Origin of the sequence: Acinetobacter sp. CIP 101934 (genome assembly GCF_000369585.1) — a bacterium.
GTDB classification, from domain to species: Bacteria; Pseudomonadota; Gammaproteobacteria; order Pseudomonadales; family Moraxellaceae; genus Acinetobacter; species Acinetobacter schindleri.
In genome coordinates this window covers 2,751,971-2,807,451 of the sequence record NZ_KB850094.1, presented here as the reverse complement: position 1 = coordinate 2,807,451, position 55,481 = coordinate 2,751,971, and the positions used below count along the sequence as shown (strand labels likewise).

Here is a 55,481-nt window from a genome sequence, read left to right as displayed (position 1 = left end):
ACATGCCTATCGGTTCTACTCTTCACAACATCGAGCTTAAAATCGGTAAAGGCGCACAGTTAGTACGTTCTGCTGGTACATCTGCTCAATTGTTGGGTCGTGACGGTTCATACGCTATCATCCGTCTTCGTTCAGGTGAGATGCGTAAAGTACACGTTGAATGTCGCGCTGTGTTAGGTGAAGTATCTAACTCAGAAAGCAACCTTCGTTCATTGGGTAAAGCTGGTGCAGCGCGCTGGCGTGGCGTTCGTCCTACCGTTCGTGGTATGGCGATGAACCCGGTAGATCACCCGCACGGTGGTGGTGAAGGTCGTAGCAAAGGTATTCAACCTGTAAGCCCATGGGGTCAAAAAGCTAAAGGGTACAAGACACGTACCAACAAGCGTACGACTAAGATGATTATTCGCGACCGTCGCGTTAAGTAACAAGTAAAGGAATCTGACAATGCCTCGTTCTCTGAAAAAAGGCCCATTCGTCGATGCGCACTTGTTCGCTAAGGTTGAAGCGGCTATCGCGGCTAATAACCGTAAGCCGATCAAAACTTGGTCGCGTCGTTCGATGATCCTCCCGGATTTTGTTGGTTTAACAATTTCTGTACACAATGGCCGTAACCATGTTCCAGTGATCATCTCTGAACATATGGTTGGACACAAGCTTGGTGAATTTGCACCGACTCGTACCTACCGTGGTCACGGTGTTGACAAGAAATCTAAACGTTAATAGGTGCTATGATGGAAGTAACTGCTAAATTACGCGGTGCCGCTATCTCGGCACAAAAAGCTCGTTTGGTTGCAGATCTTATCCGCGGCAAATCTGTTGCGCACGCACTTAACATTTTGAACTTCAGCAACAAAAAAGCTGCAGTCCTAGTTAAGAAAGCGTTAGAGTCTGCAATTGCAAACGCTGAACACAATAACAGTTTAGATGTAGACGACCTTAAAGTTTCTACGATCTACGTTGATGAAGGCATGAGCCTGAAACGTATTATGCCACGTGCTAAAGGCCGTGCAGATCGTATTACTAAGCGTACTTGTCACATTACCGTTAAGGTAGGGGTTTGATATGGGTCAGAAGGTTCATCCAATCGGTATCCGCCTAGGTGTTGTGAAACGTCATAACGCTAACTGGTATGCGAGTCCGAAACAATACGCTGAATACTTGCTTAAAGATTTGCAAGTTCGTGAGTTTTTAACTAAAAAACTTAAGAATGCAATGATCAGCAATATTCTTATCGAACGTCCTACAGGCGCTGCTAAAGTAACTATTAGCACTGCTCGTCCTGGTATCGTTATCGGTAAAAAAGGCGAAGACATTGAGAAATTACAACGCGAATTAACATCTATCATGGGTGTTCCTGCGCAAGTAAGCATCAACGAAATCGATCGTCCAGACTTAGACGCACGTCTTGTTGCTGAAGCTATCGCTTCTCAATTAGAAAAACGTGTAATGTTCCGTCGTGCTATGAAGCGTGCGGTTCAAAACACAATGCGTGCTGGCGCTAAAGGTATCAAAGTTGAAGTTTCAGGCCGTTTAGGTGGTGCTGAGATCGCTCGTACTGAGTGGTATCGTGAAGGTCGTGTACCTCTACATACACTTCGTGCAGACATCGACTATGCTACTATGCGTGCTGAAACTACTTACGGTACGATTGGTGTTAAAGTTTGGATCTTCCGTGGTGAGATCTTGGGCGGCATGAAACAAGTCATGAACCCGGCTCCAGCTGAAGAACGTCCAGCTAAACGCGGTCGCGGTCGTGGTGAAGGTCAAGAGCGTCGTGGTCGTCGCAATGATCGTTCTGCTGAAAAAGGAGAATAATCCATGTTGCAACCTAAACGTATGAAATTCCGTAAGGTGCAAAAAGGCCGTAACACTGGTCTTGCACACCGCGGTAGTTCAGTATCTTTCGGTACAATCGCTCTTAAATCAATTGAACGTGGTCAAATGACTGCGCGTCAAATTGAAGCAGCGCGTCGTACTATCAGCCGTCGTATTAAACGTGGTGGTAAGATCTTTATCCGTGTCTTCCCAGACAAACCTATTACTTCTAAACCTCTTGAAGTTCGTATGGGTAAAGGTAAAGGTTCTGTGGAATACTGGGTTTGCCAAATCAAACCAGGTAAAGTCTTGTACGAAATTGATGGTGTTAACGAAGAATTAGCTCGCGAAGCATTTACGCTTGCAGCTGCTAAACTTCCGTTTAAAACCACTATCGTGACTCGGACGGTAATGTAATGAAAACTAAAGATCTACGTGAAAAGTCGGTAGAAGAGTTGACAGCTTTGCTTGATGAGCAACAGCTTAACCAATTCCGTCTTCGTATGGCGAAAGCAACTGGTCAACTGGGTAAATCGCACGAAGTGCAATTAACTCGCAAGACTATTGCTCGTATCAAGACCCTCCTTACCGAAAAACAGGGGAACGGACAATGAGTGAACAAACAGTCCGCACGTTAACAGGCAAAGTAGTAAGCGACAAAATGGACAAGTCTATTGTTGTGCTTATCGAACGTCGTGTTCAACACCCGTTGTATGGCAAATCAATCCGCCGTTCAACAAAATTACATGCTCATGATGAAAACAACACAGCTAAAACTGGTGATGTTGTAACAATCAAAGAAAGCCGCCCAATTTCTAAAACTAAGTCTTGGACTCTAGTTGAAGTTATTGAAGCAGCTGCTGAGTAATTAACGTTCTTGTTGCATCATCGGTCAAATTCGAGTACTCTTTGAGCCTTTCGAATTTGCGACCGGTGATGCTCGGTTTTGGAGTAGGGCAATGATTCAGACCGAAACTATGCTCGACGTAGCAGACAACAGTGGTGCTCGCCGCGTACAATGTATTAAAGTACTTGGTGGTTCACATCGTCGTTATGCTTCTGTTGGCGACATTATTAAAGTTACTGTAAAAGAAGCAATTCCACGCGCACGTGTTAAAAAAGGTGACGTGATGAATGCAGTTGTGGTTCGTACTAAATTCGGCATCCGTCGTCCAGATGGTTCAGTGATTCGTTTCGACGATAACGCTGCTGTTATTTTGAACAACAACAAAGCGCCGATTGCAACTCGTATTTTCGGACCAGTGACTCGTGAACTTCGTACTGAACAGTTCATGAAAATTATTTCATTGGCTCCTGAAGTTCTATAAGAGGCAATCATGGCTAAGATTAAAAAAGGCGATCAAGTAATTGTGATCGCAGGTAAAGAAAAAGGCAAACAGGGTACTGTTCTGTCTGTTTCAAATGACCAAGTGAAGGTAGAAGGTCTTAACCTAGTTAAGAAACATCAGAAGCCTAACCGAGCTACTGGCGCTGAAGGCGGCATCGTAACTCAAGAAGCTTCTCTTCACATCTCAAACGTGGCACTTTTTAATGCTACAACCCAAAAGGCTGACCGTGTTGGTTACCAAGTGATTGATGGCGTGAAAACTCGCGTATTCAAATCAAATGGTGAATCAGTGGCGGTAGCGAAGTAATAGGTTGAAAAAGGCAATGGCCAGACTTAAAGCACGTTACAACGACGAACTTAAAGCTCAATTACAAGAACAATTGGGTGTTAAGAATGTGATGGAGATCCCTCGCATCACTAAAATCACTATCAACATGGGTGTTGGTGCAGCTGCTGCTGACAAGAAACTCCTTGATGGTGCTCTTTCTGATATGCAAGCTATCGCTGGTCAAAAACCAGTACTTACGTTAGCTCGTAAATCTATCGCTGGTTTCAAAATCCGTGATGGTTGGCCGATTGGTTGTAAAGTTACTTTACGCGGCGAACGCATGTACGAATTCTTAGACCGTTTGATCTCTATTGCGATTCCTCGTATCCGTGACTTCCGTGGTTTCTCAGCGAAATCATTTGATGGTCGTGGTAACTACTCAATGGGTCTTAAAGAACAGATCATGTTCCCTGAGATCGATTTTGACAAGATTGACCGTATTCGTGGTATGGACATTACCATCACTACGACTGCTCGCACCGATGACGAAGGCCGTGCGCTTATGCGTGCATTCGGCTTCCCGTTCAAATAAGAGGTCGAAATGGCTAAGAAAGGTATGATTAATCGCGAATTGAAACGCGAAGCTACTGTTGCTAAATACGCTGCAAAACGTGCTGAATTAAAAGCTGTTATTGCTAACGTAAATGCGTCAGACGAAGAACGTTTCGAAGCGATGATGAAATTACAAGCATTACCACGTAATGCATCTCCAGTACGTCTACGTAACCGTTGTGGTTTAACTGGTCGTCCTCATGGTTACTTCCGTAAGTTCGGTTTAAGCCGTAACATGGTACGCGAAAAAGTAATGCAAGGTGATGTACCTGGCGTTGTTAAGGCAAGCTGGTAAGGAGCACTATAAATGAGTATGCAAGATACCGTTGCCGACATGCTAACACGTGTTCGTAACGCACAAATGGCGAAGAAACAAACTGTTTCTATGCCTAATTCTAAGTTGAAGGTTGCTATTGCAAACGTTCTTCAACAAGAAGGTTACATCTCTAACGTAGAAGTTGCTGATGTTGAAGGCAAAGCAACTTTAACAATTACGTTAAAATATTTTGAAGGCAAACCAGTTATCGAAACTGTGAAACGCGTAAGCCGTCCAGGTCTACGTCAGTATCGCGGTAAAGATGCACTTCCAAGCGTTAAGCAAGGTTTAGGTATTGCAATTGTTTCTACAAGCAAAGGCATCATGACTGATCGCGCTGCACGTGCTGCAGGCATTGGTGGTGAAGTTATTGCTTTTGTTTCTTAATAGGTGATTCCTCATGTCTCGTGTGGCTAAAGCCCCAGTAACTGTACCTAACGGTGTAGCAGTTACTCAGAACGGCCGGCAGGTCGAAGTGAAAGGCACTAAAGGTACATTGTCTTTCAACCTGCATGCGCTGGTCGAGCTAAAACAGGAAGACGGTACTCTAGTTATTGCTCCTAAAGCTGAATCTAAAGACGCTTGGATGCAGGCTGGTACTGCTCGCGCTGTGCTTAACAACCTTGTTAAAGGTGTTAGCGAAGGTTTCGAACGTAAGTTACAACTTATCGGTGTTGGTTATAAAGCTGCGGTTAAAGGTAACATTGTTAACCTTAACCTTGGTTTCTCTCACCCGATTGATTACAACCTTCCTGAAGGTGTAACTGCAGAAACTCCTACAGCGACTGAAATTATCCTAAAATCTGCTGATAAAGCAAAATTAGGTCAAGTTGCTGCGGAAATCCGTGGTTACCGTCCACCAGAGCCGTATAAAGGTAAAGGTGTTCGTTATTCTGACGAAGTTGTACTTCGTAAAGAAGCTAAGAAGAAATAAGGCGCGAGGTTCTTATGAACGAAAAGAAACAATCCCGTTTGCGTCGTGCGAAAAGCACACGCTTGCACATCCGTGCATTGGGTGCGACTCGTTTGTGTGTAAACCGCACTCCGCGTCACATCTATGCTCAAGTTATCTCAGCAGATGGTGGCAAAGTATTAGCGCAAGCTTCTACGCTAGACGCTACTCTACGTGCTGGTACAACTGGTAATGTTGAAGCAGCTCAAAAAGTAGGTGCTTTAATCGCAGAACGCGCTAAGGCAGCTGGTGTAACTAAAGTTGCATTTGACCGTTCTGGTTTCAAATATCATGGTCGTATCAAAGCCTTGGCTGATGCTGCTCGTGAAAACGGCTTGGAGTTCTAATCATGGCTAAAGTTGAACAAAACGAAGGTCTTGTTGAAAAGCTGGTTGCCGTTGATCGTGTAGCCAAAGTTGTTAAGGGTGGTCGTATCTTCTCTTTCACAGCATTGACTGTGGTAGGTGATGGTAATGGTCGCGTAGGTTTTGGTCGTGGTAAAGCACGTGAAGTTCCAGCTGCTATTTCTAAAGCACTTGAAGCTGCTCGTCGCAACATGATCACTGTAGATCTTGCTGGTACGACTTTACAACACCCTGTGAATGCTCGTCACGGTGCAAGCCGTGTTTACATGCAGCCTGCTTCTGAAGGTACTGGCGTAATCGCTGGTGGCGCTATGCGTGCCGTTCTTGAAGCTGCTGGTGTACACAACGTACTTGCTAAATGTTACGGTTCTACTAACGCTGCTAACGTAGTTAACGCGACTTTTAAAGGTCTGCGTGATATGACTTCTCCTGAGAAAGTTGCTGCGAAACGTGGTCTTTCAGTAGAACAAATTCAAGGGTAATAATCATGAAAACGATTAAAGTTACCCAGACTAAATCTGCATCGCATCGCTTGAAAAATCACAAGCTGAGCCTTAAAGGTTTAGGTCTGCGTCGTATTGGTCATACTGTTGAAGTGTTAGACACTCCATCTAACCGTGGTATGATCAACCAAGTCTACTATATGGTTAGTGTAGAGGAATAAGCCATGACTCTGCGTTTAAATACTATTGCACCTGCAGAAGGTGCTAAGCGTGACAACCTACGTCTAGGCCGTGGTATTGGTTCTGGCGTTGGTAAGACCGGTGGCCGTGGTGTCAAAGGTCAAAACTCACGTAAGAGCGGTGGTACTCGTCCAGGTTTCGAAGGCGGTCAAACAGCACTTTATCGTCGTTTGCCTAAATTCGGTTTCACTAGCCAACAGGCTTTGAAAACTGCTGAAGTACGTTTATCTGAGCTTGCTAAAGTTGAAGGCGACATCGTGTCTCTAGAAACTTTAAAAGCTGCGAACGTTGTACGTAAAGACATGACTCGTGCACGTATCGTACTTTCTGGTGAAATTACTCGCGCATTCACTGTACAAGGTGTTGTGTTGACTAAAGGCGCTAAAGCTGCTGTTGAAGCTGCTGGCGGTAAAGTCGAGGAGTAATCTCCAGTGTCTATGTCTCCTAGTTCTTCAGGTCATGTCAACATGATGAAAGGCCAACCATTTCATGTGAAATACCGTGAAATTATTCGTCGAATGATGTTTCTCATTGGTGCGTTGTTGGTGTTTCGACTGGGAGCACATATTCCAGTACCGGGCATTAACAATGCTGCGCTGGAGAATTTGTTTAATGCAAACCAAGGTACGATCCTTGGTTTGTTTAACATGTTCTCTGGTGGTGCATTGGAGCGAATGTCTATTCTTGCTCTTGGGATTATGCCATACATCTCTGCATCGATTATCGTGCAGCTGATGTCAACAGTCGTTCCTTCGCTGGAAGCTTTAAAGAAAGAAGGCGAGCAAGGCAAACGTAAAATAAATCAATACACACGACAGGGCACACTGTTCCTTGCATTTGTGCAAGCGGTCGGTATGTGCGCGGGCTTGATCAGCCAGGGAATTACCCTGACCTCTGGTCTGGCTTTTTATGTTCCTGCGGTAACCTCATTGGTTGCGGGGACCATGTTCCTGATGTGGTTGGGTGAACAGATTACCGAGCGTGGGGTGGGGAATGGTATTTCCATGATCATCTTCGCAGGTATTGTTGCAGGTCTGCCAACTTTGGTTATGCAGTCCCTGACTTCTGTCGATAATGGTCAGTCTAGTCTTATTGGTCTGGCGATATTCGCATTGTTATCCATCGCCGTGCTTGCAGCAATTGTGTTTATCGAGAAGGCGCAACGTCGTATTCCGGTGAACTATGCTCAGAAGCAGCAGGGTCGTCGCGTATTTACTGCACAGCAGACACATTTGCCATTAAAAATTAATATGGCTGGTGTGATTCCTGCAATTTTTGCAAGTTCATTGCTTTTGTTCCCTGCGAGCTTAGGTCAGTGGGTTGGCAGTGCAGATCCTGATGCAGGAATTATCAAGCGTAGTCTGCAAGATTTGGCATTGGTGTTGTCGCCTGGTCAGCCGTTGTATTTGGTGCTCTTTGGTGCGTTAATTATCTTTTTCTGTTACTTCTATACTGCGCTAGTATTTAGCCCAAAAGAAGTGTCAGAAAACTTGAAACGCAGCGGAGCTTACGTGCCTGGTATTCGTCCAGGTGAGCAAACTGCTCGTTACTTAGATCATATTCTCAATCGTTTGACCTTCATTGGCGCGATTTACATCACTGTCATCTGTTTAATGCCGATGATCCTGCAAAGCTCGTTTGGTATTCCATTCAGCTTGGGCGGAACATCGTTGCTAATCGTGGTAGTGGTGGTGATGGACTTTATGGCTCAGCTACAAGCACATCTCACTTCGCACCAGTATGACAATCAAACATTAATGAGAAAAACGACTGCTCATCCTAAGGGATAGCGCACTTAGAGGTTTCATCATGAAAGTACAAGCTTCTGTAAAGAAAATTTGTGGTAGCTGTAAAGTTATCCGTCGTAATGGGGTTATCCGCGTAATTTGTAGCGCAGAACCTCGTCATAAGCAGCGTCAAGGTTAATCTGATCAAGACCTGTTGATTTCAGTAGGCGAATTAGGTTATTATCCGCCCCTCAAGATTTTTGTGGGGCGGTTGATTATCTCTACTGCCTTTTTGGAGAAAATTGAATGGCTCGTATTGCCGGTGTAAACATTCCGGATAACAAGCATGCTGTTATCTCTCTAACGTATATCTTTGGTATTGGTCGCCATACTTCAAAAGCTATCTTAGCTGCTGCAGGTATTGCTCCAACGACTAAGATCCGTGAATTAGATGACGCTCAGCTTGATGCGATTCGTGCAGAAGTTGCCAAGGTTCCGACCGAAGGTGATTTACGTCGCGAAATTTCCATGAACATCAAACGTTTAATGGATTTAGGCTGCTACCGCGGTCTTCGTCATCGTCGCAGCTTGCCTGTCCGCGGTCAACGCACCAAAACTAACGCACGTACCCGTAAAGGTCCGCGCAAACCAATTAAGAAATAAGATTTCTGGAAGCTAAAAGATGGCTAAAGATACTCGCACACGCAAGAAGGTCACTCGTACCGTCTCTGAAGGTGTTGCACACATTCACGCTTCTTTTAATAACACCATTGTGACTATTACCGATCGTCAAGGTAATGCACTGGCTTGGGCCACTTCAGGTGGACAAGGCTTCCGTGGATCACGTAAATCAACTCCGTTCGCTGCTCAGGTAGCTGCTGAAGTTGCTGGTAAAGCAGCTTTGGATTACGGTTTGAAAAACTTGGACGTCCTTGTTAAAGGCCCTGGTCCAGGTCGTGAATCTGCGGTTCGTGCTTTAGGTGCAGTGGGTTATAAAATTAATAGCATTACCGATGTGACTCCAATTCCTCACAACGGTTGCCGTCCACCTAAAAAACGTCGCGTGTAAGGAGAAACATTCATGGCTCGTTATATTGGTCCAAAATGCAAACTCTCTCGCCGCGAAGGGACAGACCTGCAATTAAAATCTGGCGTTAAACCATTTGACGTTAAGACTAAAAAACATGCTAAAGCGCCTGGCCAACACGGTGGTGCGCGTGGCAGCAAACAATCTGAGTACTCACTACAATTACGTGAAAAACAAAAAGTACGTCGTATGTACGGTGTTTTAGAGCGTCAATTTAGTAACTACTATAAAGAAGCAGCTCGTGTTAAAGGCGCAACTGGCGAGAACTTGTTAAAGTTACTTGAAAGCCGTCTTGATAACGTTGTTTATCGCATGGGTTTTGGTTCTACACGTGCTGAAGCTCGTCAGTTAGTATCTCACCGTTCAATCACTTTAAATGGCCGTCGCGTTAACATCGCGTCTATCCAAGTTAAAGCTGGTGACGTGATTGCAGTTCACGAAGGCGCTAAACAACAATTACGTATCAAAAACGCAATTGAATTAGCTGCTCAACGTGGCATTCCTTCTTGGATGGAAGTAGATCATTCTAAACTAGAAGGTACGTTCAAAGCTGCACCGGATCGTTCTGATTTACCTGCTGAAATCAACGAAAGCTTGATTGTAGAATTGTATTCTAAATAATCCTTGAGGTAGCAATATGACGCGTACTGCAAATGAGTTTCTAACTCCGCAAGCGATCAAGGTCGAAGCGGCAAGCGGGACCTCGGCAAAAGTTATTCTAGAACCCTTAGAGCGTGGCTTTGGTCATACTCTGGGCAATGCTTTACGTCGCATCCTTCTGTCTTCTTTGCCTGGCGCTGCTGTGGTTGAAGTTGAGATTGAAGGTGTTGAGCACGAGTACAGTACTTTGGAAGGCTTGCAGCAGGACATCGTCGAGCTCTTGCTGAACCTAAAAGGATTGTCTATTAAGCTGTTCGATCAAAATGAAGCTTATTTAACATTAGAGAAACAAGGCCCAGGCGATGTAACTGCGGCTGACCTTCGTTTACCTCATAATGTTGAAGTGGTTAACCCTGAACACTTGATCGGCACATTAAGTGCTTCAGGCAATCTTAAGATGCGCCTGAAAGTGGCTCAAGGTCGTGGCTACGAGACTTCTGACTCACGTTTCCCAGAAGGCGAGACTCGCCCAGTGGGTCGTTTACAGTTAGATGCCTCTTACAGCCCGATCAAACGTGTGTCTTACACAGTTGAAAATGCTCGTGTAGAACAACGTACTGACCTTGATAAACTGATCATTGATCTTGAAACTAACGGTACAGTTGATCCTGAAGAAGCAATCCGCAAAGCGGCAACAATCTTGCAACAACAAATTGCAATCTTTGTTGACCTTCAGAAAGATCAAGCTCCTGTTGCTCAAGAACCTCGTGAAGAAGTTGATCCGATTTTGCTTCGTCCAGTGGATGATCTAGAGCTAACTGTTCGTTCTGCTAACTGTTTGAAAGCAGAAAACATTTACTACATTGGTGATCTTGTACAGCGTACTGAGGTTGAGTTGCTTAAAACTCCTAACCTGGGTAAAAAATCGCTTACTGAGATCAAAGATGTTCTGGCTTCTAAAGGCTTACAACTCGGCATGCGTTTAGAGAACTGGCCACCAGCTAGTCTCCGTATGGACGATCGTTTCGCCTATCGTAGCCGTTAATTAAGTAGGACTATCACCATGCGTCATCGTAATAGTGGTGTGAAATTAGGCCGTACAAGCAGTCATCGTAAAGCGATGTTCCAAAACATGGCTAACTCTTTGTTCGAGCACGAGTTGATCAAAACAACTGTGCCTAAAGCAAAAGAATTACGCCGTGTTGCTGAGCCTTTAATCACTTTAGCTAAAGTCGATACAGTAGCAAACCGTCGTTTGGCGTTTGCTCGTACTCGTTCAGCTGCAACTGTTGGTAAATTATTTACCGTTCTTGGCCCTCGTTACAAAGAGCGTAACGGCGGTTATCTACGTGTTCTTAAAGCGGGCTTCCGTGCAGGTGATGCTGCACCGATGGCTTACGTTGAGCTAGTAGATCGCGAAGTTAACTAATTTCGTGAAGAGCAGCAAACGTTGTTCGGAAAGGTCGGTTGAATAAACCGGCCTTTTTTGATGCCTAAAACTTATCTTTTTATAAATTGATTATCGGTTTAGCTATAAAAATGTCCCCAAAAGATAAAAAAAATAGGGCAAACATACAAACTTGACATGGAGTATTGTCAGTTTTGTGCTTTAATAAAATAAATGACAAACTTGGGTTAAAAGAAGAATATGGAAAAACAGGTTGATATCTTAATTGTGGGTGCGGGGATCTCGGGAATTGGTTTAGCAGTACATCTTTCTAAAAATTGTCCGAAGCGTTCTTTTGAAATTATTGAACGTCGGGAAAGCGTAGGTGGTACTTGGGATTTATTTAAATATCCGGGCATCCGTTCAGATTCTGATATGTCGACTTTCGGCTTTAATTTTAAACCTTGGAAAAAAGCCAGCGTGTTGGCTGACGGTGCATCAATTAAGAACTATCTGTCTGAAGTAGTAGAAGAATGCCAACTTGAATCCAGAATTCATTATCAGCACCGTGTTTTAAATGCCAATTATGATACGCATACGCATAAATGGTCAGTGAAAATCGAAAATGCTCAAGGTAAGAATGAAACTTGGGTAGCGAATTTTGTTTTGGGTTGTACTGGTTATTATAATTATGACCAAGGTTTTCAACCAGAATTTCCAAATCAAGATGCATTTAAAGGAACTTTTATTCATCCGCAACATTGGCCTGAGAACTTCGATTATAGCGGTAAAAAAGTGGTAATTATTGGTAGTGGTGCAACTGCTATTACGTTAGTTCCAGCGATGGTCAAAGGTGGAGCAGGCCATGTGACTATGTTGCAGCGTTCACCGACTTATATTGCTTCGGTACCATCCATTGATATGGTCTATGACAAGATGCGTAAGTATCTGTCTGAAGATATTGCTTATAAGCTTACCCGTGCACGAAACATTGGTATGCAGCGCGGGATTTATGCGCTGGCACAAAAACAGCCAAAATTGCTTAAAAAGCTGCTTTTAAATGCGGTGAAGTTCCAACTTAAGGGTAAGGTGGATATGAAACACTTTACCCCGGACTATGAGCCTTGGGATCAGCGTCTGTGCGTGGTACCGGATGGAGATTTATTCAAAATTTTACGTGAAGGTCGTGCATCGGTAGAAACTGACCATATCGAGAGATTTACTGAAACCGGTATTCGGCTTAAATCCGGTAAACATCTTGATGCCGATATTATCGTATCAGCAACAGGATTAAATATTCAGATTTTGGGTGGGATGCAGGCTTCCATCGATGGCAAGCCCATCGATACTTCCAAACATATGCTGTATCGCGGCGTGATGGTGAGTGATATTCCGAATATGGCGCTGATTATTGGCTATATCAATGCATCTTGGACACTGAAAGTAGACATCGCAGCCGAATATATCTGCCGTCTGCTGAACTATATGGATATGAACGGTTTTGATGAGGTATTACCCGAAGGTAATGCTGCAGAGTTACTCGAAGATACGGTGATGGGTAGCCTGACCTCAGGTTATATTGCCCGTGCCGCAAACGTCATGCCAAAACAAGGTAAGCATGGCCCTTGGCGTGTCAGCAATAATTATTTAGCTGACCGTAAAGATCTTAAAACTGCAACTTTCGAGGATGATATTCTTCAGTTTAAATCTAAAGTTGAACAGGGAAAAGTTAACGGCAAAAAAGTTAAACCACGTCTAGTATCTTAATATCTGAACCTATAGAAAAGGAGCATTAAATGCTCCTTTTGTTATCTGTTTATATGATCTTAATTAAATTGCTCGTGAGATCAATTCTTTCATGATTTCATTGGTTCCAGCATATATACGGTTCGCACGATGATCGATGTAGGCACGAGCAATTGGATATTCCAGCATATAGCCATATCCACCATGTAGTTGCAGACATTCATCGACTACCTTACTGAACATTTCTGAAATTTTGTATTTTGCGGCAGCAGCTGCATCTACGCCTAGCTGTTGCTGTAACTGTTGTTGCATACAACAATCCAGATAAGCTCGACAGATTTCGATTTCAGTACGTAGTTCCGCCAGCTTAAAACGAGTGTTCTGAAATGCTGAGATAGGTTTGCCAAAAGCCTGACGTTCCTTAGTGTATTTCACCGTATGTGCAAAAGCAGCTTCAGCGCCTGCCTGACAGATCATTGCCACAATCAGGCGTTCCCAGGCCAGTTCTTTCATCAGCATCATAAAACCCATACCGGGCATACCCAATAAATTTTCTTTAGGAACACGCACGTTATCAAAGAATAGTTCACAGGTATCCTGGCCTTTCATGCCGATTTTATTTAGCGGTTTGCCTTTACTAAAACCAGCACGGTCAGCTTCTACCATGATCAATGAAAGATTAGCTGAGCCTTTGTCACTATCGCCTGTTTTACACACTACAATTGCCATATCGCAAAGATAGCCGTTGGTGATAAATATTTTCGAGCCATTAATCACATACTCATCACCCTCCAACACGGCACTGGTGCGTACAGCCTGAAGATCTGAACCTGTGCCGGGTTCAGTCATCGCAATCGCAGTAATCACTTCGCCACTGGCCATTTTTGCTAGCCATTGCTGTTTCTGGGCTTCATTGCCGAAATTCAGAATATAATTCGCGACGATATCGGAATGTAGGGAAAAACCGGTCGCTGAATCACCGGCATAAGCTTGTTCTTCAATCAGAATCATACTGTAAAGCCGATCCACACCTGAACCACCATATTGTTCTGGTAAAGTCGGGCAGAGTAGCCCTAGGCTTCCTGCCTTATTCCATAGTTCGCGATCTACGTGTTGTTGCTGTTCGAAGCGTTCGGTATGCGGAATGACTTCCTTTTGATAGAATTTGCGCACCGTCTCGCGGAAAGCATCATGCTCAGCATTAAACAAAGTACGCGGTAAAAGATGCGACATTGGTCGAATCGCAGCAGATTGCATGATCAGGATTCCTTGTTCTGGTTATTGTTCTCATGAACATAAGGGCAGGGTCTATCTGGGGACAATGTGCGAAATGTACAAAATACAGATAATGCTGATGCTTTCCGCCAATTCCCTCGAAAATTACTTGGCGCTTAGGTAAACTACTCATGTTTTTAACACGTTGGGGAAATATGATGACTGAAGACATCAGCCTGGAAGAGCGTAAAGTGATTTACCGCGCACGTCGTGGTCTTAAAGAGTTGGATGTGTATTTTGATCCCTATGTCAAAAACTGCTATTTGACAGCAGACCCATTTGAAAAAGAAATGTTTGCTGAACTCGTAGCGCAAGAAGACCCGGACCTGCTGGACTGGTTTATGGAAGTATCCGAACCGCCACGTCCTGAATTACGTGAGTTTATTAACAAGCTTAAACACTACGTTCATGGATAATCGTTGTTATCAGCTGAAACGCAGCCTGCTTGCACTTGCGTTTCAGTTTTTCATTTTTATTGTGTTGATGTTTGTGATGTACCAGTTATTGCCCTTATGGCTATGGGGAATCTGTCTGGTTGCAGGACTGATCATCTATCATCTGTTTTATCGCAAGCGTCCGCAGATCGCCCAGTTTGAATATCTGGATGGTCGGGAATGGAGCATTACCCATCATGATCAGCGCATACAGCGTGCCCAGATCAGTCATGTGATTGATCACCAAGCTTATCTGGTGGTGTATTTTCAGCATGCCAAAGTACCGCCATTGCTGATCTGGTGTGACCAGTTACCAACACAACAATGGAAGTCATTGAAAGTCCTTACGAAAATGATCTGATTGCCAGACAATCGGTATTTTCATCAAAATTAAAATTAAAATTAAAATTATATATTTTTCAAATTCTTATCTTTATATACTGATCCTTTGTCAGACAATTCACATAATTCTTTGGAAAATATTTGAATTGTCTGACAATTTTCTTAATTGCTTTTATTTTAAACAGGTACATTTGAATCACCGAAGTCAACAGAGGAGATTAATATGGAATTTCCAACGTGGATATTTCCAGTAATCGCGGTAATTCTGGCACTGGTCATTGGACGACTCGGCACTATAGTTAGGGAACAAATTTCAACTCAATCACATTAATAAGCTAAAACGATAAGTTAAAGCTTTCCCAGTTAATAAGTAGCATGTGCTGAACCGTCGCAATGCTACTTTTTTTTGCCCAAAATTCAGTATTTCTTTCGATCAAGTCAATTGCAGAACCGGTAATCAATGGCAAAGTGACTCATCTAATTTAGAGTAAATACTCTTTAATTCATATAGTTCATCTGCTATGTTTAGCAGCATGGACATAATCACAATTATAGAGGACAGGAAAATGTCAAAAGTCCAACAAATATGCCAGGGTATGGCGGCCATAGTAATAACAACAACGGCTTTAACAGGTTGCTCACAGGTGGTTAAAACGGGTGCCAATGTGGCGCTGGGTTTCACTGAAAAACATATAGTGCCACCAATTCTGGCGATGGATGATGCAGAAATGGTGTGTAATTCAGGCAATGCCTTAACACCAGCGATCATGTCAACCAAGGAGATGGGGGCAGATCCAACCCGTGTTGCCGTACTGATGTACTCTGCAGCCGGTATTTGTGCGGAGCAGAAAGCGCTAGATGCCGAACTACGCTATATGCGTGCATCTAAAGCCAATCAGGTTACTGAGGCGCAGGATGCTCGCGTAGAGCAGAAACGTTGGGCAGCATTGGCTGCACAGCGTCAATATAACGGTTACCAGATGTTCCAGAAGCGTTACGAGAAAAAATATAATGTCGCGCTGGGTGAGAGTTGCCCAACCTTGAAGGGTGATACAGAACAGACTGTCTATCTGCTGGGCATGCTCAGTGGCCTACAAGCCATGACCAATGATATTAACTCGGGTGGAGCGGTGCAGGTACCGAAGGACATCGCTGCTGTGGTAGAACGCGGGATGACCTGTCTGAACAATGAAAAATTCTGGGGTGCACCAAATGCTACACGTGCCGTGATCTGGACCTTGTTGCCAGGCGCAGGTGATGGCAAGCCGGATCCATATCAGACCTTGAAACAGTCGACCCAGATTGGTGAACAGAAAGGTGTACGTTTATCACATGCACTTTATGCTGTAGCTGCTCAGGCATCAGGTGATGATGCCAAGTTGCGTGATGCGCTGAAAACTTTTGCACAGGCACGTTCTGATGAAAAACCGGTCAATCCACAATTCAAGCTGATCGACAGTATGGCTTCGATTATGGTGGGTGGCATTGCAGACCGTTACTGGACCGAGCATACCGGCGTTCGCACTGGAGACGATGGCATGCAACGTTTCTGGGATGAAGCGGATACAGCATCTGACCTTGATGATCTGTTTAATGCGGATTCCTGATCCAGTCAGGTCCGTACGTTAAGGCGGACCTAAATTGACATACGTTAAGGGACTAAGCGATGCAGATGCATGATCACTATCTTCGTAACAAGATTGTCTTTCTGGCAGTCTTTGTTGCTTTCTGCGCATGGCTGCAGATTTTTAAAGATAATTTTATCTTTTGGCAAGCTAGCCTGATAAGTGAGCCCTGGCGGCTGTGGACGGCACATTGGGTGCACGTTGGCTGGACACACTATTTCCTGAATATGCTGGCCTTTATCTGCTTGCCCTTTATCTTTCCACGTGTTTCGGTGTGGAACTTCGTCAGTATTCTACTGGTCTTGCCTCCGCTGATCAGTCTTAGCTTTTATTATTTCCTGCCAGATATCGAGGCTTATGCTGGACTGTCGGGTGTCTTGCATGGTGCGTATGCCGCCGTGGCCTGTGTGCATCTGTTGTATAAGAAAGAACGCAGTTTTGCAGCTTTGGTATTGTTTCTGATTTTTGCCAAGCTGGTCTGGGAAAATACCATCGGCAGTGAGGGCACGGCCCAATTGATTGGTAGTCCGGTACTGGTTGAAGCGCATTTGCTGGGGGTGATCTGGGGGATTGTAGTGGCCAATCTATATATCATTGGTAATTACTGGCTGGATCAATGATGCAGTTGGCATAAATAACAAAAAAGAAAATGCAAATTGTCATTTTCATTTCGCACAGTCTGGTGCAGAGTCAGAAGCATAATAATCAGATTGGTCTGTAAATCGGACTTACAAGACAAAGGGAAAGTGAAGCCAAGTATGGTGGACATTCCCAGAGAATAACAATAGGAATACACATGCAAAATGATGCTGAAAACAGATCGGGACTAGGTCTGTTGCGTTATATCTGGACAGAATGGATCTCGACATTTGTCGTACTGGTCTTGCTGTTACTGACTCTTGTCATTGGTACGGGTGAAATGATCCATGGGCAATTGCTGCGCATGGGTGAACGGCTTTATGGCGACCCAGCTACGGGGATGCAGTATTCATTCCTACGTGCTGAACCAACCCGACCGCAATGTGAACGGAACATCGATGTCGATAGCCGTGTCCAACAGCAGATGAAAGCTGATGCTGCCGATGAATATGCCGATTTTTTTGGCGTGCGTTCCGAGGCGGATGTACGTGCAGCAGTCATGCAGGCGCAACAGGTTTGTGAAGAGTCTCATGCTTTTTATACCCAAGCCATAAATCATATCAATGCTCATCCGAGTATTCGTGCTTACCGTAGCTTTGAAACCAGTTTCTTTGGTCTGTTCAAGTTTGGTGTGGAAAACCGTGCATTGCTGCTGGTGATTATGGTGGTATTTGCTGCCATCAGTGCGACCTTGAAAACCCATCATATTGGCCTGCGCAGCCCAGCCACCAAAATTGATTTCCGGGTCTATACACTGGCTATGCTCGTCGCTAATGCCTTCCTGGCATTCTCATCTTATAGCCAGTATCAGTCAGTACTGAACTCTGGCGTGGCCATGGGAGAGATGAAATACATCTACTGGCTGTGGATGATTCTGTTTAGCACCTTAACCCTGATCAGCTTGTTCCAGGTGATTAAGTTGCCGAAGCCTACCCGTGAAGGCGGCAGTTTTGGTCTGGCTTTCCTGAGCGTACCGCTGTATGCCTATATGGCCATCAGTACCGGGATTAACTTTACCTTCTTCATGGATTATCCAATGGGGCAAGGGATTTATCTAGGTCAGCTGGTCGAGTTCTCTAGCATCTTCCTGAACCTGGCGCTGTTTATCTGGGCCGGCATGTTGCTGAAACAGACCCGTGTCGTGGATATGTTCCTGAATATTCTGCGTCCATGGAATCTGGCACCGGAAACCCTGACCTGGTTAATCCTGTTGGCAGCTGCATTGCCAACCGCTTATACCGGGGCATCAGGGATCTTCGTGATTGCTGCTGGTGCGATTATCTATAAGGAAGTCTGGAATGCCGGTGGTCGCCGTCAGTTTGCCTTGGCAGCTACTGCCATGTCGGGTTCTCTGGGTGTCGTATTACGTCCATGTCTATTAATTGTGGTTGTAGCCTCATTAAATAAAGAAGTAACGACAGACTTGCTGTATCACTACGGTGTGTATGTATTCTTACTAAGTTCGACCCTGTTCCTGGTAATTTCACTGTTTTTTGCTGAAAGCAAGTTCCGTATTGCCCCAGCAGGCGTAGCAGCACCACAATCAGGTCGTGCCTTCCTGGCTGTGATTCCATACATCGTGATCTTTGTACTGATCTGGATGTTTTACAAATATGCATTGTCGACCAATCTGAACGAGTTCACTGCACCAGTGATGATGCCAGTCATCCTGTTAATGATTGTACTGTATGACAAACTGCGCCATCAGCCTGCACCAATACCACCAGTAGGACATTGGGATGAAAGTCTCAATATGAATCTGAATGGAATTGGTGGTACAGCGGCACAGCCTGAATCGTCACCTGGTTCATCCTTACGTCAGTTCGGTTTCTGGAAATCCATGCATATCTCCAGCAGCGAAACGGTCGGGCATATCGGTGCACTGGTCATTTTGATGGCTTTGTCTGTCAGCGTTGGCGGTTTGCTGGAACGTCTGGAAATCATGGAAGCTTTTCCGACAGATATAAACAGCACGATTCTGGTCATTACCATGATTGTTGGTTTGATGATCTTTGTGGGCATGATCATGGATCCGTTCGGCGCCGTGATTCTGATTTCCGCAACGGTAGCACCCGTAGCGTACCAATATGGTATTCATCCGGTACATTTCTGGATGATCACCCTGATTGGCTTTGAACTAGGGTATGTGACGCCACCAGTAGCACTGAATCATCTGCTGGCCCGGCAGTCGATTGGCGATGCTGAAGTGGCAGAAGCAGATGCAGAGGTACGACATTTGTCCTTCTATTACCGCTATGAGCGTTGGATTCTACCAGTAATTGTATTACTGCCAGCAATGCTGATCATTGCCTATGTACCCTACCTATTCAAGCTGTTCGGCTGGTATCACTAACACCGGATATTAAAAAAGCACCTACGGGTGCTTTTTTATTGCTGCCTTTAAGAGGACGGATGATTTCGTTTAAAGTGGTTTTGTAATAGGGGGCTACACAGTAAAATGGCTGAGAAAATCAGAGCCAGTCCAAGCAGGCTCATAAGATCGGGGATTTCTTTCCAGAAGATATAGCCCCAAATTCCGGCAAAGATGATCGCCACATAGTTGACAGGTCCGATCTGTCCGGCAGGTGCCAGCTTGTAGGCATTGGACATCAGGATCTGGCTAATATTAGCCAAAACGCCTGCTGCAATCAGATAAGCTAGTTCAGTTAGATGATAAGGGCGCCAGTGCCAGAACATCGGAATCACTGAAACCAGTGTGCCAATAAAGCAAAAATAGAACACGATCCGTTCTGGTGGTTCAGTATCTGTCAGCGCACGTACAGTGACAAAAGCCATAGCCGCTAAAAAGCTGGCACCGAGTCCAATCACTGACATGAGATTAAACAGCCCCGAATCTGGCTTTGTTACACACAAGACACCAATAAATCCGATAGCAGCGGCAAGCAGCATCGCTTTGATGATCTTTTCTTTTAAAAATAGCCAGGCAATGAAGGGAATGAAAATTGGAGAGGAATAGGTAAACACCATGGCATTAGACAGCTTGAGATGGGCAATGGCATAGAAGAAACCATACATTGCCATTAAACCCACCACAGAACGCCAGACATGCATCCATAACTTTTCAGTTTTAAAGAAACCAATACCTTTACTGAGCAGCAAAGGTAGGAATAACAACATACCCACCGCATTACGGAAAAATACGACAGTCGCGTTATCAACCGTATGTGAAGCATAACGAATACACACTCCCATCATAGAGAACAGCAAAGCCGAGCAGGTGAGCAAAAGGATGGCTTTAATCAGATCAGAAGGGAGTGCGCTGGGCATAAGAAAAAGCATCGTTAGAAGATTGTGAAATATTCTAGCGAACTATTTGATCAAAAATTATGATTTTTCTCCAAGTTGGGCTTCCAGCAGCTTGATCTGTTCTTCCTTCAGCCTGATCAGTTCATCGGCATCTTTGTGCTGAGCATCTAGCATGATTTTTTGCTCATCTAGCTGTGACTGGATATCTTCCAGACGGGAGATTTCCTCTTTGGCCAGTGCAGGGTTTTCAGGTACTGGAGCTTTAATGAGCTCGTCCTGTACCAATCGATTGGCAAGATTTGCTTCTGTTTCAATTGGAGCTACTTGAGCCGTTGCCTCAGTCTTAATAGGCTCTCGAGCAGGAGTAACTGTTACAGTTTCCTGTTCAGGTATTTCCTGAGATGAAGATGCACTGAACCACTGATAAGCAAATACCAGAATCACGACAGTAACTAAAGCCCCAATAATCCCCACTAAAAGTTTAGAACTATGCCTTTGCTCTACACTCATATGTTCAACCTTATTTATTTTTCTATACTTAACGCGGTTTAAACTGAATCACACCCACTTCATCAGGTACAGCAGGAGCTTCAGGTTGCTCAACGTGGGTTGGACGGTTTTCCTCATAGCCACATTCAATACACTCAATCCATTCATTCTCGCCGGAGGTCAGCATGACAATCCGATCCATCGCCTGACATTTCGGACATTTAGCACCTGCAATGAAACGACGTTTGATGGTCATCATACTCACCTGTTGATTAATTTAAACCGTTAGTTTAAGCATTTTTTAATGTATTCGTCCAACCTTGATGACGTAGTAGAGCATCAATTTTTGGCTCACGGCCTCGGAAGTTCACAAATGCCTCCAGTGCAGTGTCTTTTCCACCAACTGCTAGAATGTTCTTGCGGAAAGCGTGACCCGTGTCCGTATTGAAAATGCCTTCTGTTTCAAAACGGTCAAAGGCATCACTGGCCAATACTTCTGCCCATTTGTAAGAATAATATCCGGCAGCATAGCCACCTGCAAAGATATGGCTAAAGCTATGCTGGAAACGGTTATACGGTGTCGTTGGCAACACGGCATATTTGTCTCGGATCTCACTCAGGGTCGCCTGAACCTGTTCAGCATTCAGCGCTGGATTGGCACGGTGAATGGTCAGATCGAACAGGGCAAACTCGAATTGACGCAATGTTTGCATGCCTGACTGGAAGAAGCGGGCATCTAGCAGGGCTTTCAGCAGATCTGCTGGTAGGACTTCTTTGGTTTCTATATGCTCGCTGAGCAAATTTAGACTGTCCTGATCCCAGGCCCAGAATTCCATGAACTGACTTGGTAACTCAACTGCATCCCAAGCCACACCATGTGTACCGGCAACAGAGATATTGTCTACTTCAGTCAGCATATGATGCAGACCATGACCAAATTCATGGAACAGGGTAATCACTTCATCATGGCTTAGCAGGGCGGGTTTGTCGCCGACCGGTGGGGTAAAGTTGCCGACCATATAACAGATGGGCTTTTGTAAGCCGTCATGGGTACGCATGCGAGAGCGGAAACCACTCATCCAGGCACCACCACGTTTACCTTGACGGGCATACAGGTCAAAGTAGAAACCACCGATGACTTCACCCTGATCTTCCAGTTCAAAATAATGTGCATCCGGATGCCAAAGCGGAGCTTCACGTTCGATGACCTGAATGCCATACAGACGGTTCACAATGCTGAATAGACCTTGAATTACTTTTGGGGTCGGAAAATAAGGTTTCAGTGCTTCCTGTGACAGGTTGAACTGCTGCATTTTCAGCTTTTCAGAATAATAACTGCTGTCCCAAGGTTGCAGCTCGGTAATACCATCTTCTGCTGCAATTGCTTTCAGCTCGGCAATCTCTTTTTCAGCAGGCGCACGCGCATGCTCAGCCAGATCACGTAAAAACTCATCTACGGCGTCAACACTTGGTGCCATTTTGCTGGCCAGTGAATATTCAGCATAGTTGTTAAAGCCGAGGAGCACAGCCATTTCCTGACGCAGATTCAGGATTTCTTCCATCACAGCTGTATTGTCAAATTCAGACTTGTCGGACTGATCTGATGCACGTGTGGTATAGGCCTTATAGATTTCCTCACGCAGACTGCGGTTTTCTGAATGGGTCATAATGGCTAAATAGGATGGGAAATCCAGGGTGGCTACGGGCTGATCCAATTTATGCTGTTGGCCATACTGTTTGAGCAGTCCAATATTGTTTGCCGATAAGCCTGCCAGTTCATCCTCATTTAATGGTCTGAAGTAGGCTTGAGTCGCATCCAATACATGATTGGAAAAATCTGAAGATAGCTGAGATAAACGTGCGGAAATTTCTGCATAACGTTTTTTCGCTTCACCTTCTAAAGCGACACCTGAAAGTTTGAAGTCTCGTAGTGCAAGTTTAATCGCGCTTTGCTGTGCTGCAGGCAGGTCAGTAAATACCGGTGCATCATGCACATGCTGATAAGTTTGATAAAGCGCCGTATGTTGACCAAGCGCGGTGTAGTATTCACTTAAAGCAGGGAGTAAAGACTGATAAACTTCGCGAGTTTCAGCATTGTTCATCACGGCATTCAGGTGCGAAAGTACGCCCCATACTTCACTCATGTTATTTTCAAGGGTATCGACGTGTTCGAGTACCTGTAGCTGTGCTTGTACAGATTCAGGTACAGCGGTTAATTCTTTTAAAAATGCCTGACCTTGGGCAATGCTCTGTTCAATCTTTTGTTTTAGGTCTGCAAGGGTAATTTGGTCAAATTCTGGAACAGGCAAGGTTGCCTTTTCTAATGTCATGTCGGTCTGCCGATTTATTTCCTGTGTTATTTGTAGAAGTAAGGCTTCTAGAAGGATAAATCAAGCCTTGGGTGCTATTTATTCTGTGTTGCTTTGACAATTTGGATGGATTCGATCTTTTTGATGTAAGTCCCAAATTGCCCTTGGATGACGGACAGCTTTATCTGTAAAACCTGATTTTTATAGTGTTCATATTCATTTGAACTGAGTCGAAAAATACCAGATCCATCATACGCTGTATCCAAAAAATAGCTGACGCCATGTTTATATGTCTGCTCTTTCACTGCACTTGTCTCAACGGTCACGACACTAGGTGTACCAAAAACAAGGGTATGCAGTAGAGGGGGATAAAACACCAGATTCAAATAACAAATCAAAATTGCAAAAAGAGGCAGTAGCAGTAAGAAATAGAATTTCGGTTTTTTCTTTGCATTTTTCCATGTGCGGGGAATGACCCATTCACCCTGTCGATGGAGCATATAAAAGTAGATCAAAATCACCAAATACATAACGATTGCTAAAATGAAAGCACATATTTTGACGTGATCCGTTGGGGTGAAATCTAAGCTAAAGATGGCAAAAAGCGCTGAGATCGTCAGCAAGAAAAATGCGAACAAGACATAGTTGTGATAATCATATTTCGAGATCTTTTGCGGATTCATTGTTTTTAAGTAGCTTATTTTTATATGGATATATTAAAACAAAAAGAGCGCCGTAGCGCTCTTTTTATTTAGCAAAAATCATTCACCCTTTGCTTTGGCATTGGATTTTTTCTTTTTCGCTTTGGCTTTTTTCTTTACCTTACCTTTATCCTTTGTTTCAGGCTTTCCTGCAGATTTTTTAGCAGGCTTTTTGCTGTAGGAACTGGGTTTTCCTTTGTCTTTTTTGCGTCGTATGGGTTGTTCTCCATCTGCATTATCTTTGGCTTTGGACTCGCGTTCATGTTTGCCAAAGACTTGTTCAGTAGCTTCCGGACGGACTAAAGGCTTTTTCTCTGCGACACGTGGTGCACGGGCGCGGATTTGACGGCCAGCATGGGTTAACTGTTGTACCAGTTCAAAGTCAATCTTACGTTCTTCCAGATTCACCCCGGCAACCTTGATCTTGACTTCATCCCCCAGACCGAAGATTTGCCCACGGTTCTGACCGACCAGGCTTTGGCTGCTTTGATCAAAGATAAAGAAATCATCGCCGAGCTGGCTGACATGTACCATGCCATCTACATAGAGATCTTTCAGGGTAACAAACAGACCAAATTCTGCAGTCGCACTGATAATGCCAACAAATTCTTCACCCAGATGCTGCTGCATGTAGTGACATTTCAACCAGGTCGTTACAGAACGTGAAGCTTCATCAGCACGACGCTCAGTTGAAGAGAAATGCTCACCGGCATCATCCAGCGATGCACCCGAAATCGGATATGGTTTCTGCGCCAACTGTGCTTTAATCGCCCGATGTAACAACAGGTCAGGGTAGCGGCGGATCGGCGAAGTGAAATGCGTATAGGCATCATATGCCAGACCGAAGTGACCATCATTCTTCGCGCCATAGTAGGCCTGCATCATTGAGCGTAACAAGACTGCATGAATACTTGGGGCATCAATACGGTCTTTGGTCGCTTCAATCACTTCCTGATAATCTTTCTGGGTGGGCTGTTCCGGGAATTTCAGACCGAGTAGCTTGACGAAGTCACGCACTTTCTGAATACGGGAAAACTCTGGTGGCTGATGCACACGGTACAGCATTGGAATTTCATTTTTCAGCGCATACTCTGCCGCCGCCACGTTGGCGAGCAACATGCACTCTTCAATCAGCTTATGCGCATCATTACGGGTGCGTGGCAGAATTTCTTGAATACCACCCAGCTCATCGAAAGTCATATAGGTTTCGACAGTTTCGAATTCCATTGCATGACGATCCGCACGCAATTCTTTCAGCACCTGATACAGCTGGAACAGTGTATTCAGTGATTTGCGTACATCACGATCTTCAGTAATCGCGTTACTGTCACCCTCAAAATACTGTGCAACCTGGTTATAGGTCAGACGCGCTTTGGAATGCATCACAGAAGGGTAGAACTCAAAACTGGTCACACGGCCTGCACGTGACAGTTTTAAGTCGCAAACCATACAGAGACGGTCAACATTCGGGTTTAAGGAACATAAGCCATTGGAGAGTGCTTCAGGCAGCATCGGCAAGACATAATGCGGGAAGTAAACCGATGTACCGCGTTCTTGGGCTTCGTCATCCAGGGGCTTGCCAACACGGACATAATGGCTCACATCTGCAATTGCCACGACAACACGATAACCACCGCCAGGACGTTTCTCTGCATACACCGCATCATCGAAGTCGCGAGCATCTTCACCATCAATAGTGACTAAGGCCAGGTCACGCAGGTCGATACGACCTTCTCGATCCTTAGCATTTGGTTCTTTAAAACTTTCTGCTTCTTTGATGACTTCATCAGGGAATTCGTAAGGCAGACCATATTCCAGAATGGTTTGTGGAATGATGATTTCCGTATCTGCTTTATCTGCCATTGACTGGATAATATGCGCAGTCGCAAATTCTTCTTTGGTTGGATAGGTATCAATCGCAACACGAATCGAATCACCAACTTTGACCTGAGCATGTTCAATCAGTTCTTTTTCTAGGGTGATCGGCTGATGTGCATTCGGACTGGCAGGTTGTACGAAATATTCACCTTCATGCTGGCAGACTTTACCAATAACCTGTTTGACACGATGTTGTACCACTTCAGTAATAAAACCCCAGGCCTTACCTTTGCGGTCGACTGAAGTTTGGCGGACTTTAACGCGGTCACCATTAAAGACCTGGCGCAATTCACGCTCGGGCAGTAACAGATCATCCTGACCGGAAATATTGGCTGTACCCATGCCTTTAGAATTGATATATACCGTGGCTTCATATTCCGGTTGTTCAGTAGCAATCTGGAATTTATAACCATCTTTCATTAACTGGCCATCACGCACCATGGCAATCAGGCGGTGACTCAGGGCATCAATACTTTTTTGATCTGCAATTTCAAAATGTTCCACCAGGTCGGCATGCGACTGGGCATTATTCTTTTCTATGGTTTCTAAAATCAGCGTGCGACTTGGGATAGGGTTGTCATAACGTTCAGCTTCAGCTTTTGCTTCAGGATCGACCCAATTTTTCATCATGTCTTTAAATTTTCCTAGGAGATGGGATTAGCATAAGACATGTGCGCTCAGACTGCACGTAAATGATTGCAATAATCTGTTTAAGTTTCCGTTTTTCGGCGGATTTTCGACTATTGGATAGAAAGCGGAGCTTTTTCGCACAATAAGTGTATAAAAACAGATAAATTGTTTAAAAAGTATTTAATCGAGCAAAAAACTGCACTTTTTTTTAAAGCTTTGCTTGCAGTGCTATGCCGAAATTTGTATTATGGCGGCACGTTACGGTGAGATGGGTGAGTGGCTGAAACCACGTCCCTGCTAAGGACGCATACGGGTAACTGTATCGAGGGTTCGAATCCCTCTCTCACCGCCACGCTTACTTATGTCGCGCGCTCATAGCTCAGCTGGATAGAGCACTTGGCTACGAACTAAGGGGTCGGGAGTTCGAATCTCTCTGAGCGCACCAAGTAAGTTAAGCAGAAAAACGTATTGCCAACCTAGGCACACAAGTTACGCGCTCATAGCTCAGCTGGATAGAGCACTTGGCTACGAACTAAGGGGTCGGGAGTTCGAATCTCTCTGAGCGCACCAACTTGAACAATCAACCGCACATGTTGCGGTTTTTTTGTGCCTGAAATTTTCTGGAATTAGGCTCAAATGCCAGTGCTTAATTTTCACTATGCCGCTATGAATCTGATAGCTAAACTAGCTTAAGGTCGAAAGCTGATACGCTATTAATTGCTTTTAGGTATAAATCTACAGGAAAATTCACCGATAAAACCTGAATTTAACCATATCGTTTATTTACTGTACGTTCGGTTGGGTTTTTATTAAAAAAGACTTAACAAGTTTAGAAAAACATATATAATGCACCCCATCAAGACGTCGCGCTCATAGCTCAGCTGGATAGAGCACTTGGCTACGAACTAAGGGGTCGGGAGTTCGAATCTCTCTGAGCGCACCAATCTTGATAAGAATTCTCAAAAAAAACCGCACATTGATGCGGTTTTTTTACGTCTGTAGTTTTTGATTTATAGATATAAAAAAACAATAACTGCTTTTGAATTTACTTCAGCTTTTGCTGTACTTTAAGTGCATAGACCGTATTTGCTCCAACTGCTGGCAGAATATCGTGATAAGGCATACTGCGCATGGCACGTAATAAAAATGGGGCCTGATCATGAATCTTCATGCTGCTAGTCATTTGAAATAAAGTGCCATGAGCTTGTGGCAGCAGTTTCATTCCTGCCTTTACAAATTTTAAATCTCCGCCAATCGCATCAAACTGGCTTTGCAAAGGCGAGGGTTGTTGATAACGAAGCTTAAAATCGAATGGAATCTGGATCACTCCCAACCCAACCGATACCTTATAGTTGGCATCCATCTGCTGACGATTCACTGGATTGAGTTCCACTTTACGAATCTGTCGTGGGAATAATTGCTGACTGGCATCAACTGCAAGCCAGGGCTGCAGTTTCTGAACCGGTTGTGGATAATAATGAAAACTGCTACTAAAACGCATGTTTTCTGAGGTTTGACCATATTTGAGCTGACGTGCAGGCAGAATAAAGCTGACAGGCTGGGCAGACTGCTGACTCAGTTGAGTGATTTTCTGAATTTGCCCGGCATTAAAATGTACTTGCGGGATCTGGCTTGCAGATAATGGAATGCTCGACTGGGATTTAAAACGTTGCTGTAAAGCTTCAAGCAGGAACGCATTGGTACCAGCAGGAATACCCAGTTTAGCTTCAGGTAAGGCATTTAAAATTTTGCTAAACAGAAAGCCTTTCGGCTGATTTAAGTCGCCCCATTGCGTCACGGTGACCAAAGTTTTATTTGCTCCAAGTGCAAACCATTCCAGCCGTCCAGCACCATAAGGAATCGGGGCATCCACAATTAAAGTTTCAATACTGTTTTCTGACACATGATGCTGCATCACCACATTTTCCTTAAAATTCAGCACTGGAATGGGCGTAGGAATATGTACCTGATAACGCACCTGCTGGATATGTCCGCGGGACTCCAGAATCTGAGCAGACTTGAGCGCTGGAAACAGGCCGGCATAGCCCTGATAATTTAAAAGATGTTTTTTAACCTGAGCCTCAGGAATCGGTAATATCACCGCACTGCTATAAAATTGTACACTTTGAGCAGCTGTCTGCTTAAAGGTCGGAAGCTGTAAGGATTGTCGAGGATGTGCATAGATGAATAGTCGGTCACCGGTCAAATCCGCTAGCTGCTGTGGACTACCGGAAAAGACATCGATACTGCTCGGAAGTGCTGGCGTCCAGGGAATAATTTTCGCCCAGCTAAAAGGAATATAAGTTGTGCAGAGGCAAAGAAGCAGACACGATTTTAGTGATTTCATACAACGTCCTGTTGTGCATTTTATTATTCTGATAGTTGTGGATTAAAAACGATTTTTATAACGAGCGGAAGCAAAGATATGTAATTCATTTCCGAATACATTTTGCTAATGGGGATAGCAGTGAATTTGATATAGTATGAGCCAAGGATTTTTATATTTTGATGTGATGCTATGACTGAGTCAGCACCGACTTTATCGACCCGCTATTTTCTGACTTTAGAAGAATCTCAGGATGGATTTGCTTTGGCTACTTTTGGCAAAAAGCAGATCAGCCGATTTCTGACTCCTTTGGTGAGTGTCGGAATCATCATCTGGGGCTTTTCTATGGGCTTTGATGGGGTAGGGCGTTATTACGTGGCACTGGGTGCATTCTTTCTGCTTTTACAGGGCATCATGCGTTACTGGTTCCTGCCGATGATGTTCAAACGCCAGTTTGTAAAATACCAGTTCGGCAAGAGCGAGCAGGGTATTGACCTGTATCAGGACCATGCTGAAATCTTCCATAATGGCCGCAACAAGATCGTGCATTACAGTGAAGTGCAAAACTTTGCCAAAGGCAAGCTGACCTATATGCTGGAACTTAAAAATCGTACTGTGGTGATCGTACCTAAACGCGCCTTTGCCGATGCCACTGAACAAAGCATTTTCGAACGTACTTTCAAGAAATAATTTCAACATTTAAAAGGGAAAATAGTCAATCATGAGTACACGTCCATCCAAGATCGTTTGTGTCGGCCGCAGTTATGCAGATCATGCCAAAGAGCTGGGTAATGCCATTCCGGACCGACCGGTCCTGTTTATCAAGCCACCAAGTGCATTAGGCGATCTGGATGCAGGAATTGAATGGAATCGTGATCTGGGCAGCTGTCATTATGAATGTGAGCTGAGCCTGCGTATTGACCGTACCCTGAAAAATGAAACTGATCCTGCAAAAGCTTTAGAAGCAGTGGGTGCTGTGACTTTGGGTCTGGATCTGACTTTACGTGATTTGCAGGATGACCTTAAGAAAAAAGGCCAGCCATGGGAACGTGCCAAGGCTTATGATGGCGCTTGCCTGCTCTCTGACTGGGTGTCAGTTGAAGACGTAGTAAATGACTGGAAAGATGTACACTATACGCTGCATGTAAATGATGAACTGCGTCAGAAAGGCGATACTGCTTTACTGATCTTTGATGTGGGAACATTGCTGGCAGATATCAGTCAGGTATTTACCCTAGAAGAAGGGGATGTGGTAATGACTGGTACACCAGCGGGTGTAGCAGCATTGCACTCTGGTGAACAGCTGAAAATGACCTTAAAGGGTAAAAACCAGGAATATATCTGGACTACCTTTGTGAAATAAGCTGAATCTTACGTGGAAATAAGGGAGTCGAAAGGCTCCTTTATTTTTATTTAAAATTTTTAACTGGTTTGATGAATTTTCCTGAATTGATCAGGTGTATAGCCCATCCAGCGTTTAAACATTTGAATAAAAGCTGAGGCATTGGCATAGCCCAGATCAAAGGCAATATTTTCTACAGTTTTTTGCTGTTTCAGCATAGACATGGCTTTGATGACTTTCAGACGCTGCCGCCATTCATTGAGTGACATTCTCAGCTCCTTCTGGCAGTAGCGCGCCAAGGTGCGTTCAGTCAGGTTATGCATAGCTGCCAAATGCTGCAAGGTACTGTTATTCTCTGGATTTTGATGTAGGTAATCCAGAATTTGTCTGAGTTGAGGATGTTCAGTATGCGGCAAATAACTGCCAATCATCTGTGCCTGTTTAAGTTGATCAAGCAGTACGTGTAATAAACGTTGATGCTCTTCTGACCTTACATTAGTCGGATGTAATTTTAAATGCTGCAAGAGTGAAGTGACCAGAGGACTGGTTAATAAGATCCCCGGCTGATTTGGTAAACCTGTACATAAACTTTCATGAATATAAAAAGTTCCATGTGAAACATCGGTACGATTTAAACCACTATGTTGTAAGTTAGGTGGTAGCCATACACCGTAAGGCGGAGGGGTAATATAATCAATATGCCCAATTTTCACTTCCATGATGCCATTAAAAGCATAGATAAACTCTCCCCAGGCATGATCATGCAATGGATAGACTGACAGGGCCGGGTCTTCACGAAAATTAATCCACAGAGCTGCGTCAATATCATCATTGGTTCTAAGTTGCTTGATATCTTGAGCGACTGTTTTATTGCTTCTCACGTTAGATTGCCTGAATAATGCGATTATTTGTCTGTTTTAAAGTATATCTTTTATTTCTGACAGATTTATAGTGTGCATCTTTGATAGTGTGCGTAGAGTTGAAATTGTGGAGCAGCGTAAAGCGCTTGATGCGCAAGCCTCGTTAATCATGTTTGTCCTGTGTCTGTTATGGGGACTACAGCAGGTAGTGCTCAAGCTGGCAGCATCAGATATTTCAGCCTTGATGCAGATTGCATTACGTTCAGCCTTATCTGCATTAATGGTTTATCATTTGATTCAAGCAGATGTAAGGCGCCAGCTATGGAGTCGTAGCTATCTTCCGGCAGGTTTGCTGGTCGGGGTATTGTTCGCTTTAGAGTTTTACCTGGTCGCTGAAGCACTGCGTTATACCTCTGCTTCACATACCATCGTATTACTATATACCGCACCAATTTTTGTGGCATTGGGATTGCACTGGAAACTTCCTTCAGAACATTTATCTCCATTACAGTGGGGTGGAATTCTCGTTGCGTTTAGCGGGATCGTGGTGAGCTTCTTATTTCGTAGCCACACTGGTCAGGCTATGCAAGCCAGTATGCTTTGGGGAGATTTGTTGGCTTTAATGGCTGGTATATTTTGGGCTGCTACCACTGTGAGTGTTCGATTAACACGATTAGCTGAAGCTCCAGCAACACAAACTTTGTTCTATCAGCTCTTGATGGGCGGCATGCTGCTGTTACCACTTGCGTGGATAACAGGACAAGCAACGGTGAACTGGACAACCTTATCTATTTCTAGTCTGATTTTTCATACAGTGGTCATTTCTTTTGCCAGTTATCTGGTCTGGTTCTGGATGCTGAAAAAATATTTGGCTTCACGTCTGGGTGTATTTTCTTTTCTAACACCGGTTTTTGGTATGATTTTTGGAATTCTGTTACTGGATGAAGAAATTGAGATGAACTTTATTATCGGTACGATCATGGTCATGCTGGGTGTCGTGTTAGTAAGTTTGCAGGGATGGCTAAAGCCGAAAAATATAAAAGTAGTTCCTTAAAATATTGGTTATCGATAGTGTTTAAAAAAACGTGAATAACACAGTGAAAATTTTTACTGAAAAACTTACTTATATAATTCCCAATAAAAATCCTATCATAAGAGAGGATTTTTATTGAAGTTTTTAAGGCTTAGGTGGAGTTTGAGTTTCATTCTGCATTTCCTTTTGCTTAAACAGCTCTGAAAGTGGAATGCCCAGATTTTCCGCTAAATAATGATCTGCTTCTCGTAATTTGGGTTGTAGTCGCTGCATCCAAAGGTCATTGATCTGAAGATTTTCAATTTGATGTGTGTGTGGCAAGGCATAAGGAAGTTTGAGGTAGAAATCCCAGAAATTGACCTGATCCAGATCACGTACCAAGACATATTCATTATCCTCCGTACGTTTAATCAGATTCTGTTTTTCAAACATGCTGATATAGCTTGGCAGACGGCCAATTTCATCTCGTCCTAAAACTTCGAGTGCCTGTGCTTCACTAATACTTTCTCCAGTTTTCTGCTTGCGGTAAAACAGCTCCAGTAAATCCAGTAACATCAGAATTGGATGGATTTTGCAATCTTGGCCCGATTCAAATGCCGTGATTGCATAACTGATCTCAACTCCGAGCAGGACAATATTCCAGGACAGATAAATCCAGATCAGGAAAATAGGAACCGCTGCAAAAGCACCATAGACAATTTCATAACTGGTGAAATTGGACATAACAAAGCCAAACAGGTTCTTTAAGAGTTCAAAAACCACTGCACTAAATAAACCGCCCACGAATGCAGATTTGATCGGTACACTGCGGTTAGGAATGGTCCAGTTCAGGATAAAGAAGCCGATAATCGTCAAAGAAAATGAAATGAGCCACAGTATAAAAGCACCATTCAATTCGTAGCCGGCAAAGTTATTGCTCAGTACATTCATGGACGCTACAGTGGAAGAAATCACGAAAGCGCTACCGAGTAAAATTGGACCCAAAGAAATAATGGTCCAATAGCGCATAAAGCCGATAATCCCGCCACGTGTTTCCGTGACACGCCAGATCCGGTTAAATACTGTTTCAATACTGGTCAGCATCATCACGGTGGTTATAAACAGGAACAGGATCCCGATGATGGTCAGATTGCTGGATTTGTCAGTAAAAGCACTGAGGGCTTTATCAAAGGCAATCGTGGTCTTAGGCAGGAAATTGGTATAGATCATTTCCTGAAGTTGCTGACGTGCAGGTTCTAGTGCCTTAATTGAAGAGATGATCACCAAAAAAACCGTCAGCATTGGTACTACAGCAAACAAAGTAGTGTAAGTTAATGAGCCGGCCTGTTCACGGCAACGATCCGCCTCAAAGCGCCTAAGTACAAATAAAATAAATTGAAACCAGTGTTTTTCATAAAAAGGTAATTTCTTTAAGTATTCAACGATCATGCGCTTGTTGTCTCAATTTCTTATACATCATGAATTTTCTGGTTCAGCTTACCCAAAAAAACAGAAAAATACCGTATAGTTTTCTTTTTTAAGTATCGAACATTTATCATATGCAACCTTATGTCCTTGTTTTATATTACAGCAAATATGGTTCAGTCAAAGAGATGGCACATCTGATTGCCAATGGGGTTGAATCCGCAGGTATGGCAGTGAAGATCAGAACGGTGCCGAATCTTTCCACTGTGGTAAAAGAAGCAGAGGCGAGTATCCCAGCGGAAGGGGATATCTACTGTACGCTAGATGAATTGGCGAACTGTTCTGCTTTGGCAGTGGGTTCGCCAACACGTTTTGGCAATATGGCTGCGGAAATGAAATATTTCTGGGATCAGACCACCAGTCTTTGGCTGAATGGAGCTTTGCATGCTAAGCCGGCATGCGTGTTCACAGCCTCTGGTGCAATGCATGGTGGCCAGGAAGGTACATTACTGAGTATGCTTCCGCCGTTGTTCCACCACGGTATGATGATCATGGGACTAAGTAATGCTGTTCCAGCATTATCAAATACTAAAACGGGTGGTACACCCTACGGCGCCAGCCATGTCAGTGGTGCACGCCACGATCAGGCACTAAGCCAGGATGAAAAGGTATTATGTGAAGCACAGGGTAAGCGCTTGGCAGAAATAGCTTTAAAGTTAAATCAGGTTTAATAATTCTCAATCAGGACAATAAGCTTTAGGCTTTATTGTCCTGATCACTCGATTCCCGAGAATCTTCTTTATTCACTTCTAGTGCCTGAGCAGCTGTTGCCTGGATATTAAAGCGATATTTGCACTTCAGGCAACGATAATCCAGAAACAGGTTGCGATCCACGGTTACACCAGCTTTTTTACCCAAGAAGTTACCGACTACACCACCAGTAATCCCAACACTAATTGCGCCAACGAAAGTCCCGACTGTTCCGCCGACAATTACACCAAGTGGGCCTGCCACAGTCCCGATCGCAGCACCAATCGACGCACCTGAAGCTGCGCCACCTACAGTTCCCGCTGTTGCACCTGCAGAGGTCATGAGTAGACCGCCAATTTTTTTCAGATTTTGCTCATGATCACGTTGTTCAATATCTGTTGAGCCACATTTAGGACATTGCATAAGGTATTCCATCAATGATTGTTATGAGCTGATGTTCAGCCTATTTATGATTTGTCATTTTGCCTAATCAGGTGGATATATGACAGCTCTACAGTATGTCTGTCTTATATTTTGATGTCAGGGACATTTCCTGCCAATTTGATTGTAGAGGAGATTTTGATAAGGCTTTGTATTTGTGCTGTAAATTATTTTATATCGAAATCCATCTTGGAATTCTTTTAAATTTTTAGCTGCCTGATAATCTAGAGATACTAAAAATAATATCTTCAAACTATCTTTTCTATTTCTTGTAAAAATAATTTACTTGTCACCTTTTTACACTAAATAACATGACCATCATAAATTGAAATTAAGGACTGTTTAATAGAGGTATTAAGTATCTATATTAAGTATTTTGTTTTTAGAGTTTTTAAGGAGCAAAAAAATGTATTTAGATAATGGTTTTCATATAATCGGTTAATTATATTTCTTAATAAAGTGATTTATTAAGGGTGATTAAAATATAAACTTTTATAAAATGAAAAATTATTAATAAATGATCGTGAAAATCACCATAAATATTTCCTTGATTAAAGTATTTTTTCTACTTTTATAAATATTTTTAAAATATTATTTTAATTAATTTCTTAAAAATAAATTTATGATTTGAAAATATTTATAAAATAATTTTATAAATAATGGAATTAATTAAAAAATTCTACTCTAAATTAAAACAATAGCTTAAATTTATTAAAATTAAAAAAGTATGTGAATAATAATTAAATGTAATTTTTAAATTTTTATATGATCTAATTTTTGTCAGATAAATTAAATCTTAATTAAGCAGAAAACGAATAAACATACTAAATCAGAGGATACTAAGGGTATGAAAATATTGGTCATCAATGCGGGTTTATTGTGTTTGTTTTTTTTGAGCAACGCTTATGCTACATCAGATGAGTGGACTCAGCGCTGGAAAGCATCACCTGCACGTTCTAATGAGCATCTGGCACAGGCAAATCTGATTGAACTCAGAGAGTCTGATTATTATGAAAGTTTTGGAAAAGCAAGAACTACCGTATATAACACCTCTTCAAATTCTATCGGCACTGTAAATACTCCAACCAATAATATTACGGTGGAGGGCTCAGATAATGGTGTAAATATTTCCAGTGAATTATTCAATGAAGCTCCAGTGAGTTCTAATTCCAATCGGAATTCACCACGCTGCCCAAATGTGAGTAACCAGCCGGGAGAAACACTATGCTGAATTTCCCGTATGGAAGGTCTTTATCTTCCGCCGGTATCATTTTGATTTTTACTCAATCCTTGACAGGATGTACCGGCCTGGCATCTTCAAATTCAAAGCCGGTAGAACTGATACAAGGTCCGCCAATTACTGATATTTTTACTCCATTTGATATGGCCTTATCTTGCTTAAAGGGGCAATTACGCAATGACATCAGCTTTTCTGTAGGTGCAATTTTAGACCAGACAGGTAAAGACGTCGTAACCAATGGTGGTAGTGGAAAAATGGTGACCCAAGGCGCGGGAGATATGGTGCAATCCGCCTTATTTCAGTCTGGGGTCAGTGTAATGAACCGGCGTGATCCTCGTATTATTGAAAGTGAGGCCAAGTGGGGGATTCGTGACCCAAGACAAATCCAGGCCTCTGATTATTATGTGACGGGCAGTATTAATAGCCTGGATTTTATTCCAGGTGGCGGGTTGGACATGCAGATTGCGGGGGTTGGACCGAATTATAGTCAGACCCGAATTATGGTGGGTTTGGATTTATCCCTGACTGATACACGCAGCAGTAAAGTTGTCGCGAATGTCTCATTACAGAAACAGATTGCTGCACAGGATTATGGTATCAGCGCTGGAAGATTTACCGGCCGTACCTTATTAAATATTCAGATCGGAAAAGGTGAGCGTGAAGCGACGAATTTTGCTTTACGTCAGATGTTGAATCTGGCCACTTTTGAATTACTGAGCCAGGTCGTTCCACCACCAGTATTCGAGAAGTGTCGTGCAGAAATTCCACCAGAATTTGGACGTTTAAACTTAACCCGAAGTTCGGTGGCTTTGCATAAGTATAAGAAAAATCAGCAACAAAATAATCTAGATTCAAGTACCCCGGTTCAGGAATTAACCTCGGACGATATTCAGCAATCTCAAGAGAAAAACAAATCTACCAATACACCGAGTAAAGATACCAAAGAACCAAAAAACAAAGAATCCGAGGTAATCCAAAATCCTGATCCAGAACCTGAAATAAGTAAACAGGATCTCATTAAATATATCAGTAAAAAACACTCTCCAGACTCTTCAGACAAAATGCTAGAGGAAAAAGAGAAGCAGGAAAAAAACAGCAAAGAAAAAGACGAGGAGAAAACATCCATGCTATGGGATGCCAATCCTGAAGTTGTTGAAAACTATTGGTCAAGCACATTGCGTGATTAATAGTTTCACAAGTGGGCTCGCTCCCATTAGTAAAAGAAGTACTTAGCGAGGAGTGCTTCAAAACTAGAAAAGGAAAAACAAAGATGAAAAACACGATCAAAACAATCGCTTTATCCGTCACCTTCCTGTCTGGTGCAGGTATGGCATATGCTCAAGACACAAATGTAGAGGTAGATACCGGTTTACAGGCATCTCTGGATGCAATTTCCCAGCAGGTCGAAAATGGATCTGCCCTGAATCTGGCTGTTAATAGTGCTGATATCAATGCAAGTGTTAATACAGAGGCTTATGCTAATTTAGGAACAGATCTAGGAACAGATACTCAAGATGTCGTCAATTCAGTTGAAAATACAATTGAAACTACAGCAATGGGTGCAGCTAATACAGGTAGTATTGAAATCGCGCAAGGTAGCTTGAGTACAGTGACTTCAAATACACTTAATGAAACCCTAGATTGGGCATATACTGATGTAACTAGTGAAATCAATAACGAAACAATTGGAGAAGATATTTCGGAGAGTACAACGAGTGCGGATATTTCAGATACATTGAACACAACGCTGGATAGGACTTTTGATGAGGAAGTTAATAAAACTTTAAGCAATTATAGTGTAGCGAATATTGCTTATAATGCTGGAGCAGTTGATGCCTCTGTAAGTGCGATTGCAGAAGGTGTAGATAATAGTGTGGCCAACACCATTACTACTACTGCAATTGGTGCAGTAAATACTGGAAGTATTACTGTGACAGTAGGAGAATAATATAACTTGCTTGATTTTCTTACAGGTCTAACTATTGGCAGATAGTTAGACCTCTTATTTTATATAAAAATTTTTAAAAAAATTGTCTACTTGTAGGAAAATAAAGCAATTTCTATTAATGATAATCTTTTAATTGAAATTTTTTAGGAAAAAACGAAGCAATAGAAGAATATGGTTGTCTTAAAAATATTTCAATTCAAGAAAACGGATATAAAAAAAGAGCACCTCAGTACTCTTTTTTAATTTAAGTCAAGAAATTTTATTCTTGAACAAATTCAACCGTACCATTTGCTAATGATTTCACACGCGCTAATGATTCTACGCGATAACCTTTTTCAAGCAGAATGTCACGGCCCGGCTGGAATGATTTTTCAATCACGATACCAATACCCACGACAGATGCTTCTGCTTGGTGAATCAGGTCTGCCAGACCAAGAGCCGCTTGACCATTTGCAAGAAAGTCATCAATCACCAGTACTTTATCAGCAGCGTTGATGTGCTTTTTAGAAATTGCAATAGTACTTTCAGTTTGCTTGGTGAAAGAAAATACCTTAGAGCGATACAGATCATCTTTCAGAGTTAATGATTGATATTTGCGTGCAAAGATCACTGGAACACCCAGCTCAAGGCCAGCCATTACAGCAGGTGCGATCCCTGATGCTTCAATAGTGATGATTTTAGTGATACCAGCATCTTTAAATAGACGCGCAAATTCCTGACCAATTTGCTGCATCATAACAGGATCGATTTGATGATTTAAGAAAGAATCAACTTTCAAAACTTCTTCAGATAGAACGATACCTTCAGCTAAGATTTTCTGTTCTAGTGCGTGCACGGGAGAATCCTCAAGACCAGATGCTTTTTCAAGCAAAAGCGTATTTTAAAAAGCACCCGGAAAAAATCAAGCGAAAATCATTAAAAATGCTTAGTTCGTTGGACCTTTATAGCCAGTGAGTAACAAACCATAGGAAGTTTTCTTATCGACATGCGCTACCTTGACTGGTAAATAATCAAGTTTTGGGGCTAACCAGAAGATGGTTTCGCGTCCTGGCTTGTCATGTTTCATTACGACTTTCATGGTGCTAAAGGTGCCGTAATTGGTTTTGATATTTTCTGTACCTTGTTTAACAAATTTACGTGCTTCCAGTTCTTTAGCATCTGCAATGTAATAATTGCTTTTTAAACCAGAAGCTTTTAGGTCTTCACGAATCTGTAACTCGGCGTTTAATTCATCCAGGGCACCATCTCTCCAGGCAAATGAACGTACCTTGTCATCTTTTTTAGTATGAATAGTTTTAGAAGACGGATTGAATTTGATACTCATGGTATTGTTATTAACCAATACCTTACTACTACGGCTAAAATTGCTAGAATTAATCTTGCCATTATTAAAAGTAAAATGACTGGTTTCTGTCGCAGAAGCAATCGCGGCAGCCTTGGCTGCAAATACATAAGTCCAGTTATTGCCTGACTTGGTTAAGGTTCGTGTTGCCGATCCCATGTTCTTGCCATTATAGCTAAACTGATAAGTTGCCTGGAATGGGCTCATGGCAAACGCTTGACTGGACATGCCTGTGAATACCAGTGCTGTAGTCAGTCCTGCAGTCATACCAATAGTTTTAATTAAGTGTTGTGCCATAAGTGAATTTTCCTGTATGAAAGGGCAGTCAGTCACTTCTGCCAAGCTTTTATTATCAGACTAAAATGTGGAGGGAGAATGAACTGATAAAATTCGCAGAAGTGTATCATTCATGTCATTTTTTTCATTGTTGTTTCATAACTTAAACACTTTACGAATCTTGTTTCTGCTTGATCGGTGTGACCTGATTTTCACTGAATTCATCTGTATCATCCCAGCTTTCTTCTTTTTCTTGAGACAGCTTTCTGAACAAGGCTGCTAGATTCACATTCCCAATAACGACCAGTTCAGCCTCACGTAATACAGCATGATTGACATGTACTTTGGACAGGGTATCAATCACTGATCGGCTTTTACCGAGCCAGCGGTTAAGATCTAAATGTAATAAGTCATCAACAACTTTAATTACACCCAGCTTTTCCAGAATCATACCGAGAGGATCTTTATTCAGGATACGCTGATAGAAAAATAGGGCACAACGTACGCCAATTTTATAGAACATATTTGGGTATTTAGCATCAATTACTTGGGTATCGCTAATCTGTTCAAAAACAATCAGCTGGCGGTCTTTATTCAGTTCCATTTGTACCAGTTTCAGGTCAACAGACAGAGTAATAACCATGCCGTTATAATCAAGTGTTGCATATAAGCGTAACCAGTCATCATGCAGATCCGCATGCAGATCTTTTAAGGCTTTGACGTTATCAGTTACAAAACGCTGAAAAGTTGCATTCAAAAATACCTGGGAGAGGGGAAACTCGCGTTCATCTTCAATAAACCCTTCCGCCTTCTGATACACCTGGCGAATGCGTCTGGAAATATTGGAAATGATGGTTTGCATATGGAAGCATCCTGGCAACTATATTTTTGATAGCATGTATCTTGTCGAAAAGTATAAAAAATACAAGAGCGTGTGCTTGCAGTTTAGCAAAATAAATTGCACCATTTTTAGTGTTTTGTTTATACAACGTAGAAGATTTGATATAGCTCTCACTATCTACTCAAAGTGAAAGATATATCAATATTTGTATATTGAAAAATTTTCTTTGCAAGATATTAAGGATAAAGGCTCCTGGCTGAGCCTGAAAATGTGACTAGAATGACCCTGATGCCCTTGGTTAAATCATGGTGGAAAGATCCAATTTTTAGCAGTGCTGTAGGGATTGCTGCATTATTACATATCATGATTTTAATGCTGCAGTTTGGAATGCCATCGGAACAGGATACTTCGACCAAGGAAATTGCAGTCAGCCTGCGCATCAGTAATGACAAAATCGAGCATGCCGATTTTCTTGCCCAGACAGATCAGCAAGGTTCCGGTCAGTTCCGTGAAGCGCATCGTATGTCCAGTGATGCTCCATTGCCGATGCCGGATCAGGCAGCTGGAAAAGAAGCAATGCTTCAAAACAGCCAAGATATGCTGCAACAAAAACAGGAGTTGAGCTTTGAAGAAAAAGTTCTGATGACAACCCTAAGCTGGCAGAAACAGGCAGAAGAAAATCAGCGCAAGAAACGTCAGGAAGAACTCAACAGCCAGTTTCAAGCCAAAGCTGCTATGGTCGCGAGTCTGGAAGCTCAATATACGCAGCGCCAGAAAAACTTTAGCCGTCAGCAGAAAATTAAAACTGTTGATGGTATCCAAGCCAAGCAGGATGTATCTGCAGCTTATCTGGAAAAATTCCGTCAAAAAGTCGAATTTTATGGGAATCGTTTTTATCCTGAATCTGCCCGTATACAGCGTTTGGCGGGCGACGTCCGCTTAATGGTGATTTTGAATCAAAACGGGGGTATTCGAGCGATTCGCTTGTTGGAATCTTCTGGTCATACTGTATTGGATGAAGCTGCTCGAACCTCATTACGTAAGGCTGCGCCGTTTGGTGCTTTCGATGCCAACATGAAAGATATTTCAGAATTAAGAATTATCCGAACCTGGCGTTTTGATCCGGCAGAAGCCGAGTTTGAAGTGAGGTGAGAATTAGATTTATCTTGCAATGAATTTTTCTACTTTAATTACTTCATCTAGACTTAATGACCAAAAAGTAGCTTGAATACTTTTTAAATCATAAGGCTGAGTATAGGCCGGAAAATTGTAGTCAAGATCGAAAATGTGCTGCCAACTTTGTTCAATTTCTCTTTGTAAATAATGGGGGAACTGCTCAAAGTTACTCTCTGTTAAATTGAGATCTTTTAACTTTTGTTCAAAGCGTTCATCTTGTAATTCATCGACAGCAATATAATAATGATAACAATAAGGGGAGTGCCACAAGATGAAATCTGATAATAGAACCTCTCTGATCTCTTTTTGAATAGTAAGGCGTACGCCAGGCGTACCTTTGTTTAAGTGACATGAATATCGTAAGTCTGGTTTTGCTTGTTGAATACCATTCCATTGATACCATGCCCAAATTGGATAACATGTAGGAAAAGGTCTTTTACCAATTTTATTATCCATTTGTTTTCTTAACCACTCATAACCAGTTAAATATTCTGAATCAATTTCAGGTCTTAGAGCTGCATAAACTATTTTTTCTTGAATTAGTGTTTTATAAAAATCTTGATGTTGTATAGTCCATAAAGTTATTTTTTGCGATTTTATTAACATATATAATTCTTCTAATTTTTAAAAATATAAGTAAATTTATACAGCTATATATGACAAAAAAGCGAGCCGAAGCTCACTTTTTATAATCGGAAAATTTTAGTCTCTTTCCAGATATGGATTTGCAAAACCGAGTTTTGCCAGAATCTCGATCTCAATGCTTTCCATTTCTTCTGCATCCTCTTCTGAAGTTTCATGATCATAGCCCATCAGGTGCAAGGTGCCATGAACCAGCATATGGGTAAAGTGAGTCAAAGGTGCTTTGCCTTGTTCAACGGCTTCACGCAATACCACTGGAATACAGATAACCAAGTCTCCAATCGGAAAAGCATCCAAAACTTCTGCCATTTCATCCGGAAGATCACTTGGAAAAGACAACACATTGGTGGGTTTGTCCTTTCCGCGATATTCCAGATTCAGTTTGTGGCTTTCATCATTGTCGACACAGGCAATACCAATTTCACAATCGCTTTGCGTACCGATATGACGTAAAGCAGTTTCTACAACTTTCTTGATATAGGCACGCTTAATCACGAGTTCAGGTGCCTGAAAATCCTGTTGTAGACTAAGACTAAGTTTCAAAACAAATCCTTAAAAATAAATATTAATGCTGGGCGTCAGCTGCCGCATCATTTTCAGCGACCAAGGCTTCCTGACGTGCTTTGCGTTCGGCACGTGCTTCGGCAGATAAACGTTGTTGTTCACTATCCCAGCCCTCATAGGCTTCAACGATTTTCTGAACCAGCTGATGACGTACCACATCACGGGAATGGAAGCGGGTGATATGAATCTCTTTCACATTTTCCAATACACGAAGTGAATGAGCCAAGCCAGATTGCTGACCACGTGGCAAGTCGACCTGGGTCACGTCACCGGTAATCACTGCACGAGAGCCAAAGCCCAGACGGGTCAAAAACATTTTCATCTGTTCAGGTGTCGTGTTCTGTGCTTCGTCCAGAATCACAAAGGAGTGATTCAAGGTACGACCACGCATATAAGCCAGTGGTGCCACTTCAATGATCTGACGTTCAATCAATTTGGCTACTTTTTCGAAACCCAGCATTTCATACAGGGCATCGTAAAGCGGACGTAAGTATGGATCGATTTTTTGTGACAGATCACCCGGCAGGAAGCCGAGTTTTTCACCGGCTTCTACTGCAGGACGTACCAGGAGGATACGCTGAATCTCATTACGTTCCAGCATGTCCACTGCAGCTGCTACCGCCAGATAGGTTTTACCTGTACCAGCAGGACCAATACCGAAAGAAATGTCACTTTGCAGAATGCGCTGCACATAACGTTTCTGGTTGGCACCGCGTGGATTGATACGGCCTTTGCGAGTCTGCAACCAGACATTGTCCAGACCAGTATGTTCCTGATCATGCAGGTCGTCCTGCAATTCACGGTCGGTTTGGCTGCCTTGGATCATCAGGTGCAGGGTATCTGCACTGATCTGACCGCTCTGTTCAGATTCTTCATGAAGTCGCTGTAGGAGCAACTCCGCTCTCTCAACGGCATCGATCTCACCATCAATAAAAAAGCTGTCGCCTCGATGGGAAACTTTGACGTCTAAACGTTGTTCAATTTGCTTCAAATGACCGTTATAAGCACCGAGCATGCTCTGTAAACGGTCCATTGAAATTCCAGGAAAAGCTACTGTACGTCGAATCGCTGCTGTCAAAGAGAGTTCCTTATAGAGATAGGTTCTTATATCCCTACATTACGCCACGTCAGGCTCAAGATTCAATAGCTCACCGTAAACTAAATTGAGTGTTTTTATTTCAGTGATTTCAATCTCGGCAAAACGTCCAACCCATGCAGGATCACCGATAAATGTCACATAACGTGTGTTATCTGCGGTGCCTACCAGGACATTTGGATCCTTGTCAGAAACTTTTTCAATGAGAACACGTTGAATGGTACCAAGCATCGCATCCGTTTTCTCAATGCTGGATTGCTTGATCCATTTTTGAACTTTTGCCAGACGTTCTTTTTTCACCTGTTCAGGTGTAGTGTCTTCAAGTTCCGCAGCAGGCGTACCCGGACGTTTTGAATACACAAAGCTGTACGAATGATCAAAGTCCATATCTTTAATAAACTGATATGTTTCTTCGAAGTTTTCATCGGTTTCACCCGGGAAACCAATAATGAAATCTGAAGATAGGTGCATATCCGGACGGACTTTACGGAGTTTGGCAATCTTCTCGATGTAGACATCAATCGTATGGTTACGCTTCATCGCCTGAAGGACGTCATTGGAACCACTTTGTACTGGTAAATGCAGATGTGACACCATTTGTGGCAGGTCACGATAGCATTGAATCAGGTCATCATTAAATTCGAGCGGATGCGACGTGGTATAACGTAAGCGGCCAATGCCTGGAATTTCTGCAACTAAACGTAACAGATCGGCAAAAGTACAGATCTTGCCATCAAAGGTTTCACCACGGTAGCCATTTACGTTCTGACCCAGCAATGAAATCTCACGCACGCCTTTTTCTGCCAGACCTGCAATTTCTGCCAGGACATCATCCAGCGGACGTGATACTTCTTCACCGCGGGTATATGGCACTACACAGAAAGAACAGTATTTTGAACAGCCTTCCATAATTGATACAAAGGCTTTATAACCTTCAACACGTGGTTCAGGCAGAAAGTCGAATTTCTCAATATCCGGGAAGGAAATATCGACCAGTTTAATTTTGTCTTTTTTTGGCTTTTCCACTTGCTCAAAGTGCTGATCCAGCATTTGCGGCAAACGGTGCAGGGTTTGTGGACCAAAAATCATGTCAACATAATTGGCACGTTTCTGGATGTTATCACCTTCTTGTGAAGCAACACAGCCACCCACACCAATAATCAGGTCCGGATTTTTTTCTTTTAGTTTGCGCCAGCGACCCAATTCAGAGAATACTTTTTCTTGTGCTTTTTCACGAATTGAGCAAGTATTCATCAGAAGAATATCTGCTTCTTTAGGGTCAGTGGTTAGCACATAGCCATGTGAGTCGCCCAAAAGGTCGGCCATACGATGACTGTCATACTCATTCATCTGACACCCTTGCGTTTCAATGTACAGTTTTTTGACTGCAGCATCGTGGGCTGGGGTTTGCGCTGGCTGGGTAACAGTGTTTTCTGAGGCAGCTGGGGCACTCTTCGGAATGAAGGTTTGAACCGTCATGAAGGCTCCTAGGGATAATACGTTTAAATTGTGAACGGACGACCTTATTAATCTGCGAATCAGGTCAATTAGAATTCAATTCACAGAATGAATTTTTTGGAAGTCGCATATTTTAGCAGGAAAGTCGCTTAAACTTATAGCCTTTATTGGTGGCCTGAAAATATTGATTTATGGACAGAAAATGTTTGAAAATTAATATTGCTGAATCATAAGGTTACATAAGAGAACAGTAGAGTCGGTCTAGAATTTATAAACTAGCATCGATGTTGAACAAAATTGTCTGGCACGAACTACATGATAGAAGTTAAGTTAATGTTGAAACAGATTATAAGTACACATAAATATTCAAGATTATTCACTGTAGGGATGGCCTGTCTGAGTTCAATGGGCGTTCAAGCTGCCGAAGAACAATTTAATGACGCACTCACTGCGGCAAATGCTGGAAATATTGAATTATTACAACAGTATCGTGCAGCCATGCAAAATGATGCCTTGGGTTACTACCCGGAATACTGGATTCTGAATCAAAATCTTGGTATGCAGCCGGCCAGTCAGATTATTAATTTTGCCCAGCGTTATCCGCAATCTGCCATGGCAGAAAAGCTGGCAGCAGACTATGTTGAAGAAAAAGTAAAGCAGGCCGATTTTTCAGCAGCACAGCCAGTCTTGCAATATGTAACCAATCCAGATCAGGCAGAAAGCTGCGCGATTGCTCAGGTACGTGCCAAAAGTGGTGATCCTCTGGTCTATGCCGAATATAAAGATGTCTGGCTGACCACCAATTCTCAACCGGAATCCTGTGCCGGTTTAGGTCGAATGATGCTGTCCAGTCCCTTATTAACCATTGAAGACCGTCAGCAACGACTCTGGACACAATTGCGTGCCGGTCAGTCTGGACAGGCGATTGCGACCGCCCAGAGTATCGGCCTCAACCTTTCTTTGGCGCAGCTTAATAGCATTCAGGCCAATCCGACAGCCTATTTATGGACGGCACCCAAAGCGACCACTGCTGATCATGCTTATCTGGTGTATGCCATGGGGCGACTGGCGGATAGTGATCTGAATACAGCATTTTCGAGTGTGCGACGTACTGCTGAAGGCACCCCTGAACAGATCCAAAAAGCTTTGTACCGTGTAGTCGGCTATATCGGTGGCACCACGGTGATGAAGAACAACTTTAATCGTGAAGTCCTGAATTATCTGGATCTGAGTTATGGCCTGTCATTTAGTCCGGAAGAAGCAGAAATTTATGCACGTCAGGCGATTCGCTTTAGCGCTTGGGAAAGTCTGATTCGGGCGATTGATGCGATGAGTGTGACCCAGAAACAGGAAGACCGCTGGCAATACTGGCTGGCTCGTGCAAGTGAACAGCGCTCAGACCGAGCATCAAAAAAAGCAGCTGAAGATATTTATCGAAAACTGGCCACTGGTGATGATTATCATAACTTGCTGGCACGTGACCGCTTAGGACAGTTAACCTTAGGTACGCCGAAATCCGCACAGCCTTCTGCTCAGGCCATGCAACGCCTGAATCAGGATATTCATTTCCGCCGTGCTTTTGCCTTGCGTAATATCAATGCTTCAGCTGCGTATGTAAACCGTGAATGGAACTGGGCCGTGCGTCAGGCTTACTTGAAACATGATGATGATCTACTGCTTGCCGCAGCGAAACGTGCGCATGATATGGGCTGGCATGACCGTGCTATTTATGCTGCAGATCGTACAGTGAATAAGCACAACTATGATTACCGTTTCCCAATGCCATATCGAAATTATGTGGTCAGCCATAGCCAGAATGCCAGTGTTGATCCGGCATGGGCTTATGGTTTGATGCGTCAGGAAAGCCGATTTAATACTGTGGCGCGTTCACATGTCGGGGCAGGTGGCTTGATGCAGATCATGCCAGATACGGCCAAACTGGTCGCGCGTCAGATGGGCGAAACCTATAATCCGGCAGCATTAAGCGATATGAATACCAATATTCGTTATGGCACCTTCTATTTGTCTACGATTCAACGCCAGCTCAGCAACAGTCCTGTTTTAGCAACGGCAGGTTATAATGCCGGACCGAATCGCGCACGCCGTTGGCAGCCAGACTTACAGAATCTAGCAGCAGATCAGTACACGGAAACCATTCCTTTATTAGAAACACGGGATTATGTGAAACATGTCATGACCAATGCGACACATTATGGCATCCTATTGGGCCAGGGAGCACAATCAATCGGGAAACGTATGCAAGCAATTCCGCTACGTAGTACACAATAAAAATTAATGATTTAGGGATAGTGAATTATTCATGAAGTTAATGAATAGTCGTCGAGTATCAGTATGGCTTTCTGCTTGTATAGTCGCAGGAGGAAGTTTTCCTACGCTTGCGGCACCGACGGGCTATATCATGGATGTGCAGATGGTTCCCGCACTTTGCAGTCTGTATCCTGAATTGGCCAAAAAGCGAAAATGTCTGGAAGGTTATTCCTTGAATATCTCCGGCTTATTTCCTGAAACCAGTCAACAGGATTGCAGCACGCAGACTTCATCCGCACTTCCACCTTTACAAGCCAAGGTGGTTGCTCGTGTCATGCCGGACGAGGCTTCACGGGCACGCTTATGGCAGAGTATTGGAGGGTGTATTCCCATGAGTGCCAGCCAGTATTTTCGGACCATTATTAATTATGCGGATCGTCTGAAAGTACCACAGGAACTGACAGACCAAGAAAACATGGTCATGTCGATTAATACATTGCGTACAAAATTCCTTAAGATTAATCCGCAATTACCCGCCAGCGGCATCCGGTTTAACTGCCAGACCAACCGTAGTGTCAGCCTGCTGACTGCGGTTAAGGTGTGCTATCGCAGCAATGGCCAATATAAGCAATGTCCGAGCAGTGTAGTAAATACCTGCCCTCAGAACATTACAATTAAAGGTACATACTAAGCTTTTCAGCCAAATTAATTTATATTTCCTATCAGACTTTTGTTGGAATTCATTCGCTTTTACATGCATCTCCGAAAGGATTGGAGTACAATCTTTGCCGTTTATGATTATTAAGATTAGATAGAACAGCTATTTAATCCGCATTGACTATCCTCTCAATTGGAGATAATTACATGAAGCAACCTGTTCGCGTTGCCGTTACTGGCGCTGCTGGTCAAATTGGTTACAGCCTATTATTCCGTATCGCTAGCGGTGAAATGTTGGGTAAAGACCAACCAGTTATTCTTCAATTATTAGAAATTCCTGTTGAGAAAGCTCAACAAGCGCTTAAAGGCGTGATGATGGAACTTGACGACTGTGCTTTCCCATTATTGGCAGGCATGATCGGTACTGATGATCCTAAAGTTGCATTCAAAGATGCTGACTATGCATTGTTAGTAGGTTCTCGTCCACGTGGTCCTGGTATGGAACGTGCTGACCTTCTTAAGGTAAACGGCGAAATCTTTATCGGTCAAGGTCAAGCACTGAACGAAGTTGCTAGCCGTGACGTTAAAGTGCTTGTTGTGGGTAACCCTGCGAATACAAATGCTTACATCGCAATGAAATCTGCGCCAGATCTTCCAGCGAAAAACTTCACAGCAATGTTACGTCTTGACCACAACCGTGCGTTGACTCAACTTGCGCAAAAAGCGGGTGTTGCAGTTTCTGACATCGAAAACATGACTGTTTGGGGTAACCACTCTCCAACGATGTATGCTGACTACCGTTTTGCAAACGTAAACGGCGAAAGCTTGAAAGACAAAATCAACGATGCTGCATGGAACAAAGACGTATTCCTTCCAACAGTTGGTAAACGTGGTGCTGCGATCATTGAAGCACGTGGTCTGTCTTCTGCTGCTTCTGCTGCAAACGCTGCAATCGATCATATGCGCGATTGGGCTCTTGGCACTAACGGCAAATGGGTAACGATGGGTATTCCTTCTGACGGTTCTTATGGTATCCCTGAAGGCGTAATGTTCGGTTTCCCTGTAACGACTGAAAACGGTGAATACAAAATCGTTCAAGGTCTTGAAATCGACGAATTCAGCCGTGAACGTATCAATGTTACATTGAACGAACTTGAAGAAGAGCGCGCAGCAGTGGCTGACATGCTTAACTAATTTAGTCTTTTAAGATTAAATAAAAAAAGCACTCCAAATGGAGTGCTTTTTTTATTTCAGAATATCCTAAGAACAAAAAATAACATCCTGTCAAAGAGCGACAACTGAACTTTGTATATAAGTCGTTTAATTTGTAAGCAGAGTCATCAATAAAAGAGGAGGTACTGAGATGTTAGAGCAGCGACCTACCATGGAAGTTTTTTTTGAGCAACTCGGCTTGGATTCAAGCCCTGAAGCAATCGATGAATTTATCAGAACCCATCAGATCGGGATGGATGTGCCATTACATAAAGCACCTTTTTGGACCAAGAACCAACATGACTTTCTAATTGGGCATTGGAAGCAAGATGATGATTGGGCCATTTTTGTCGATGTACTGAATGAACAATTGCATATAGAAGCAGAGGGTTCAGGTACTTGTGATCTGCCGACCTCCTCACATCCTTGAACGTTAAAAAACTAGCAGCAAATTATTTTTTATTTCTATTACGGAGCAATCAAATGGTATTGGAACAGCAACCTACTTTAGAATTATTATTTGAACAACTCGGCCTGCCAGCAGATGAAAGGTCGATTGATGAATTTACCCGTACCCATCAGCTTCCATCTGAAGTTATTCTGCCAGATGCGGAATTTTGGAGTGAGGGGCAGAGTGCATTTCTTCGTGAACATTGGCATCAAGATGATGAATGGATTGTAATTATTGATAAGCTCAATCAATTACTGCATGTAGAGAGTGATAAGCAAAGCGCTTAGTCCACTTTTATACAAAAAGATACAAACAAACCTAGTCACAGGACTAGGTTTTTTTTGTCTTATCTTATAAGTTAGTTATATAAAGAATTACAAGTTAACTGATATAAGGAGGGCGAGATGCTCGGAACAATGCAACCATCCTTACCCCTATTATTTTCGCAACTTGGTTTGCCGAATAGTCCTGCTGCCATTGAGCTATATGTACGTACTCATCAGTTACCTAAGGAAATCTCATTGCATGATGCGCATTTCTGGAATAAAGCACAGCGTTCATTGTTAATTAGTCATTTGGTACAAGACGATGACTGGGCAATTTGGGTTGATGAACTGAATCAACAGTTACACTTAGATGCCGATCGCCGTCGACTAGCTTAAGAAAATAAAACTAGTTATAAAAAATGCCTCATTCATGAGGCATTTTTTATAAGAATAATTTCACAGTTTTAATGCATCCGGCTGCGTAGAATTTGAATAAACCAGTCCTGTTGACGGTATTCTGCAAATGCTGGATGTTGATCTACCAGTTCCAGATCAAAATTGTTCAATTTACTGTATTTATTTAACCAGTGACGGGTCATAGCCGGTTCTTTTTTGCTTGCTGAGGCATATGCCAGGAAGAAATAGATATCCGCATGCTCATAACGGGTCATCGGTTTTAAAATCTGCTGGGTAATCAGTGCATAGCGATTTTCTTTAGTCAGTTCAAAATAGATCATGTAGGCTTTAGCCAAATGCAATGACAGATTGATATAAAGATCGAGTGGCATTTCTTCAAACTCGATTCGACCTTGTTCCAGCAGAACAATCGCTTCTTGCAGAAAATGCACCTGTTCCTGACGTAACTGGCTGATCGCTACCAGTTGTAGGCGAAGGTCAGCCCGTTCAAGCGCCAGCTCAGGGGTATTGCCATTTAAAAATAGCTGATCTGTTTCACCAATGCGTGCAATGATCTCTTTGGTGGTTGGTCGCATGAACGCAGTCCTCGTGTCTTAATGATTGCTATATGAGGATGATTGTCTGCTTTTAAAGGCTAGATTAAAGAGGTATCTGAGCGTAACCACGCGGTAATGGATAAACGTTGATGTTTGGCTACTAATACTTCGTGCAATAAATCACTTTGGAAGAATGCTAAACGGTTGGGCTTAGGTGAAATCGCATGCCACTGTCCATTTTTATCTTGTAAATGTAGTTCACCCCCCCAGTCATCTTGCCATTCTTCATGCAGATAATATACCGAGGAAATCATGCGGCCATTCTTACCTTGCGGGTTGTCGCGGTGAAGAGCATAGAATTCACCTGCGTTATAGCAGGCAAAATGTGCTTCGACATCTTTAATACCCAAATAAAATGCGCGGTTTAAAACTTGAGAAAATTGTTGCAGGGTTTTGGTATGTTGGTGAGAGATTTGAAATTCAGGTTGTAACCAAAGAATATGATCACTGCGGATGTTACTTACTACGCCATTTTGAATCGCGGCATCACGAAATTCGTTTAAGTGACTTAGGCATTCTTGACTGACCGCATGTTGATATTCAATTGAATAAGCACCGTCAATAACACTAAAGCCATGTTGATCTAAATCATCTAAGATTTGATCAACATTCCAATCCCCTGGGATGACAACTGCTTCCATTTTTCAATTCTCGAGCGTGTGGTAAAAAAGGTTTGCTATTTTAGAGCAATAATCGTTTCTGAACGAATCAGTTTTTCATGTTAAAATAGCTATTGATCTTAGGAATAATTGAAACATGAATTATCGTCACCACTTCCATGCAGGCAACTTTGCCGATGTCATGAAGCACGTGTTATTGCTTCAGATTTTGTCTCGCCTTAATAATAAAGACAAGCCATATCGTTATATTGATACGCATGGCGGCGCAGGTAAATATGACTTGTCGACTTCAGAAGCGCAGAAGTCTGGTGAGTTCTTAAACGGTATTCATCGCCTGATTAAACTGGATGATTCGATTAAGCGCAATGCCCCTGAAGGCATACAGCAATATTTAAAAATTGTTGAAAAAATGCGTGAAAGTTTTGGTAAAGGCGCGTATCCGGGTTCCCCGTGGTTTGCCCTTGAAGGCATGCGTGAAATCGACAAAGCCACCATTTTTGAAATGCAGCGTGATGTCTTCCAGCAGCTTGATCAGAATATTTTTGACAAGCGTGCTGGTCTGCATGAGCGTGATGCTTATGAAGGTTTGCTCGCAGTCATTCCACCGAAAGAAAAACGCGGTCTGGTAATGATCGACCCGCCGTATGAGCTGGAACGTAAAGATTTCCCTCAGTTAGTCGAGTTGATTGCAGCAGCTTATAAAAAATGGCCGACAGGCGTATTTGCTGTTTGGTATCCAATTAAAGACCGTGCCATGATTGAGCGTTTCGAGAAAAAAATGTTCAAGACCGGTATTCGCCGTCAGCTGATCTGTGAAATATGTGTATGGCCAGACGACACTCCTGTTGGTTTAAATGGTTGTGGTCTGTTGGTGATTAACCCACCTTGGAAGTTCTCTGAAGATGCTGATGAAGCACTTCAATGGTTATTCCCGCATTTACGTATGCAGGAAACTGGTGGTCACGCCGCAGTTCGCTGGTTAGTAGGCGAATAATTTTTTTTAAGATCAGGTCATAGCTAGGATCGACAAGAATGACAAATATAAGCAAACCGGAACGTGACTCTTCCACCGAAGCACCTTTTGATGGCATCACCTTTGAGGTGGAAGAAGAGGAGCATACTCAGGAAGGGCAGAAAATTAAGCGTCGAGGTATCTATCTATGGCCGAACCTGATTACAACTGCAGCGTTGTTAGCAGGTTTTTACTCAATTATTGCCAGTATGAATGGCAATTTTCAGCAAGCCATTTATGCGATCTTTATTGCAGCATTACTGGATGGTCTAGATGGCCGTGTTGCACGTGCCATTGGTGCGCAAAGTCCGTTCGGTGAACAGTTTGATTCGCTATCGGATATGCTGGCCTTTGGTGTGGCACCGGCTATCTTGATGTACAGCTGGGGCTTAAGTGAGTTGGGCCGGATCGGTCTGGCGGCATGTTTTGTTTATACCGCTTGTGCGGCTTTCCGTCTGGCACGTTTCAATGTGCAGATCGGTGTAGTTGATAAGCGCTACTTTATTGGTGTCGCGAGTCCACTTGCTGCCGTAATGATTATTTCGCTGGTCTGGGTTGGTTTAGATTTCCCGGAAATTTTCGATATTAAAGATTCAGTGGTTCAGATCATCAATGCCGTTGCGATTGTGATTACCGGTTTGCTGATGATCTCTAATATCAAATACTATTCTTTTAAAACGGTAGAGCGTAAGCGGGTTCCATTTTTTGTCTTGCCAATCGCCGTATTTATCTTTGCAGCGATGACTTACAACATTCCGGTCGGGATTCTGGTTATCTCTGTAATTTATGCTTTGTCTGGTTTTGTTACGACTTTTATGGCGAAACGACAAGTGAGCTAGTATGCAGGAGAGTCTGATATGGCGTTTCTTCAGGATTTATTGGATCGTTCGAAACAGCTGAATCAGACTCCTGCTGCCCAGGCCGATCTGGCCTGTCACGGTCCTAATAAAAAATATAAATATATTCACCATCGTTTTGTTATTCCCAATCTGCCTGCGCCATTGCATTATTTCAATTTTTTTAGCATGATCGGTCAGCCGAATGTACCGATGCTATGTAATCCGGATGCCATTCATACGGATGCCTTGGATACAGCAACGGTAATCTGTAGTACCAGTCCGCACATGGTTGGTCAGTTGAATCATTATTCCATCCAAAATGAGTGTCGCTTTGAAAGCTGTAACTTTAATTTTCATACACGTGAGCAATTGAGCAGTATATTTCCGGAATTTCATTTCACCCGCCAGGATGAAGAGCTCAGTGTTGATTTGAAAATTAGAGCTATCGAGTTGATTACCCACTTTACCCAGCTTCGATTTTCTCTGGCGGATTATTGGTCGATTCCATGCTGGTGTGAAGGTGTCATTCAATATAAAGATCAACAATACCAAATCGAAAGTCTGGGCAGCTTTGAATATGCCCGTAGTTTCAAGTTTCCCTATTTGCCATTTGCTTTCTTGACTTATCAGATGATTAATCTGAGTCAAAACCGGCAGGTTATTTTGGTTCAGGTACGAGATAGCTTTAACAAGATTATCCAGTCCCGTATTTACTATAAAGATCTGGAAAGCCAGCAGACCCAAATGCTGGATGAAAAGGTAATTTTTAAAGTGCATCGGGTCTATCCAAGTGTGACCACACCAAATGGCCAGAAAATGTATTTACCACGTGAATTCGAATGGCACTGTGAAAGTAAAGATGGAATTCAGATTTCAATTCAAGGACAAAGTCGAGGTGATTTTAAATTTGGTCTTGGGGCAGGCTATGTGGGTAGTTTTAGCTATCAGGTAAAGATTAATGATCAGGAAGAAAATGGGGAAGGGGGCTATATTGAATACATTGATTGCCGAGCTTTGCGCTTCCAGGAACTCAGCAAAGAAGAAAAAATATTAAGTAACGTGCCCGATTCTGTACCATTTTTAGTCAAAAGATAGAGAAAAACTGGTTTTTTGTAGAATAAATAAACAGACGGTAATTTTTGTTGAAAAAGGGGGTTGCACGTGGAGTGAAATACTGTAGAATGCACATCCATCGGCGGTGATGAAGATTAAAACTTCTGATAAAACAGTAACTTAGTTAAGATTGGTTGAGTTAGGTTTTATTTGATAAGTTTAAAAATAATCTGATTTACTGGTTGACTTTCTAGAGATAGAGAGTAATATAGCCGACCTAGCTTGCTGCTGACGAAGTAGCAAGAAGATCATTAAGAGATTATGAAGAACAACTTGTGTGGATTTTTACTGGTTGATTGATCGAAATTATTTTCATTGATTGATGGTAGAAATTACTCGAAGTTTATTTGAGAAATGAATGTCAGAAAATTGATGAGCCAAGATTTGGTGTTTTGAATAAAGCACTATTGATTTTAAACTGAAGAGTTTGATCATGGCTCAGATTGAACGCTGGCGGCAGGCTTAACACATGCAAGTCGAGCGGGGAAAGGTAGCTTGCTACCTGACCTAGCGGCGGACGGGTGAGTAATGCTTAGGAATCTGCCTATTAGTGGGGGACAACATTCCGAAAGGAATGCTAATACCGCATACGCCCTACGGGGGAAAGCAGGGGATCTTCGGACCTTGCGCTAATAGATGAGCCTAAGTCGGATTAGCTAGTTGGTGGGGTAAAGGCCTACCAAGGCGACGATCTGTAGCGGGTCTGAGAGGATGATCCGCCACACTGGGACTGAGACACGGCCCAGACTCCTACGGGAGGCAGCAGTGGGGAATATTGGACAATGGGCGCAAGCCT

General features: G+C 43.0%; 66 protein-coding genes, 4 tRNA genes, 1 rRNA gene and 1 pseudogene (2 of these 72 running past the window's edge). 52 read left to right on the top strand and 20 right to left on the bottom strand.

Annotation, left to right across the window (positions count from 1 at the left end; genetic code table 11):
• The 25 genes and pseudogenes from rplB to F899_RS13540 all read left to right on the top strand — a co-directional run.
• Positions 1-425 carry the 3' portion of a 50S ribosomal protein L2 gene (gene rplB, locus F899_RS13660; protein ID WP_004809807.1) on the top strand. 400 nt of this gene lie to the left of the window's left edge, so the window shows 425 of its 825 coding nt (coding positions 401-825); the start codon falls outside the window, past its left edge; it ends in the stop codon at positions 423-425.
• Between the two features lie 19 nt (positions 426-444).
• On the top strand, positions 445-720 hold the full coding sequence (rpsS, locus tag F899_RS13655) for a 30S ribosomal protein S19 (protein ID WP_004673001.1): 276 nt from the start codon (positions 445-447) through the stop codon (positions 718-720).
• An 11-nt stretch (positions 721-731) separates the two neighbouring features.
• Positions 732-1,061: a 50S ribosomal protein L22 gene (rplV, locus tag F899_RS13650; RefSeq protein WP_001982638.1), complete on the top strand. Its 330-nt coding sequence runs from the start codon at positions 732-734 to the stop codon at positions 1,059-1,061.
• 1 nt (position 1,062) lies between these two features.
• Positions 1,063-1,840 (top strand): annotated as a pseudogene (gene rpsC, locus F899_RS13645) (30S ribosomal protein S3).
• On the top strand, positions 1,819-2,232 hold the full coding sequence (gene rplP / locus F899_RS13640; protein WP_004809805.1) for a 50S ribosomal protein L16: 414 nt from the start codon (positions 1,819-1,821) through the stop codon (positions 2,230-2,232). Before rpsC ends, rplP begins: the two are co-directional and overlap by 22 nt.
• Complete coding sequence (gene rpmC / locus F899_RS13635; protein ID WP_004786915.1) at positions 2,232-2,429, top strand: 50S ribosomal protein L29; 198 nt, start codon at positions 2,232-2,234, stop codon at positions 2,427-2,429. The genes rplP and rpmC overlap by 1 nt, the downstream gene beginning before the upstream one ends.
• Entirely contained in the window at positions 2,426-2,683 is a 258-nt protein-coding gene (rpsQ, locus tag F899_RS13630) for a 30S ribosomal protein S17 (protein ID WP_004809803.1), read from the top strand. The genes rpmC and rpsQ overlap by 4 nt, the downstream gene beginning before the upstream one ends.
• A gap of 91 nt (positions 2,684-2,774) precedes the next feature.
• Positions 2,775-3,143, top strand: a complete 369-nt coding sequence (rplN, locus tag F899_RS13625; protein ID WP_001982634.1) for a 50S ribosomal protein L14 — start codon at positions 2,775-2,777, stop codon at positions 3,141-3,143.
• Between the two features lie 9 nt (positions 3,144-3,152).
• Complete coding sequence (gene rplX, locus F899_RS13620) at positions 3,153-3,470, top strand: 50S ribosomal protein L24 (protein WP_004809797.1); 318 nt, start codon at positions 3,153-3,155, stop codon at positions 3,468-3,470.
• A gap of 16 nt (positions 3,471-3,486) precedes the next feature.
• Positions 3,487-4,023: a 50S ribosomal protein L5 gene (rplE, locus tag F899_RS13615; protein WP_004809796.1), complete on the top strand. Its 537-nt coding sequence runs from the start codon at positions 3,487-3,489 to the stop codon at positions 4,021-4,023.
• A gap of 9 nt (positions 4,024-4,032) precedes the next feature.
• Positions 4,033-4,338: a 30S ribosomal protein S14 gene (gene rpsN / locus F899_RS13610; protein WP_004809795.1), complete on the top strand. Its 306-nt coding sequence runs from the start codon at positions 4,033-4,035 to the stop codon at positions 4,336-4,338.
• A 12-nt stretch (positions 4,339-4,350) separates the two neighbouring features.
• Positions 4,351-4,746 carry a 30S ribosomal protein S8 gene (gene rpsH, locus F899_RS13605; protein ID WP_004809793.1) on the top strand — a complete coding sequence of 132 codons (396 nt, stop codon included), beginning with the start codon at positions 4,351-4,353 and terminating at the stop codon, positions 4,744-4,746.
• Positions 4,747-4,759: 13 nt separating this feature from the next.
• Positions 4,760-5,293 carry a 50S ribosomal protein L6 gene (gene rplF, locus F899_RS13600; protein WP_004809790.1) on the top strand — a complete coding sequence of 178 codons (534 nt, stop codon included), beginning with the start codon at positions 4,760-4,762 and terminating at the stop codon, positions 5,291-5,293.
• A 14-nt stretch (positions 5,294-5,307) separates the two neighbouring features.
• Entirely contained in the window at positions 5,308-5,658 is a 351-nt protein-coding gene (rplR, locus tag F899_RS13595) for a 50S ribosomal protein L18 (protein ID WP_004281497.1), read from the top strand.
• Between the two features lie 2 nt (positions 5,659-5,660).
• Entirely contained in the window at positions 5,661-6,158 is a 498-nt protein-coding gene (gene rpsE, locus F899_RS13590) for a 30S ribosomal protein S5 (protein WP_004657688.1), read from the top strand.
• A gap of 5 nt (positions 6,159-6,163) precedes the next feature.
• Entirely contained in the window at positions 6,164-6,340 is a 177-nt protein-coding gene (gene rpmD, locus F899_RS13585) for a 50S ribosomal protein L30 (RefSeq protein WP_004809788.1), read from the top strand.
• A 3-nt stretch (positions 6,341-6,343) separates the two neighbouring features.
• A complete protein-coding gene (gene rplO / locus F899_RS13580; RefSeq protein ID WP_004809786.1) occupies positions 6,344-6,784 on the top strand; it encodes a 50S ribosomal protein L15 in 441 nt (146 codons plus the stop codon).
• A gap of 45 nt (positions 6,785-6,829) precedes the next feature.
• Positions 6,830-8,149, top strand: coding sequence for a preprotein translocase subunit SecY (gene secY, locus F899_RS13575; RefSeq protein WP_171056626.1), 1,320 nt, complete (start codon positions 6,830-6,832; stop codon positions 8,147-8,149).
• Between the two features lie 19 nt (positions 8,150-8,168).
• The gene (gene rpmJ, locus F899_RS13570) at positions 8,169-8,285 is read left to right on the top strand and encodes a 50S ribosomal protein L36 (RefSeq protein WP_000867907.1); all 117 of its coding nucleotides are present in this window, start codon (positions 8,169-8,171) and stop codon (positions 8,283-8,285) included.
• A 107-nt stretch (positions 8,286-8,392) separates the two neighbouring features.
• Complete coding sequence (gene rpsM, locus F899_RS13565) at positions 8,393-8,749, top strand: 30S ribosomal protein S13 (RefSeq protein ID WP_004281492.1); 357 nt, start codon at positions 8,393-8,395, stop codon at positions 8,747-8,749.
• A gap of 19 nt (positions 8,750-8,768) precedes the next feature.
• A complete protein-coding gene (gene rpsK / locus F899_RS13560) occupies positions 8,769-9,155 on the top strand; it encodes a 30S ribosomal protein S11 (RefSeq protein ID WP_001040166.1) in 387 nt (128 codons plus the stop codon).
• 12 nt (positions 9,156-9,167) lie between these two features.
• The gene (rpsD, locus tag F899_RS13555) at positions 9,168-9,794 is read left to right on the top strand and encodes a 30S ribosomal protein S4 (RefSeq protein WP_004809780.1); all 627 of its coding nucleotides are present in this window, start codon (positions 9,168-9,170) and stop codon (positions 9,792-9,794) included.
• 16 nt (positions 9,795-9,810) lie between these two features.
• Positions 9,811-10,818: a DNA-directed RNA polymerase subunit alpha gene (locus F899_RS13550; RefSeq protein WP_004809777.1), complete on the top strand. Its 1,008-nt coding sequence runs from the start codon at positions 9,811-9,813 to the stop codon at positions 10,816-10,818.
• 18 nt (positions 10,819-10,836) lie between these two features.
• Entirely contained in the window at positions 10,837-11,202 is a 366-nt protein-coding gene (rplQ, locus tag F899_RS13545; protein ID WP_004786886.1) for a 50S ribosomal protein L17, read from the top strand.
• 219 nt (positions 11,203-11,421) lie between these two features.
• Entirely contained in the window at positions 11,422-12,927 is a 1,506-nt protein-coding gene (locus tag F899_RS13540; RefSeq protein ID WP_004809775.1) for a flavin-containing monooxygenase, read from the top strand.
• Between the two features lie 63 nt (positions 12,928-12,990).
• Here F899_RS13540 and F899_RS13535 read toward each other — a convergent pair whose 3' ends face one another.
• Positions 12,991-14,163, bottom strand: a complete 1,173-nt coding sequence (locus tag F899_RS13535) for an acyl-CoA dehydrogenase family protein (protein WP_004809773.1) — start codon at positions 14,161-14,163, stop codon at positions 12,991-12,993.
• Between the two features lie 176 nt (positions 14,164-14,339).
• On the opposite strand from F899_RS13535, the gene F899_RS13530 reads away from it, so the two are divergent.
• The 5 genes from F899_RS13530 (at position 14,340) to F899_RS13510 (ending at position 19,574) form a co-directional block, all read left to right on the top strand.
• Positions 14,340-14,597 carry an FAD assembly factor SdhE gene (locus tag F899_RS13530; protein WP_008302635.1) on the top strand — a complete coding sequence of 86 codons (258 nt, stop codon included), beginning with the start codon at positions 14,340-14,342 and terminating at the stop codon, positions 14,595-14,597.
• Positions 14,590-14,976 (top strand): hypothetical protein, encoded by a 387-nt coding sequence (locus F899_RS13525; protein WP_004809771.1) that lies wholly within the window; start codon positions 14,590-14,592, stop codon positions 14,974-14,976. The genes F899_RS13530 and F899_RS13525 overlap by 8 nt, the downstream gene beginning before the upstream one ends.
• Positions 14,977-15,523: 547 nt before the next feature.
• Positions 15,524-16,564 carry a hypothetical protein gene (locus F899_RS13520; protein WP_004809769.1) on the top strand — a complete coding sequence of 347 codons (1,041 nt, stop codon included), beginning with the start codon at positions 15,524-15,526 and terminating at the stop codon, positions 16,562-16,564.
• A gap of 59 nt (positions 16,565-16,623) precedes the next feature.
• Positions 16,624-17,202: a rhombosortase gene (gene rrtA / locus F899_RS13515; RefSeq protein WP_004809768.1), complete on the top strand. Its 579-nt coding sequence runs from the start codon at positions 16,624-16,626 to the stop codon at positions 17,200-17,202.
• Positions 17,203-17,378: 176 nt separating this feature from the next.
• Positions 17,379-19,574 carry a TRAP transporter large permease subunit gene (locus tag F899_RS13510; protein ID WP_004809766.1) on the top strand — a complete coding sequence of 732 codons (2,196 nt, stop codon included), beginning with the start codon at positions 17,379-17,381 and terminating at the stop codon, positions 19,572-19,574.
• A 47-nt stretch (positions 19,575-19,621) separates the two neighbouring features.
• On the opposite strand, the gene F899_RS13505 is transcribed toward F899_RS13510, so the two are convergent.
• From F899_RS13505 to rnr, 6 genes are all read right to left on the bottom strand, one after another.
• Positions 19,622-20,509, bottom strand: a complete 888-nt coding sequence (locus F899_RS13505; RefSeq protein WP_005223335.1) for a DMT family transporter — start codon at positions 20,507-20,509, stop codon at positions 19,622-19,624.
• Positions 20,510-20,566: 57 nt separating this feature from the next.
• On the bottom strand, positions 20,567-20,998 hold the full coding sequence (locus F899_RS13500; protein ID WP_004896113.1) for a hypothetical protein: 432 nt from the start codon (positions 20,996-20,998) through the stop codon (positions 20,567-20,569).
• Between the two features lie 28 nt (positions 20,999-21,026).
• Positions 21,027-21,227 (bottom strand): YheV family putative zinc ribbon protein, encoded by a 201-nt coding sequence (locus F899_RS13495; protein ID WP_171058649.1) that lies wholly within the window; start codon positions 21,225-21,227, stop codon positions 21,027-21,029.
• A 40-nt stretch (positions 21,228-21,267) separates the two neighbouring features.
• Entirely contained in the window at positions 21,268-23,307 is a 2,040-nt protein-coding gene (locus F899_RS13490) for a M3 family metallopeptidase (protein ID WP_004896108.1), read from the bottom strand.
• A gap of 74 nt (positions 23,308-23,381) precedes the next feature.
• Entirely contained in the window at positions 23,382-23,969 is a 588-nt protein-coding gene (locus F899_RS13485) for a hypothetical protein (protein WP_004896106.1), read from the bottom strand.
• A gap of 78 nt (positions 23,970-24,047) precedes the next feature.
• Positions 24,048-26,495 carry a ribonuclease R gene (gene rnr / locus F899_RS13480; RefSeq protein WP_004896105.1) on the bottom strand — a complete coding sequence of 816 codons (2,448 nt, stop codon included), beginning with the start codon at positions 26,493-26,495 and terminating at the stop codon, positions 24,048-24,050.
• Positions 26,496-26,757: 262 nt separating this feature from the next.
• On the opposite strand from rnr, the gene F899_RS13475 reads away from it, so the two are divergent.
• The 4 genes from F899_RS13475 (at position 26,758) to F899_RS13460 (ending at position 27,438) form a co-directional block, all read left to right on the top strand.
• Positions 26,758-26,847: transfer RNA gene (locus F899_RS13475), tRNA-Ser, on the top strand.
• A gap of 16 nt (positions 26,848-26,863) precedes the next feature.
• Positions 26,864-26,940 (top strand) — tRNA-Arg (locus F899_RS13470).
• 48 nt (positions 26,941-26,988) lie between these two features.
• Positions 26,989-27,065 (top strand) — tRNA-Arg (locus F899_RS13465).
• A gap of 296 nt (positions 27,066-27,361) precedes the next feature.
• Positions 27,362-27,438, top strand: a tRNA-Arg gene (locus tag F899_RS13460).
• Between the two features lie 102 nt (positions 27,439-27,540).
• On the opposite strand, the gene F899_RS13455 is transcribed toward F899_RS13460, so the two are convergent.
• Positions 27,541-28,842, bottom strand: a complete 1,302-nt coding sequence (locus F899_RS13455; protein WP_004896103.1) for a hypothetical protein — start codon at positions 28,840-28,842, stop codon at positions 27,541-27,543.
• 171 nt (positions 28,843-29,013) lie between these two features.
• On the opposite strand from F899_RS13455, the gene F899_RS13450 reads away from it, so the two are divergent.
• Complete coding sequence (locus F899_RS13450; protein ID WP_004809751.1) at positions 29,014-29,511, top strand: YcxB family protein; 498 nt, start codon at positions 29,014-29,016, stop codon at positions 29,509-29,511.
• 31 nt (positions 29,512-29,542) lie between these two features.
• A complete protein-coding gene (locus F899_RS13445) occupies positions 29,543-30,184 on the top strand; it encodes a fumarylacetoacetate hydrolase family protein (RefSeq protein WP_004896100.1) in 642 nt (213 codons plus the stop codon).
• Positions 30,185-30,243: 59 nt separating this feature from the next.
• On the opposite strand, the gene F899_RS13440 is transcribed toward F899_RS13445, so the two are convergent.
• Positions 30,244-31,044, bottom strand: a complete 801-nt coding sequence (locus tag F899_RS13440) for an AraC family transcriptional regulator (RefSeq protein ID WP_004896099.1) — start codon at positions 31,042-31,044, stop codon at positions 30,244-30,246.
• Between the two features lie 106 nt (positions 31,045-31,150).
• Here F899_RS13440 and F899_RS13435 point away from each other — a divergent pair, with 106 nt between their 5' ends.
• On the top strand, positions 31,151-32,077 hold the full coding sequence (locus F899_RS13435) for a DMT family transporter (RefSeq protein WP_034434287.1): 927 nt from the start codon (positions 31,151-31,153) through the stop codon (positions 32,075-32,077).
• 123 nt (positions 32,078-32,200) lie between these two features.
• On the opposite strand, the gene F899_RS13430 is transcribed toward F899_RS13435, so the two are convergent.
• Positions 32,201-33,484, bottom strand: a complete 1,284-nt coding sequence (locus F899_RS13430) for a YihY family inner membrane protein (protein WP_005223329.1) — start codon at positions 33,482-33,484, stop codon at positions 32,201-32,203.
• 110 nt (positions 33,485-33,594) lie between these two features.
• Here F899_RS13430 and wrbA point away from each other — a divergent pair, with 110 nt between their 5' ends.
• Positions 33,595-34,191, top strand: a complete 597-nt coding sequence (wrbA, locus tag F899_RS13425) for an NAD(P)H:quinone oxidoreductase (protein ID WP_005223327.1) — start codon at positions 33,595-33,597, stop codon at positions 34,189-34,191.
• Positions 34,192-34,216: 25 nt separating this feature from the next.
• Here the strand turns inward: wrbA and F899_RS13420 are convergent, their stop codons facing one another.
• Complete coding sequence (locus tag F899_RS13420) at positions 34,217-34,645, bottom strand: hypothetical protein (RefSeq protein WP_167367454.1); 429 nt, start codon at positions 34,643-34,645, stop codon at positions 34,217-34,219.
• A gap of 853 nt (positions 34,646-35,498) precedes the next feature.
• Between F899_RS13420 and F899_RS13415 the strand changes: the two genes are divergently transcribed.
• From F899_RS13415 to F899_RS13405, 3 genes are all read left to right on the top strand, one after another.
• Positions 35,499-35,882: a hypothetical protein gene (locus F899_RS13415; protein WP_004809738.1), complete on the top strand. Its 384-nt coding sequence runs from the start codon at positions 35,499-35,501 to the stop codon at positions 35,880-35,882.
• Complete coding sequence (locus tag F899_RS13410; protein WP_005223324.1) at positions 35,876-37,078, top strand: CsgG/HfaB family protein; 1,203 nt, start codon at positions 35,876-35,878, stop codon at positions 37,076-37,078. Before F899_RS13415 ends, F899_RS13410 begins: the two co-directional genes overlap by 7 nt.
• Before the next feature lie 83 nt (positions 37,079-37,161).
• Positions 37,162-37,839 (top strand): hypothetical protein, encoded by a 678-nt coding sequence (locus tag F899_RS13405; RefSeq protein WP_005223323.1) that lies wholly within the window; start codon positions 37,162-37,164, stop codon positions 37,837-37,839.
• 259 nt (positions 37,840-38,098) lie between these two features.
• On the opposite strand, the gene F899_RS13400 is transcribed toward F899_RS13405, so the two are convergent.
• The 3 genes from F899_RS13400 to F899_RS13390 all read right to left on the bottom strand — a co-directional run bounded on the left by F899_RS13400 (position 38,099) and on the right by F899_RS13390 (position 40,319).
• Positions 38,099-38,674 (bottom strand): xanthine phosphoribosyltransferase, encoded by a 576-nt coding sequence (locus F899_RS13400; protein ID WP_005223320.1) that lies wholly within the window; start codon positions 38,672-38,674, stop codon positions 38,099-38,101.
• 90 nt (positions 38,675-38,764) lie between these two features.
• Positions 38,765-39,478, bottom strand: a complete 714-nt coding sequence (locus F899_RS13395) for a DUF3108 domain-containing protein (RefSeq protein WP_005223318.1) — start codon at positions 39,476-39,478, stop codon at positions 38,765-38,767.
• Between the two features lie 151 nt (positions 39,479-39,629).
• Complete coding sequence (locus F899_RS13390) at positions 39,630-40,319, bottom strand: hypothetical protein (RefSeq protein WP_005223315.1); 690 nt, start codon at positions 40,317-40,319, stop codon at positions 39,630-39,632.
• 267 nt (positions 40,320-40,586) lie between these two features.
• Here F899_RS13390 and F899_RS13385 point away from each other — a divergent pair, with 267 nt between their 5' ends.
• Positions 40,587-41,450, top strand: coding sequence for an energy transducer TonB (locus F899_RS13385; RefSeq protein WP_193759969.1), 864 nt, complete (start codon positions 40,587-40,589; stop codon positions 41,448-41,450).
• Between the two features lie 9 nt (positions 41,451-41,459).
• On the opposite strand, the gene F899_RS13380 is transcribed toward F899_RS13385, so the two are convergent.
• From F899_RS13380 to miaB, 4 genes are all read right to left on the bottom strand, one after another.
• The gene (locus tag F899_RS13380; protein ID WP_005223311.1) at positions 41,460-42,080 is read right to left on the bottom strand and encodes a DUF3841 domain-containing protein; all 621 of its coding nucleotides are present in this window, start codon (positions 42,078-42,080) and stop codon (positions 41,460-41,462) included.
• Between the two features lie 96 nt (positions 42,081-42,176).
• The gene (ybeY, locus tag F899_RS13375; protein WP_005223309.1) at positions 42,177-42,659 is read right to left on the bottom strand and encodes an rRNA maturation RNase YbeY; all 483 of its coding nucleotides are present in this window, start codon (positions 42,657-42,659) and stop codon (positions 42,177-42,179) included.
• 22 nt (positions 42,660-42,681) lie between these two features.
• A complete protein-coding gene (locus F899_RS13370; protein WP_005223307.1) occupies positions 42,682-43,758 on the bottom strand; it encodes a PhoH family protein in 1,077 nt (358 codons plus the stop codon).
• Positions 43,759-43,797: 39 nt separating this feature from the next.
• A complete protein-coding gene (gene miaB, locus F899_RS13365) occupies positions 43,798-45,255 on the bottom strand; it encodes a tRNA (N6-isopentenyl adenosine(37)-C2)-methylthiotransferase MiaB (protein ID WP_005223305.1) in 1,458 nt (485 codons plus the stop codon).
• A gap of 366 nt (positions 45,256-45,621) precedes the next feature.
• Between miaB and F899_RS13360 the strand changes: the two genes are divergently transcribed.
• From F899_RS13360 to F899_RS13335, 6 genes are all read left to right on the top strand, one after another.
• Positions 45,622-47,523 carry a lytic transglycosylase domain-containing protein gene (locus tag F899_RS13360; protein WP_228127304.1) on the top strand — a complete coding sequence of 634 codons (1,902 nt, stop codon included), beginning with the start codon at positions 45,622-45,624 and terminating at the stop codon, positions 47,521-47,523.
• 31 nt (positions 47,524-47,554) lie between these two features.
• A complete protein-coding gene (locus F899_RS13355; RefSeq protein WP_004809716.1) occupies positions 47,555-48,193 on the top strand; it encodes a ribonuclease T2 family protein in 639 nt (212 codons plus the stop codon).
• Positions 48,194-48,366: 173 nt separating this feature from the next.
• Entirely contained in the window at positions 48,367-49,353 is a 987-nt protein-coding gene (locus F899_RS13350; RefSeq protein ID WP_004809714.1) for a malate dehydrogenase, read from the top strand.
• A gap of 169 nt (positions 49,354-49,522) precedes the next feature.
• Positions 49,523-49,801 (top strand): DUF2789 family protein, encoded by a 279-nt coding sequence (locus F899_RS13345; RefSeq protein WP_004809710.1) that lies wholly within the window; start codon positions 49,523-49,525, stop codon positions 49,799-49,801.
• Between the two features lie 53 nt (positions 49,802-49,854).
• A complete protein-coding gene (locus tag F899_RS13340) occupies positions 49,855-50,109 on the top strand; it encodes a DUF2789 family protein (RefSeq protein WP_004809708.1) in 255 nt (84 codons plus the stop codon).
• A 117-nt stretch (positions 50,110-50,226) separates the two neighbouring features.
• Entirely contained in the window at positions 50,227-50,484 is a 258-nt protein-coding gene (locus F899_RS13335) for a DUF2789 family protein (RefSeq protein WP_004809704.1), read from the top strand.
• Between the two features lie 68 nt (positions 50,485-50,552).
• Here F899_RS13335 and F899_RS13330 read toward each other — a convergent pair whose 3' ends face one another.
• Positions 50,553-51,080: a hypothetical protein gene (locus F899_RS13330; RefSeq protein WP_004809702.1), complete on the bottom strand. Its 528-nt coding sequence runs from the start codon at positions 51,078-51,080 to the stop codon at positions 50,553-50,555.
• Between the two features lie 59 nt (positions 51,081-51,139).
• A complete protein-coding gene (locus F899_RS13325) occupies positions 51,140-51,742 on the bottom strand; it encodes a 2OG-Fe(II) oxygenase (protein ID WP_004809701.1) in 603 nt (200 codons plus the stop codon).
• Between the two features lie 115 nt (positions 51,743-51,857).
• Between F899_RS13325 and F899_RS13320 the strand changes: the two genes are divergently transcribed.
• From F899_RS13320 to F899_RS15475, 4 genes are all read left to right on the top strand, one after another.
• The gene (locus tag F899_RS13320) at positions 51,858-52,715 is read left to right on the top strand and encodes a 23S rRNA (adenine(2030)-N(6))-methyltransferase RlmJ (RefSeq protein WP_004809698.1); all 858 of its coding nucleotides are present in this window, start codon (positions 51,858-51,860) and stop codon (positions 52,713-52,715) included.
• A gap of 38 nt (positions 52,716-52,753) precedes the next feature.
• The gene (gene pssA / locus F899_RS13315) at positions 52,754-53,572 is read left to right on the top strand and encodes a CDP-diacylglycerol--serine O-phosphatidyltransferase (RefSeq protein WP_004809697.1); all 819 of its coding nucleotides are present in this window, start codon (positions 52,754-52,756) and stop codon (positions 53,570-53,572) included.
• 18 nt (positions 53,573-53,590) lie between these two features.
• Positions 53,591-54,667, top strand: coding sequence for a DUF6670 family protein (locus F899_RS13310; RefSeq protein WP_005223298.1), 1,077 nt, complete (start codon positions 53,591-53,593; stop codon positions 54,665-54,667).
• A 433-nt stretch (positions 54,668-55,100) separates the two neighbouring features.
• Positions 55,101-55,481: ribosomal RNA gene (locus F899_RS15475) — 16S ribosomal RNA — on the top strand (it continues 2,054 nt past the right edge of the window).

Excerpts from the sequence above, each read along its gene's own strand:
- F899_RS13335 (WP_004809704.1), top strand. The coding sequence starts at position 50,227 with ATGCTCGGAACAATGCAACCATCCTTACCCCTATTATTTTCGCAACTT.
- F899_RS13505 (WP_005223335.1), bottom strand. The coding sequence starts at position 20,509 with ATGCCCAGCGCACTCCCTTCTGATCTGATTAAAGCCATCCTTTTGCTC.
- F899_RS13345 (WP_004809710.1), top strand. The coding sequence starts at position 49,523 with ATGTTAGAGCAGCGACCTACCATGGAAGTTTTTTTTGAGCAACTCGGC.
- rplV (WP_001982638.1), top strand. The coding sequence starts at position 732 with ATGGAAGTAACTGCTAAATTACGCGGTGCCGCTATCTCGGCACAAAAA.
- rnr (WP_004896105.1), bottom strand. The coding sequence starts at position 26,495 with ATGATGAAAAATTGGGTCGATCCTGAAGCAAAAGCTGAAGCTGAACGT.
- rplR (WP_004281497.1), top strand. The coding sequence starts at position 5,308 with ATGAACGAAAAGAAACAATCCCGTTTGCGTCGTGCGAAAAGCACACGC.
- miaB (WP_005223305.1), bottom strand. The coding sequence starts at position 45,255 with ATGACGGTTCAAACCTTCATTCCGAAGAGTGCCCCAGCTGCCTCAGAA.
- F899_RS13420 (WP_167367454.1), bottom strand. The coding sequence starts at position 34,645 with ATGGAATACCTTATGCAATGTCCTAAATGTGGCTCAACAGATATTGAA.
- F899_RS13340 (WP_004809708.1), top strand. The coding sequence starts at position 49,855 with ATGGTATTGGAACAGCAACCTACTTTAGAATTATTATTTGAACAACTC.
- rpsK (WP_001040166.1), top strand. The coding sequence starts at position 8,769 with ATGGCTAAAGATACTCGCACACGCAAGAAGGTCACTCGTACCGTCTCT.
- F899_RS13385 (WP_193759969.1), top strand. The coding sequence starts at position 40,587 with ATGCCCTTGGTTAAATCATGGTGGAAAGATCCAATTTTTAGCAGTGCT.
- F899_RS13490 (WP_004896108.1), bottom strand. The coding sequence starts at position 23,307 with ATGACATTAGAAAAGGCAACCTTGCCTGTTCCAGAATTTGACCAAATT.
- F899_RS13445 (WP_004896100.1), top strand. The coding sequence starts at position 29,543 with ATGAGTACACGTCCATCCAAGATCGTTTGTGTCGGCCGCAGTTATGCA.
- rrtA (WP_004809768.1), top strand. The coding sequence starts at position 16,624 with ATGCAGATGCATGATCACTATCTTCGTAACAAGATTGTCTTTCTGGCA.
- F899_RS13485 (WP_004896106.1), bottom strand. The coding sequence starts at position 23,969 with ATGAATCCGCAAAAGATCTCGAAATATGATTATCACAACTATGTCTTG.
- F899_RS13415 (WP_004809738.1), top strand. The coding sequence starts at position 35,499 with ATGAAAATATTGGTCATCAATGCGGGTTTATTGTGTTTGTTTTTTTTG.
- F899_RS13325 (WP_004809701.1), bottom strand. The coding sequence starts at position 51,742 with ATGGAAGCAGTTGTCATCCCAGGGGATTGGAATGTTGATCAAATCTTA.
- rplX (WP_004809797.1), top strand. The coding sequence starts at position 3,153 with ATGGCTAAGATTAAAAAAGGCGATCAAGTAATTGTGATCGCAGGTAAA.
- F899_RS13525 (WP_004809771.1), top strand. The coding sequence starts at position 14,590 with ATGGATAATCGTTGTTATCAGCTGAAACGCAGCCTGCTTGCACTTGCG.
- F899_RS13550 (WP_004809777.1), top strand. The coding sequence starts at position 9,811 with ATGACGCGTACTGCAAATGAGTTTCTAACTCCGCAAGCGATCAAGGTC.
- F899_RS13320 (WP_004809698.1), top strand. The coding sequence starts at position 51,858 with ATGAATTATCGTCACCACTTCCATGCAGGCAACTTTGCCGATGTCATG.
- F899_RS13540 (WP_004809775.1), top strand. The coding sequence starts at position 11,422 with ATGGAAAAACAGGTTGATATCTTAATTGTGGGTGCGGGGATCTCGGGA.
- rplE (WP_004809796.1), top strand. The coding sequence starts at position 3,487 with ATGGCCAGACTTAAAGCACGTTACAACGACGAACTTAAAGCTCAATTA.
- F899_RS13530 (WP_008302635.1), top strand. The coding sequence starts at position 14,340 with ATGACTGAAGACATCAGCCTGGAAGAGCGTAAAGTGATTTACCGCGCA.
- rpsE (WP_004657688.1), top strand. The coding sequence starts at position 5,661 with ATGGCTAAAGTTGAACAAAACGAAGGTCTTGTTGAAAAGCTGGTTGCC.
- F899_RS13355 (WP_004809716.1), top strand. The coding sequence starts at position 47,555 with ATGAAGTTAATGAATAGTCGTCGAGTATCAGTATGGCTTTCTGCTTGT.
- secY (WP_171056626.1), top strand. The coding sequence starts at position 6,830 with ATGAAAGGCCAACCATTTCATGTGAAATACCGTGAAATTATTCGTCGA.
- wrbA (WP_005223327.1), top strand. The coding sequence starts at position 33,595 with ATGCAACCTTATGTCCTTGTTTTATATTACAGCAAATATGGTTCAGTC.
- F899_RS13430 (WP_005223329.1), bottom strand. The coding sequence starts at position 33,484 with ATGATCGTTGAATACTTAAAGAAATTACCTTTTTATGAAAAACACTGG.
- rplO (WP_004809786.1), top strand. The coding sequence starts at position 6,344 with ATGACTCTGCGTTTAAATACTATTGCACCTGCAGAAGGTGCTAAGCGT.
- F899_RS13535 (WP_004809773.1), bottom strand. The coding sequence starts at position 14,163 with ATGCAATCTGCTGCGATTCGACCAATGTCGCATCTTTTACCGCGTACT.
- F899_RS13405 (WP_005223323.1), top strand. The coding sequence starts at position 37,162 with ATGAAAAACACGATCAAAACAATCGCTTTATCCGTCACCTTCCTGTCT.
- rpsS (WP_004673001.1), top strand. The coding sequence starts at position 445 with ATGCCTCGTTCTCTGAAAAAAGGCCCATTCGTCGATGCGCACTTGTTC.
- F899_RS13360 (WP_228127304.1), top strand. The coding sequence starts at position 45,622 with ATGGCCTGTCTGAGTTCAATGGGCGTTCAAGCTGCCGAAGAACAATTT.
- rpsD (WP_004809780.1), top strand. The coding sequence starts at position 9,168 with ATGGCTCGTTATATTGGTCCAAAATGCAAACTCTCTCGCCGCGAAGGG.
- F899_RS13410 (WP_005223324.1), top strand. The coding sequence starts at position 35,876 with ATGCTGAATTTCCCGTATGGAAGGTCTTTATCTTCCGCCGGTATCATT.
- rpmJ (WP_000867907.1), top strand. The coding sequence starts at position 8,169 with ATGAAAGTACAAGCTTCTGTAAAGAAAATTTGTGGTAGCTGTAAAGTT.
- F899_RS13395 (WP_005223318.1), bottom strand. The coding sequence starts at position 39,478 with ATGGCACAACACTTAATTAAAACTATTGGTATGACTGCAGGACTGACT.
- F899_RS13380 (WP_005223311.1), bottom strand. The coding sequence starts at position 42,080 with ATGTTAATAAAATCGCAAAAAATAACTTTATGGACTATACAACATCAA.
- F899_RS13520 (WP_004809769.1), top strand. The coding sequence starts at position 15,524 with ATGTCAAAAGTCCAACAAATATGCCAGGGTATGGCGGCCATAGTAATA.
- rplP (WP_004809805.1), top strand. The coding sequence starts at position 1,819 with ATGTTGCAACCTAAACGTATGAAATTCCGTAAGGTGCAAAAAGGCCGT.
- F899_RS13510 (WP_004809766.1), top strand. The coding sequence starts at position 17,379 with ATGCAAAATGATGCTGAAAACAGATCGGGACTAGGTCTGTTGCGTTAT.
- F899_RS13390 (WP_005223315.1), bottom strand. The coding sequence starts at position 40,319 with ATGCAAACCATCATTTCCAATATTTCCAGACGCATTCGCCAGGTGTAT.
- rpsH (WP_004809793.1), top strand. The coding sequence starts at position 4,351 with ATGAGTATGCAAGATACCGTTGCCGACATGCTAACACGTGTTCGTAAC.
- rpsQ (WP_004809803.1), top strand. The coding sequence starts at position 2,426 with ATGAGTGAACAAACAGTCCGCACGTTAACAGGCAAAGTAGTAAGCGAC.
- rpsM (WP_004281492.1), top strand. The coding sequence starts at position 8,393 with ATGGCTCGTATTGCCGGTGTAAACATTCCGGATAACAAGCATGCTGTT.
- F899_RS13330 (WP_004809702.1), bottom strand. The coding sequence starts at position 51,080 with ATGCGACCAACCACCAAAGAGATCATTGCACGCATTGGTGAAACAGAT.
- rpmD (WP_004809788.1), top strand. The coding sequence starts at position 6,164 with ATGAAAACGATTAAAGTTACCCAGACTAAATCTGCATCGCATCGCTTG.
- rplN (WP_001982634.1), top strand. The coding sequence starts at position 2,775 with ATGATTCAGACCGAAACTATGCTCGACGTAGCAGACAACAGTGGTGCT.
- pssA (WP_004809697.1), top strand. The coding sequence starts at position 52,754 with ATGACAAATATAAGCAAACCGGAACGTGACTCTTCCACCGAAGCACCT.
- rpsN (WP_004809795.1), top strand. The coding sequence starts at position 4,033 with ATGGCTAAGAAAGGTATGATTAATCGCGAATTGAAACGCGAAGCTACT.
- F899_RS13455 (WP_004896103.1), bottom strand. The coding sequence starts at position 28,842 with ATGAAATCACTAAAATCGTGTCTGCTTCTTTGCCTCTGCACAACTTAT.
- F899_RS13500 (WP_004896113.1), bottom strand. The coding sequence starts at position 20,998 with ATGAGTGTAGAGCAAAGGCATAGTTCTAAACTTTTAGTGGGGATTATT.
- F899_RS13450 (WP_004809751.1), top strand. The coding sequence starts at position 29,014 with ATGACTGAGTCAGCACCGACTTTATCGACCCGCTATTTTCTGACTTTA.
- F899_RS13310 (WP_005223298.1), top strand. The coding sequence starts at position 53,591 with ATGGCGTTTCTTCAGGATTTATTGGATCGTTCGAAACAGCTGAATCAG.
- rplF (WP_004809790.1), top strand. The coding sequence starts at position 4,760 with ATGTCTCGTGTGGCTAAAGCCCCAGTAACTGTACCTAACGGTGTAGCA.
- rpmC (WP_004786915.1), top strand. The coding sequence starts at position 2,232 with ATGAAAACTAAAGATCTACGTGAAAAGTCGGTAGAAGAGTTGACAGCT.
- F899_RS13350 (WP_004809714.1), top strand. The coding sequence starts at position 48,367 with ATGAAGCAACCTGTTCGCGTTGCCGTTACTGGCGCTGCTGGTCAAATT.
- rplQ (WP_004786886.1), top strand. The coding sequence starts at position 10,837 with ATGCGTCATCGTAATAGTGGTGTGAAATTAGGCCGTACAAGCAGTCAT.